A 57313-nucleotide genomic window follows, 5' to 3' on the forward strand; every position below is an offset into this window, starting at 1 on the left:
TACTCTCCACGATGCTCGAGCACCATACGTACAGCGCGTTCACGCACTTCGGGGGAAAATTTGTTTTGCTTCTTCATGGCTCCATTTTCTCAGATGTTGGAGCCTCCACAAATCCCGGGGCGCTTCACATCTCTTAATGTGACGCAGTTAAAGAATTTGCTATATAGCACCCCAGAATTACAAGTATTGATGAATGCCTCTCAGGATTCCGATGAATAAACATGGGAAGCAGAATGTTGTTTCTCAAGGGCGTTTGATTAATTTGATTAGATTCGCAGTGGGGAGCAGCGATTCAATTTTCTTTAGACTGTGCTTGAACGAGTATATTCAACATCCAAGAAATATAGTTGCTCCAGCCCTCTTCCGTAAGAGCGATCCCTTTAGTGGCATGTTGACGCAGTATGCAATCGGGTGCCCCCTCTGTTGTCAGCTCTGGTGGCAACGCTAGTATCCAGCGGGCTATGATGTCCTCTAACTCATATGGAACATCCTTCAAAAATACGACATCTTCACCGTCTAATTCTTGAAAGTTTAATCCGGCCTGCAATCTGCAATGTAATGAGCGTGCTTTTTGATCAATTCCCATTAAATGCCTCTTAATTTGATGTGTTATCAGCAGATTTTCAATAACGGCTCAATTATTTATTTTGAAATAGAAAGAACTGTCAGTACTGTCCCATCTTGTAATTTCATTGATTGCGATCGAACCTGGTAGCGAGAGGCTTCTCGATTTGAAAACCATCTTGTTCCGTCTTCTAGTTTATATCTAGTTCGTGCATCCTCAGGGCCATAAAGAAGACCGAATGCATCCGTGTCGTGATGGAGATCTCGATTGAGATATAACTCTTCAGGGCAACTTGGACTTTTAAAAAACCAGGCAAGGCCGCGCTGTCGATGACAGACAATCCAAGCAGGAATGGCTGCTTTCCGAACCATCTTTATTGAGGTTGCTGTAATACTTGCTTTGAATAAGTTAGCAATTTTCTCAGCGGCATCAAGAGAAATTGGTTTGGCTGTAGCAATCGGCCCAAACAAATAGTCAGGGAGAATCAACTGACTTGCGAAATTATTTGCCAACGCCTCGCCTTCTTTAGATGCGTCATTTTGCGGACTAATATCGTCCTTAGCGCATAAGAAGCCACCACGACCTTTATCCAACTGCCAATGCCCAAGTTCATGTGCAATTGAAAATCTCTGACGCGTCGGAATACTTTTTGAGTTCACCGTAATAACGGCTTTTTCTTCATTGGCGACAAGTCGAGCTTCGCAACCATCCAAAGGCTTTACGTGGATTGTTGCACCCAACCCATATGCAATAACTTGCAAATCAATGTCCGCTGGATCAGTTATGCCGTAGTCCCACAATATTCGCTCGGCAACAGAAAGCTTTGATATATCAATTACCAAGATCTTCTTTCTTAATCTCGCCAATCTCAATTAAATCGTCCCACAAGCTTTGCCAGTCAGAGTCTGACTGTTTTGTTCCTTGTCTGAACGCAACTGCTAACTCAGGGCGACGAGAGAAAAGCTCCTGCAACTTACTCTTGATAGCATCCATGCTTGGGCGCGACAATTCACTACGAGAAAATTTATTGCTTTCTTTCAATTTTTCTCTTACCTGAAGAATGCGTTTTCTTTTGGCTTCTGCCACTAAGCTTAGCGCGGAAGCTCGCATATTCAGTGCAATGTCTTTTGGATTTAAGCCATCGTCCGTAGCATCTTGCAGAAGATCCGCATCTGATAAGTGATTCACATCTTCAGCGAGACTCTTCTCAATCGTCTTATATTTTGCTCTAGGATCGTTCTTATGAAGTCCGCTCATATCTTCCTCCTTCCGGGGAATAGGCGATCAATGCCGCGCCGCAACTTCTTTCGCGCATACTCATATTTCTGAACGCTCATACCATATTCCGATTCCATTTCACGAGGTGGCACTTTATCTTCCATAGCCATAATTATTAACGTCACATCCTCATCATCTTCAAAGTGATCTTCAATGGCCTTGAGATCTGCTGCCATTAATGATTGGCTTTCGCGATCAATCAATACATTATCAATCGCTAAGTTTTCACTGCCGAACTCATCTATTAGATCGTCATCAGGGTCGGCGTTCACATTACGACGATCATTTGCAAGAATTTCTCGATCATGTCGAACTAGATTTCTATAGCCGTCGGAGATACTAGACATTACTTCATGGATGTAGGCTTTAAATGGAACGTCACATGGCCAGATGCGAGTTTCTTCTAAGGTTCTTGTAATCGCTTCATTGAAAAGTTCTTGTGGATCCTGTAACCCGGTTCCTGGCAGTAAATAGTTTGCCTGCCTATATATGCGGACATAGTCAGCCTGGCTCAGCGACGCTAATGCCTCTTCAATCCGCGTGTAATTGACACCACATTATGTTCAGTTGCCAACAACTCCTCCTCCCCAGCTATTTTTATATACGGCAATTGCCGGAAATCCGGACATTTCGGCTGTGTCCGGTTTTTGATGTCTTCCAGTATATATAAGTGAACACTTTGTTCAGAATCTTAAGGAGGATTTCCTGTGAGCAATAAACGTAACCAACATGTCGTCAGTCATAAAGACGGCTGGGCAGTTAAAGGGGCTGGCGCTGATCGCGCAACCGCCATTTTTTCAACTAAGGCCCCTGCCGTGGATAAAGGGCGGGAAATTGCAAAAAGCCAAGGCACTGAACTTGTTGTGCATGGTCGGAACGGTCAAATTCAGACGAAAGATAGTCATGGGAAAGACCCATTTCCACCAAAAGGCTGATTCCGCGGGCCAGCCAAAATCTGGCCCATTTTGTAGCTTCTTCATAACAATCGAGTGAAGTGGCAATTAACCAGGCATATGTAACTAACAAGACCACATTGGAAAGAGTGACATGAACTACTCGAATAAACTTGATCGATTGCGCGATCGCCGACAAGGGCTTTACAGCAGAAACGGGACTTTTGACTCAGTTGCTTCGTTAATCACGGAGCGCAAAAAAGAGAAGTTCACGTCAATTTCCGAACCGGAATCGGTTAAATATGCTTTGGGCGCAATGCAGCCAGTCGATCGGGAGTACACAGAAAATACATACGCTGAAGGAAACCGGGTCAGGGATCGTCTTGCCGAGGGGTTGACGGCTGTATCCATTCCTTCAGCATTCGAATATCAGGGTTCTGTGCCTTTAGATGTTCATGTTCGAGGCAATAGCGACATTGATTTGTTGGTGCTGCATGCGGGTTTTGTAACGGTGGATTTGGACGTTCAAAGCAAATATGTCTATCACGATGTTTCAGGTCCAACGCCAACAGAATGTTTGAAAAATTTGAGGGCACAGTCGATTGATATCTTGAAACGACGGTTTTATGCCGCGGACGTTGACGCCTCTGGCAGTAAATCAATCACGCTATCTGGCGGGTCACTTAAACGGGTAATCGATGTTGTCCCATCACATTGGCACGATACCTTAGATTGGAAACAATCAGGAAATATCGCACATCGAAAAATTTGCATCCTGGATAGTCATACCAATACCAAGGTCACGAATCTACCGTTCATGCACATCAACCGTATTGCCGAAAAATGCAATCGATCAAATGGGGCTTTGCGTAAGGTAATTCGATTGCTAAAGAATCTTCGATACGATGCGGATGCTGAAATTAACTTGTCTAGCTACGATATTGCATCGATAGCTTGGCACATGAGCGAGGCAGAACTTCAGGTGCCTTTCGGAGTTGATCTTCTATTGGTGGATCGCGCGCGTACTCATTTAAAGATGATCATCGATAATGAGCACTATCGTCGTGTCCTCCAGGTCCCGAATGGGACGCGACTAATCTATAGCGATCCTAAAGCTCTGATTGGAACGAAGCAGCTATATGCGGAGCTTGATCAACTCGCCAAGGACATCGCAAACGAATTGGATCCATACGCGGCTCTTTCTCATCGTCTTCCTGCTCAAATTCTTTCCAAAGCTGTCTACTTATAATGTCAGACAAGGAGGTAAGAATGATCGATCAAGGGTTGGCAAACATTGTGGGTGCGAAAAAGCCATTTCGTATATTAAGCTTGGATGGGGGTGGTGCTAAGGGATTTTATACGCTCGGTGTTCTCAAGGAAATTGAGGGGATGCTAGGAGGTCCACTTCACCAGCATTTCGATCTCGTGTTTGGTACGAGTACCGGAGCAATTATTGCATCGCTCATTGCGCTAGGATATGAAGTCGATCAAATTCACGATCTATACAAAAAGCATGTCCCCACTGTAATGCGTCAGAAAACACCTAGAGGAAAAACTGATGCATTAGCCAAGTTGGCACAAGAAGTGTTTGGAACCGCTAGCTTCCGGGACGTGAAGACTGGTATAGGTGTTGTAACCACCAAGTGGGAAGTTGAACGTCCAATGATTTTCAAGGGAAATGTTGAACAAGCTCATGGCCGCATTGGCACATTTTTACCAGGATTCGGTGTAAGTATTGCTGACGCAGTTCAAGCATCCTGTTCAGCATATCCATTTTTTGATCGCAAGATTATACGAACAAACGATGGAGATGAAATCGACTTAATCGATGGCGGGTATTGCGCCAATAATCCAACACTTTACGCGATTGCTGACGCAGTAAAAGCGCAGAAAATTCCAAAAGAAAATATAAGAGTAATTAGTGTTGGTGTTGGTGTTTATCCAGAGCCCAAACCAAAAACATTAAAAATGTGGTTTGCAAAAAAATACCTGGTCAGCGTACAGTTGCTGCAAAAGACATTAGAGATTAACACTCAGTCAATGGACCAGTTGCGCTCTATATTATTTAACGACGTCGCGACTATTCGTATAAGTGACACTTTTGAGCGGCCTGACATGGCGACTGATTTAATGGAACACGATTTACAAAAATTGAATTTATTGCGTCAGAGGGGGCGCGAATCATATGCAAGCAGGGAAGCAACGTTAAGACAATTTTTAATCGATTAAACATCTTTAATTCTTTGTGGTTGTTTATCTCGGATAGGCGGTTTGATAGTTCTCGGAGTATTGGCATCGATTGCAAATGAAGTAACAGCTATTTCAGGTTTATCCAAACTACTCAACAGTACACACTGCTAAGTCACACATTTTTATCATTTGCTAGTGATCCCCTGAAATATCGACTTTGCACGGCCCGAGGCAATTGATTTCTGCTCGTCGTTCAAAGATGAACAATCGATTTTCAAATTGCCTTGGTCAATCTTCCCAGCTTTTGGTTGGGACGTCAGAATAATTGCGCGCCAAGAGCATGCAGTAATCTGGTCATCCGGGGAAAAGGAATCGTTGGCATAGGTATATGCCAGGTTGCGCTGTGCTTGATAATCACCACGCAAGGCATCATCTTTATACTGCGCTACATTTTCTTGAAAGCGTTTAATCATCGAAGCGCGCCGTGACTTATATCCGTCAGTTGAAGGATCATCTAGGTCAACCATGCTCGGTACTTCTACAAAAGTATGTTCAGGTACATTACAAATTTTGGCGCATGGACTTTTAGCAGGTTGGAAGCCAGGGCGTTGCCCGCCACCAAGATCGTAGTAACAAACGTGGCCCATTGCCATAGCATCCACCAGTTCACTATGAATAGGCCTATCTGCAACTTTGAATGTGATCTCGAATTTCTTTGTCCAGCCATGCAGCTTATCGATTCTATGAACAGGATTACCATCCGAGAATTTCAATGCGCTAAAATCTTCTGAGTACTTTGCAATTGCTGGACATTGTTTTAAAAACTCAGTAACTGTTTTTGCCACTTGGTCGCGCGACAAACCACTTTCATTTTTAAAATCCAGTTTAATCGTCGCTTCTTCATGTTCAGTTGAACAACTGAAAAGGAGTGCAGTAAGGAACAACAATATAGTTTTAATAGTAGACATCGATTCCCCTCTAGTGACTTTCTATACGAAGTCCTTCTCGGCATCATATCAGTGTGTCTTGTCGGGCCAGCTACTTATGATCGATAAGTGGCGCTAAACCGGCGAGTACATGGACCGAGGCTGCAGGCTTCCCGTATGCAGGGACATATGTCGGTCCGGAAGAAATCGTCGCCAATGTATTTTTTAAATTAGCGACTGAATGGATAAGTTATCGCGCTGAGGTGCATACCTAACTGGCTGATGGCGATCAAGTCGCTGCATTTGGAAAGTATCGCTGGGCTGAACCCCGTAGGCAGCTGCTGACTGTCGCACCTTCATTACGCACGTTCGCGCTGCTGCTGTCTGCAACTCTCTGATCCAGCATTCTAGGGGAATAGGCACGACTTCATTGTAATTTTGGTCAGCGCCCCGTTTTTTTTATCGGCTCCTGGTGGCGCCGTGTGGGTCGATTACAAATTTCTTAGGAGCGCCAGCGTCAAATTCTCCGTAGCCTTGTGGAGCGTCGTCTAGCGAAATTATCTGTACACCCACTATATCCGCAATGTGCAATTTATCCCAAAGGATCGCTTGCATGAGTTGTCGGTTATATTTCATGACCGGAGTTTGTCCAGTGTGGAGGCTGTGCGACTTAGCCCAGCCTAGCCCTAAGCGAAGGCTTAAGCTGCCTCGCCGAGCAGCGGCATCATGAGCGCCAGGGTCATCAGTGACGTAGAGACCCGGAATTCCAATACGTCCGGCGGCTCTGGTGATCTCCATTAATGAATTCAAAACTGTTGCCGGAGCTTCAACTTGTGATCCATCGTGACCATGTCCACGTGCCTCAAAGCCTACGCAATCAATTGCACAGTCCACTTCAGCATCGCCAAGTATTACAAAAATTTGATCTGCTAGGGTTGCATCCAACGATAGATCGACAGTTTCGAACCCAACACTGCGCGCATGGGCCAAGCGTACTGGATTTACGTCTCCGACAATGATAACTGCTGCCCCTAGCAATCTTGCAGAAGCAGCCGCCGCCAGCCCAACAGGCCCGGCTCCTGCGACGTAAACAGTTGTTCCCGGGCCAACTCCTGCAGTAACCGCTCCGTGATAGCCAGTCGGTAAAATATCCGATAGACAGGTAAGGTCGGCAATCTTTGCCATCGCTTTATCATTGTCCGGAAATCGGAGTAAATTGAAATCGGCATAAGGCACCATGACGTATTCGGCTTGCCCGCCAATCCAGCCTCCCATATCGACGTAGCCGTACGCGCCACCAGCTCTTGAAGGATTGACGCTCAGACAGACGCCAGTGTGTTGTTCTTTACATGTACGGCAGCGGCCGCATGCGACATTAAATGGTACCGAAACAAGATCCCCCTTTTTAAGGGTTTCCACATCCTTGCCAACCTCAAGTACTTCGCCGGTAATTTCGTGGCCGAGGACCATGCCCGACGGCGCAGTCGTCCTACCCCTAACCATGTGTTGATCTGATCCGCAGATATTCGTAGTGACTACCTTAAGAATAACGCCGTGTTCAATTTTTTTACCAGCCGGATTATCCAGCTTGGGATATAAGATAGACTGAATTTCCACTTTCCCTTGCCCTACGTAGACTACTCCGCGATTCTCTGCCATTTATTTTCCAATTCAACGTTGGTTTAAAGATTTTTGCTGTGGTCGATAACCCATATAGGCAATTGGCCGTGCAAATGAGGCTTAACGAAATTTGCTACAGACCTCGATACGCCGTGTCAATAGTCACAGTGCCACCGGCACTACGTGAAACACATGCGCACAATTTTCTATTTTCGGCTTTTTGATGCGCACTTAAAAACACGTCTCTATGATCGACGGGCTCTGTCGTACTAACAACGTCGACTACACAAAGACCGCATTCGCCGCGTTTGCAGTCCGACATCAGTTCGACTCCAGCCTCTTGCAGAGCGGCGAGCATGCTCTGATGGGCAGGCACCCTTACTAATTTATTCAACCGGGGAATTTCAACCATGAATTCCTGGCTAGGATAATGCCCACTCGCGGCAAAGGTCTCATACCGTAACAGCCCAAGTGGCCTTTCGCTTTTCCGCCATAGTTTTGATATCGCTTCAAGCATACCAATAGGGCCACACACATATAGTTCGCCGTTCTTATCCACAGAGTTGACAATACTCGCGATGTCTAGCGGGCCGTCCTCATCTCCAACTGACAACTCAAGGCGTTCCCCGAGCCAGGTTTTGAGTAGGTCACCAAATGCAGCCTCTGAGCGGGTACGAACGCCATAGATCAACCTCACAGGTTTATCGCTATTACTTAATGCTTTTGCCATGCTTACGAGCGGCGTGATGCCTACGCCACCTGCGACCAGCGTATATGAAGTGGAATACCTACTTAATTCAAAGTGATTGTGCGGTTGAGAAATTTCGATCAAATCGTTTTCGTTAAGCGACCACATATATCGTGATCCGCCTTGGCCATCTTCAATTAATCGAACAGCGATGCGATAGTGTTCATCTTCGACCCCGGTATCTATTAAAGAATATGTACGAATCTCAGAACGATCTTCGACTCGCACACGGATTCGTATGTTTGATCCAGGAGTCCACGATGCCCTCCCATTTTTTGGGGTAATTTGAAAAAGTTTAATACTTGGGCTTATATTTTCTAACGCTGTAACGGAGGCATTTACCCAATGGTCTCGAAATTTCATTCTCAGTCTCCAAATCTATACGTTAGCGAGGGCGCATATTTTCTATTTATTTATTATGAGTTTGGTTTCTTGCAGATAGGCTAAGTTGCAGCAACGATCGGGATAACGTTCGAGACTAAGCTTAAATGTGATTGTTCTTGATCGATGAGGCGGTTGGTAAGACGACGAGACCACATTGCGCCTGCGTCAATATTCAGGTTGTAAAATTCACGCTCTGGATGCGCAAGAATCGCTTGTTGCTGGGCTTCAAGAATGTTTTCATCTTCTTTAAATATGCCGTGCACGGCCGCCTTGTGATTCTGCGTAGTAGCTTGATCCGAAAGCCTGTAGTTTCGGCAGATCGACCAAAAATAATGGCAAGTCGTCTCGGTTTCTGGCGTTAGCGTATGAAGTACAAATCCGTTTACACCTTGTGAACGGTCACCTTCCGGGGCCCCTGTTCCTGTTTTCGCAACGCCGACGTCAATCGTCACAGTGTTTGGCGCTTCGAACCTCACAATTTGCCACCGGTCTACATTTCCATCCCAACCAGTATGATGTTTTAGAGCCCCTTTCCAGAAAGCAGGCGGATTAAGATCGGTCATCCAGCGGGTTACCGTTACGAACTTGTCATCGTATGTCACTTCGAAGGGTGCTTCTGCGATTTCCCTGTGACCGATGGTGCTCCCATGCACAAACGTCTCATGCGTTAAATCCATCAAATTATCGATTACGAGACGATAGTCACACTTAGCGTGGATGGTCTGCCCGTCGCCAGCCCATTCTGAATCATCATTCCAATGTAAATCAGGGATCTTGCTTTCATCGGCAAGCGTAGGATCTCCCGGCCACAGCCAAACCAAGCGATGCTTTTCAGCAACTGGATATGAACGTACGCACGCTGATGGATTCATTGTCTCTTGGGAGGGCATTTCGACACAACGGCCACTAGGATTGAACGTCAGCCCATGGTAGCCACAGATCACGGTATCGCCTGCCAGCGTTCCTTTAGACAAAGGTAATAAACGATGCCAGCATGCATCTTCAAGCGCGACAGCGGTACCGTTCAATTGACGATACATCACTATCTTTTGCTTGCAAATTGTCCGTGGCAGCAACTCGCGTTTAAGTTCTACATCGTATGCTGCTGCGTACCATGCATTGAGGGGGAATGTGCCTGATTGCACTTTTTGATGGGTTGTCATTTATGGTCTCCTGCTATTGGCCCCACATTAACCGATGCTTATCGAATAAACGCCAACAATCGCGTGAATGCAATGCAGCGCTTCTTTATTGCTCATCATGATAAGTACACTGTTAAACCAGCACAATTCAATACCCCCAATACCTGCCATTGTTCATATCAATAAAGGCAACGCCGACACTGCATGCTTGATCAAAAAAAGCATTATTGTCAATTTCAATGGGGTTTATTAAGGTCATTGCATTGATCGACTTAAGTTTATTGCTTAAATTTGGCCTGGGGTTGTCGATAACGGCGAACTAATTAAAGTATGGGCCAAAACAAAGCCCATTAATTACAAAAATAATATGGAGATTTTATGCGTGGATTAAAGGCTTTGGTCGCAATAGGCGCTGCTTCGTTAATGACTACCGTGATGGGGCAAAGCGACGACAAGGAAATCAAGATCGGCATCGTGGCATCGTTATCCGGGATGTATGAGATCGGCGGCCACCAACTTCAAAACGGCATCAATACTTATTTGAAGCAAAATGACGGTAAGTTGGCGGGACATAAAGTCACGCTGATATACCGCGATACAGCCGGTCCTAACCCGGATATCGCGAAGCGTGTAGCGCAAGAGTTGATCACCCGAGACATGGTTGATTTCCTCGCTGGATTTGATTTCACGCCCGGCGCCATGGCCGTCGCGCCGATCGCTACACAAGCCAAGACCCCGATGATTTTAATGAATGCCTCCGCATCTATTATTCCGACGAAGTCACCATATATCGTGCGTACTTCGTTTACTCCGGGGCAGACATCATATCCATTGGGTAAGTGGGCGGCACAGAACGGGATCAAGAGCGTCGCAATTGTGAGTGCCGACTTTGCGCCGGCAGCGGAGGCGGCAATTTGGTTCAAGAAATCGTTCATTGAAGCTGGTGGCAAGATTGTGAGTGAAGTTGCCGTTCCGTTGACTAATGTTGATTTTGCGCCCTACCTACAAAAAGTGAAGGACCAAAAGCCTGACGCGGTGTTTTCGTTTTTGCCAGTGGGCGAGCCGGTTATCCTGTTCTACAAAACTTTTAAAGAGCGTGGTCTTGCGAAAGAAGGCATCAAACTCATTTCCGCAGAGGGATGGGTTGACGATGACGTGCTGAAAGCGTCTGGGGACGCTGCAATCGGGGCGATATCCAGCGGCTACTACACCCCTTCGCATGACAGTAAAAAAAATAAAGACTTTATCGCAACTTACAAATTGGTCTCTGGTGGAAAGATGGAGCCTAACTATCTAGCCGTGGGTGCTTATGATGGTATGGCGGTAATTGCAGAGGCGGTGAAGAAGGTTGGGCTCCCTGAAGATCGCATTAAATTGATTGATGCGATGAAGGGTTTAACGATTGATAGTCCAAGGGGACCATTGACAATTGACCCAACCAGCCGGGACAGTATCAATACTGTCTACATGCGCAAAATAGAGATTATCAAAGGCAAAGCAGTAGCAGTTGAATTCGATAAATTCGATGCCGTTAAAGACCCTGGAAAGCTATCGCCATAAATTGAACGTCCTTTTCCGGCGGTAGTTGTTCGGCAGCCGCGCCGATCATTAACAAGTTAACCGCGTCAATATCCAAACCGTTTAAATAATAAATTGCGTTAAGCAATGTGGCTTCGCGCGCCCAATAAAATTAATAAAACTATAAATAGTGGAGACCTTATGAAAAAAATTATTGCCTTTAGCTTTTTAAGTCTGTCAGCAGGAATCGCTGCTGCACAAACCAACGTGACTATTTACGGTGTTGTTGATACCGGAGTCGAATATGTTACGAATGCGAACGCTGCAGGCCAATCATTGGTTAGGCTGCCGACACAGACGGGTTCGACGCCCTCGCGGCTCGGCTTTAAAGGTTCCGAAGATCTCGGTGATGGGTATCGGGCATTATTCGTTCTGGAAAACGGATTGGCGCTTGATACCGGCGCGTCCCAGCAAGGTGGTCGGTTATTTGGCCGGCAAGCATACGTGGGGATCGACGGGCCGTACGGCACCGTTACGTTAGGTCGAATTTACAATATGACGTTTTTATCGTTATTAGACTCCGATATCCTTGGCGGCAGTATTCACGAGGCCGCCAATATGGATCCATACTTGCCTAATGCTCGATCAGACAACGCCATTGGCTATTTAGGTAAATTTTCAGCCGTGACGGTCGGTGCAACATACAGCTTTGGACGTGACACAGCGACGGGTGGCGGACCCGCAGCGACGAACTGTGCAGGCGAATTGGCGGGAGACTCAAAAGCCTGTCGTCAGTGGACCACAATGCTGAAATATGATCTCAACAATTTTGGTGCGGCTGCCGCATTCGACCGTATGAACGGCAATACCGGCGCTAGCGCCCCTTTGAGCAATAGCGCATTTACAGACACGCGTACCTCTCTCAATGGTTATTACAAATTCGGCGATGCAAAGATAGGATTGGGGTGGGTCGGACGGAAAGTAATGACCACGACTAACGCCAATACCGACCTTTTCTTCCTTGGCTTGAGCTATCGGTTTAGTCCCGCGGTTGTACTTGACACCCAAATTGGGCGACTCAGCGGCTTTATTAGCGGGAACAACGCTACCCAGTTGGCTTCTCGACTGACCTACAGTCTGTCTACCCGTACAAGCTTGTATGTGTCTGGCGTCTATTTGCGTAACCAGCAAAACTCGGCGGTCTCCGCCACAGGAGGTTCAGGTGCCACACCAGGTGCTGGGGTGAATCAGGCTGCGGCTATGGCCGGGGTACGTCACCGATTTTAAACACAAATTCTGGCAAGGAATCTATTCGGTTCCTGTCAATTTACTTAACGTGATATTGGCTTAGGTTTAACAGATTTAGGCGGCGAAGTATGAAGGATACGTTTGTGACTGGGAAAACATATGTTGGGTAATGCTTTAGGTGTGCTCTTTGATGGTATTGCGTATGGAGGCCTGCTTTTCTTAATCAGCATCGGTCTCTCCATCACAATGGGCCTAATGAATTTTATTAATCTCGCCCACGGTGCCTTCGCAATGGTGGGAGGCTATGTGAGTGTCATTTCACTTTCTGCGCTTGGTGTACCATTTCTCGCCTCTCTTCCCCTGGCATTTCTTGTCGGCGCCTTGGTAGGTATCGTGCTGGAAAAACTCTTATATCGTCGCTTGTACAAAGCCCACGCGCTGGATCAGGTCTTGTTCTCTATTGGCCTGACGTTTATGAGCGTAGCTACCGCAGCTTACTTCTTCGGCCCATCTCAGCAGCCGGTTTCTCTTCCCGAGTACCTCCGCGGACAAGTGTCGGTGTTTGGATTAGATGTTGGCGCATATCGTCTGTTCCTTATCGGTGTTGTGATTTTGATCGCGGCGGCGCTCGGTTTACTCTTAGAAAAAACCAAATTCGGGGCGCAAATTCGTGCTTCCGTCGATAACCAGCAGGCGGCCGCCGGGCTCGGAATTAACGTCAACAAGGTGTTCAGCCTCACGTTCGCACTGGGTTCTGGGATGGCGGCATTAGGTGGCGCACTGGGTATTGACGTATTAGGGCTTGATCCTACTTTTCCTTTTAAATATATGGTTTATTTTCTTCTGGTGGTCTCTGTCGGAGGAGTGGGCACCATACGAGGACCGTTGATTGGAGCAATGATTTTGGGAATTTTCGATGTTTCAGGAAAATATTACGTGCCCGACATCGGTGCGTTCGTGATTTATGGATTAATGGTAATTCTGCTGATCGCATTTCCGGCAGGCTTGCTTGGGAAGCGAAAATGATAAATAAAAACTTTATACCAATATTGCCGAATGGTCGTTGGAAAATTGAGGAAATATTATTTTGGCTTGTGCCGGTAGTATCATTTTTTGTTTTCCCGGGCCACCTTTTACTGATTAGCCAAATTATGATAGTGGGACTATTTGCGCTATCTCTCGACTTGATCCTCGGTTACGCTGGCATCGTTTCTCTGGGACACGCAGCATTTTTCGGGGTAGGTGCCTACACGGCTGGTTTACTTTCCGTGCATGGCTGGAGCGAGCCGTTGACGGGGTTATTCGCCGCGGCCACTGTGGCTGGACTCGTGGGCTATATCACAAGCTTCCTAGTACTTCGAGGACATGATCTGACACGGTTAATGGTAACGCTAGGTATTGGTTTAATGTTATTCGAAGCCGCGAATAAAGCTGCGTTCATAACTGGTGGCGTCGATGGTTTGTCTGGCATGCAGATGGAAAAGATATTCGGTATTTTTGAATTTGATCTAAATGGTAAGACGGCTTATATATATAGCTTCCTGATCTTATTTATTTTGTTCGTCGTCATCCGTCGCATGTTGTGCTCTCCCTTTGGTTCAAGTTTGATTGGAATCAGGGAAAATAGCACCCGAATGTCGGCAATCGGTGTGAACGTGCCCCTTCGGCTGACCACCATCTATACAGTCTCGGCAGCGATAGCCGGGGTGGCCGGTGCTTTGCTAGCTCAGACCACTCAGTTTGTGGGGCTCGATTCTCTTGGCTTTTCACGCTCCGCAGACCTTCTCATCATTTTAGTGCTTGGTGGGACAGGTCGCCTGTATGGAGCCTTGGTTGGCGCAGCGATTTTTATGATTGCACAAGATTACATCGCTACTCTCAATCCTACATTTTGGCATTTTTGGATCGGCCTGCTGCTGGTTCTCTCCGTCCTCTATGCCCGGGGGGGAATTCTTGGTGGCATTGAGAAATTAGGTACCTACAGAAAAAAGATTTGGCCGAAAGTTTGAAATGGAAAATCTGATGAAGAACACTAGTCTGAGAACTGAAGGACTTTCGAAAGCCTGGGGCGGATTTAAGGCAAACAGCGACATCACACTAAATTTTTTGCCCGGCTCTCGTCATGCACTGATCGGCCCGAACGGCGCCGGGAAAACAACTTTTATCAATTTACTGACTGGGACATTTCCTCCAAGTGCCGGAAGCGTGTTTTTGGGAGACGACAATATCACTACGCTTCGGCCGCACGAGCGAGTAAGGCGGGGTATCACGCGAACATATCAGATTAATACACTATTCAACGGAATGACGGTGCTTGCATCTGTGGTGCTCGCGATCAGTGAGCGAAAGGGGTTGGGCTACGTATGGTACCGAACCGTCTCCAGTGAGCAAGCAGTTGTCGATGAAGCGATGGCACTTCTGGACTCGTTAAAGCTCACCGACGAAGCTAATCAATTGACGAGTCGGCTAGCGTATGGAAAGCAACGATTGGTGGAAATTGCGCTTGCCTTGGCAACTCGCCCGATAGTACTGCTATTAGACGAGCCCGCTGCAGGCATTCCTTCCGCTGAAAGCAAAGAGCTTTTCGAGATCATTGCACAATTGCCAAAAGATGTAACGATTGTATTCATTGAACACGATATGGATCTGGTTTTTCGTTTCGCGGAAAGAATTACAGTTTTAGTGGGGGGAAGCGTATTGGTAGAAGGCACGCCTAACGAGATCGCATCAAATCAGCGCGTTAAAGAAGTATATCTTGGAGAAGCTGCACATGAGTGAGTTATTACGGTTTCACAATGTGTCCGCCGGATACGGTGATTCCATCGTATTGGAAAATGTATCCATATCATTGGAAACCGGTGGCAGCCTCGCACTATTGGGCAGAAATGGCGTAGGTAAAACAACCTTGATTATGACTTTGATGGGTCTTACTAAGCTTCATAGCGGCGAAGTATTTTGGCAAGGTAAGAATATTTCCAGCACGTCGACTTACAAGCGGTCTCTGGCAGGTCTTGGCTGGGTTCCGCAGGAACGGCATATGTTCCCGTCCTTGACCGTCGAAGAACACCTCACAGTCGTTGCACGACCTGGGAAATGGGACCTTCAAAAGATTTACGGTATTTTTCCGCGGCTCAAAGAGCGGCGTGCAAATATGGGAAATCAGCTTTCTGGCGGCGAGCAGCAAATGGTTGCTATTGCTCGTGCGCTGATGACAAATCCGTCTTTGCTATTATTGGATGAGCCCATGGAAGGTTTAGCACCAATTATTGTTCAGGACCTTATGCAAATCATTAAGGGGCTGGTCACGGATGAGGGACTGGCAGTCATAATTGTGGAACAACATGCAAGGCTAGCACTTGCGTTGACGAAAAACATGATTGCGCTCGACCGCGGTAAAGTGATATACGAATCCGAGAGCGCGTCCCTTCTCGCCGATAGTGCGTTACTAAACCGCTTGGTATCAGTGTCTTAGCCTCGGTAGCTTATTCAATAAACAGATTGGCGACCAAGCTTCTTAACCATTTGTTAGCTGGGGTGTGGTGATAGCGCTCATGCCAATATTGCTTCACTGGATAAACGGGCAGCGGAATTGGCGCCTCCATGACTTTGACATGTCCGTCCTCTGCGAGTAGCCGACCTAGATGTGCAGGAACGATCGATACGAGTTCAGAGTGAGCAACGATACGCGCCACGCCAAGAAATGACGGTAACTGAAGAGCAAAGTTTCTAATTGCCCCGTTCTCTTCCATTGCTTTCGCGAGAATCCCATGTCCATTACCCTTTGGTAAATTTACTTCTATGTGTCGTTCGCTGAGAAAAAGCTTTTCTGTCATCTTATTTTTAATCCGGGGATGATTGGCTCCTACGATGCAAACAAAGTGTTCGTCAAATAGCTTCTGCTGATAGAAAGGAGAAGGCATGTCAAACGGAAAACCCATAGCGATGTCAACCTCGCCGGCTTCCAAAAGTCTCGCAGCGTCTGAAGTAAGATTAATCAATTCGATTCTGATCATCGGAGCGATATCCTTCAGCTTGGCAAGAAGCCGAGGAAGAATAACGACTTGTCCGGTATCAGTCATGCAAATTCTGAAGGCACGATTGGAAATCGCCGGGTCAAAGGTGGGTATAACGCCGGCGCTTCCGTCGAAAAGTGTTAACGCATTTCCTATGGCCGATATTAAACCATCCATTCTGGGAGTAGGTTGCATTCCAGTAGACGTACGAACAAAAAGTGGATCATTGAAATGTTTCCTCAACCGGCCCAGTCGGATGCTGATCGAGGGCTGGCCAAGCCCAACTTTCTCCACTGCGGCAGTGACACTTTTTGTTCGATATATTTCGTTGAGAATCAAAAAATCTTTGGCATCGATATCATTCATTCCATTTCCAATAAAGTGGGGCAGACTCGAATTTGATCTTTTCGATTCTTAAGATTGTTTCCAGCAGCAATGTCTGGGTGTTGGCAAGCCAAGAACTTACAAGAGATTTTTACGCAAGCGAACAAACTATGGATAACATTGATTTAAAATTATTGACCATTTTCCAAGAAATTTATCGAACAGGAAGCATCTCCCAGGCAGCGGAGAATCTACAAATGGGACAACCTGCTGTAAGTATGAACCTTGCGAAATTTCGCAAGCATTTCGGTGACCCGCTGTTTGTACGAACATCCGTTGGCATGGCGCCAACACCTCATGCGGAAGGCCTCATACAGTCAGTCGAAGATGCGTTGACACTGTTAAAAAAGGCCCTTGGACATCAGTCTTCGTTCGATCCTAAAACATCAAGCCGCATGTTCCAGCTTTGCATGACAGATGTTGGTCAGCGAGTAATTATGCCCGATCTGCTTCCTCGCCTCAGTCAAGAAGCGCCTTTAGTAAAAATTGAGGTCACCTATGTCTCAGAGAACACACCAAAAAATTTGGAATCAGGTGAGATCGACTTAGCTGTTGGTTTCTTGCCCGAACAAGATCCAGGATTTCTCCAGCAGAGATTATTCAAAGATAAATTTGTTTGCATTGTTAATTCTGTACATCCTAGAATTAGAAATACATTATCCCAAGAACAGTTCGAGGCCGAGTCACATGTTATTGTCACCAAACTTGGAACGGCACATGGCATAGTCGAAGCCACTTTGACGGCACGAGGCATCAGTCATAACATCGGCCTGCGTATTCCGAATTATCTTGGCATTTCATCTACAATTGAAAGTACTGATTTTATCGCGACCGTACCGCGCCGATTTGCACTTGCGTTAGCGAACACTGGTCGAATCCGCTTGCTCGAGCCGCCATTTAAAATTCCAGAATATCTAGTCATGCAGCATTGGCATAAACGATATGCACGCGACCCGGGAATTGAATGGCTTAGAAAAATTATGACTAGTCTTTTCCAGGAATAGCAAATTTCTTAGCATTGCTGCCCGCTAAAACATCCATGGAAATTGGATAGCGCGTTGCCCCTCAAAAGCTGCAATCTCTGCATTATGTTGCAAAGTCATTGTCACCTCGTCGAAACCGTTTAATATGCGATGTTTTGCAATAGGGTCTAGAGCAAATCGGAACTCACGAAAAAACGGACTGTGAACTAATTGATTTTCCAAATCAATTAATAAGGAATAGTTTTCAGATTCATTTATTTGCTGAAATAGTATATTTATTTCCTCTTCTTGCAGCTGAATCGCGACTATCCGGTTTTTATAACAATTACTGAAGAAAATATCACCAAAACTTGGAGCGATTACGGCGGTGATGCCATAATCCTCTAATGCCCACACTGCATGCTCTCGACTGGATCCGCAACCAAAGTTCTCTCTTGCCAATAAGATGCTGGCGTTCTCATAGCGTTTTAAATTTAGTACAAAATCTGGGTTTTTCGTTCTCACAGCGGTGTTGCCTAATTCGCCTATATCTAAAAATCGCCACTGATCAAACAGATATTTACCGAGCCCAGACCGAACAATTGATTTCATAAACTGCTTAGGAATGATGGCATCAGTGTCTATGTTCGGACGATCTATCGGCACCACTTGACCACGAATGGTTAGCGTTTTTTTCATACGAATAATAATCTAACGTCGGTAAAGTGACCTTTAATGGCTGCTGCCGCCGCCATTTGAGGGCTAACGAGATGGCTGCGGCCCCTAGGGCCTTGGCGACCTTCGAAGTTCCGATTGGATGTTGATGCGCAACGCTCTCCGGCGGAAAGACGATCATCATTCATTCCCAGGCACATTGAACATCCGGGTTCGCGCCATTCGAAACCGGCATCGATGAATACTTGATGTAATCCTTCCGCTTCAGCTTGTGCTTTCACCAAGCCTGAACCTGGCACCACCAATGCCAATTTGATATTTTGCGCAATTTTTTGCCCTTTAATAATCGCGGCGGCGGCACGAAGATCTTCAATTCTTGAGTTCGTGCATGATCCGATAAAAATTTTATCTAAATAGACTTCTGTCAATTTTTGGCCGGACTTCAATTGCATGTAATCTAGTGCACGCGTTATGGACTCACGCCTAACTCGGTCGTCCTGTAATAACGGATCCGGTATGGATTCATTCACATCAATAACCATGTCTGGAGAGGTTCCCCAGCTGATCTGAGGCGCTACGAGATTGGCATTAATGATAATTTTTTTGTCAAAACATGAGCCTGGATCAGTAAATAGCGTTTTCCAATATGTTATGGCGTTATCCCATTCTTTGCCCTTAGGAGAAAAAGGTCGGCCACGTAAATAATCTACAGTCGTATCATCGACGCCAATTAAGCCTATTCTAGCGCCGGCTTCGATGGCCATATTACAGATCGTCATTCGAGCTTCCATGCTCATGCGTGCGATCACCTCACCAGCGAACTCAATGGCATACCCCGCCGCACCAGCAGAGCCAATTTTTCTCAATATGAAAAGAATCAAATCTTTTGCCGAAACGCCACGTTGGAGATTCCCTTCGATGCTAATCAGCATCGTTTTCGGTTTGGCAAATACCAGGCATTGAGTGGTGAGCACATGTTCTATTTCGGATGTCCCTATTCCAAAAGCCAACGTTGCAAACGCGCCGTGAGTACTTGTATGAGAGTCTCCGCAAACTATACTCATACCGGGAAGAGTTTGACCTTGTTCTGGTCCGACAACATGCAGAATACCTTGCCGGATGTCGTTCATCGGATAGGCGAAGATTCCATTATCTTCGCAGTTTTTCTCGAGTGTTTGAATTTGCAATCGGGCTAAGTCATCGCGAATCAAGGTGTTCCGGCCTTTGGTAGGAACGTTGTGGTCAGATGTCGCCACTATGGACGCTATACGCCAAATTTTTCCGCCTTTTTTTTTGACCGCTTCGAACGCTTGAGGGCTGGTTACTTCATTGACGAAGTGGCGATCAATGTACAAAAGTGCTGTGCCGTCAGCTTCTTCCCGGACTATGTGAGAACTCCACAACTTCTGAAATAAATTATTTGTCATCTTGAATTATTGTTCCCGCCAAATCCCAAGCGCCTGCTGCGCCGGGCGATCAGAGAAGCTGAATAACACCGTATCTTCAAAAGCGAAATGTTCGAGGCTGGACCAAGACGGCACGACGAAGACATCATGCGGCATCCAAGATATTTCCTTATCGTTAATGATCGATTTTCCGCGGCCCTCAACGACGCAATAGACGGTTCCGTCTGTAGCTCGGCTAGGCTCGCTAGCAAATGCTTTTGGAAGGAACTGCATAAAAGCACCCATGGTTGGCATCGGAGGGCCACCGTTTACCGGGTTTACATACTGCAACTTGACTCCCTGCTTTGGATCGATTGGGCCGTTTCTAAACAGCGTGTCAAGTGCATCGCGGGTGCGATCGTATGGATAGCAAAATAATGGAGAGGATTTACCGGTAGCCTGATATTCCATCGGAAGCATATTCATACCGAATCGCATTGCGGTGTCCCCTTCGGAACGGATAATGGCTTGTTTTTCTTCCGGATAATTTTCGGCGAAACTTGTCGTAAACGAATTGACAATGGGTACGTCTAACCCGTCAAGCCAAATGACCGGCTCCGTACCGGGATTACCGTGATCGTGAAAAGTCCATGAAGGAGTCAGAATAAAGTCGCCAGGATGCATCGTGATGCGTTCACCGTCGACAGCCGTGTAAGCGCCATGCCCCTCGATCACTAATCGAAGCGCTGATGCGACGTGCCGGTGACTTGGTGCTACTTCGCCGGGCATTATTAACTGTAACCCGGCATAAAGACTTTCCGTTATCTGAGATATTCCGCGCAGACTGGGATTCTCTAATATGAGCACCCGACGCTCCGCTTCTCTGGCGGTAATAAGCCTGCCCGCCTCAAGAAGCAGCGGGCGCATCATCTCGTAGCGCCAAATTGACGCTGCATAAGAGGCGACCGGGCGGGGCGTTACAAGCCGAGACATTGCGGCCCACAAGGGGGCAGTGTCATTGAGGTCAAGACGGTCATAGAATTCTTGACGGGTTTTTTCGGCCAACAACTTGCTGGTTTCTGTAGCTTGCATATTAGACCCCTAGCTATGTATAGAGCTTTTCCGACTGGTGGTCGTCAAGGTTAGTTATGCGGCGCGGATCACAACCGCCAAAGTACCGATCTTTTCGATGGTCGCGATCATGGTCTGGCCTGGCTCAATTGGGCCGACGCCTTCTGGTGTACCCGTGATCAGAATATCCCCTGGATGCAGGGTATAAAACGCGGACGCAAATTCAATCAATTCGGCAACACCAAGAATCAGATCTGATGTGTTCGACTTTTGCCGTAATTCACCGTCGACTGCGATACTAATGTCTAATGCGCTGGGATCATTTAATTCGTCGCTAGTAACAATCCATGGTCCAAGTACTGTGTAGCTATCAGGTGATTTGCGCATGCTTCGCTCTTCTGGCCCCCGAATAGTAATGTCTAAGCCGATGCTGTAGCCGGCGACATACTTCAATGCATCTTCCCGTTTAACATTGTTGCATTCGTGGCCAATGATCACGGCAAGCTCTACCTCATGATCATTGCGCCTATCCAGCTTGCGTAAGGCGACTCCCTCCGAGGCCCCTACTAGCGAACTGGTAGCTTTTAAGAAAAGTCCGACTCGATGAATTTCTCCAATCTGATTATTGTGATGAAGGTTCGGATCCCCAAGTACTTCTTTTAAGTGTTTTTGATAATTAACTGGTGCAGCAACAATTTTTCCAGGGTTGGCGACTGGAGTTAGAAAAGAAACACTGGCCAACGGTAGCGCAGATGCGCCCGGTAATAGTGACTTGATCCTAGCGATCACTTGCGGCAAATTGGCTATAAGCTGATCGTTTTCGGGATATGGATAGCTCGATGGCGATAGCACGTCCAGTGCGGCACTTACGTCCTTAACTTGGTCGTCTTCGACCACTCCCAACTGATTTTGACCGAATCTGCAAATTTTCATACGAATTGCTCCTGTTAATTTCCGTTAAATTCCGTTGTATAACCAAGCCATACCGTCAAGTGTCTGTTCGACGGTTCGCGCTTTCAAGAAATCATTCCGCAACTGCCGAGTTACACCCTTCGCGTGATAAAACTCGCCGTATAGTCTTGCAGTAATTTGTACTTTTCCTGTCCGCAGATATCGTTGCTCCTGATAGCGAAAAAACGCTGCTTCGTAGTCGCCGTCAGTAGCAATCTCGTCCGCCAGCACCACCGCATCTTCGATTGACATCCCTGCGCCTTGAGCTGCATATTGCAGCATAGGATGTGCGGCATCACCCAGCAGCGTCACACGTCCTTTAGACCAATTTTGGATCGGTTCCCGATCGCATAAAACCCACATACGCCAGGATTCTATTTTCGCGAGCATCGTTTTGACTTCTGGGGTTGCGTCGGCGAATCGACGATTTAATTCTTCGGGATCTCCGGCCGTATCCCAGCCCTCAACATATCGCTCACTATGGAACACTGCTACAAGATTGAACAGCTTTCCTCCGCGCAGCGGATAGTGGACTAAGTGGGTCTTTGCCCCGGCCCACAAAGTCATTGAATTGGATCTCAGGTGTTCAGGTACATCTTCGATAGGCAGGACAGCACGGTAGGCTATATGGCCGGAAACTCTTGGGGGGCCGTCGTTGACCAATTTTGCACGGATGGTTGACCACAAACCGTCTGCGCCTAGCAGTGCGTCGCCCTCAAAAGTGTCTCCGCTTACTGTATTCACGGTGACTGACTTGCCGTTATCATCAAAGTCCTTCACTTTTTGACCGGTAACAATTTTAATGAGCGGAGAATCGCGACAGGCGTCGACGAATACAGAATGTAGATCGGCGCGATGAATCAAAGCATATGAATGGTTGAAACGCTCTAAAAAACTCGTATCAAGCGGGATACTTACAACGTTTTCTCCAGTGATCCCGTCCATCATTACAAGCGTCTTCGGCAAAGTCGCTTTGCTGAGAATTTTTTTGGTAAGTCCAAGCTTGTCGAACATGCGAAACACATTGGGGCCGATTTGGATCCCTGCCCCAATTTCTTTGATTTCTGCCGCTTGTTCTAACACGATGGAGCGGTATCCTTTCTGGCTTAAGGATAGCGCTGCAGCAAAACCTCCGATGCCGCCGCCCACAATCAAAATCGGTAGCGTTTGTTTTTGACTTCCCATAAATCCACCTTTTTATATAGTAACTGCCATCAGTATATAAATTGAAACGCTATCAGTCGATTGCTGATATTTGATAACGTTAATCAAATATTTTGATGCAATTTTATGCATCATCCGGCGGCAAGATCGGAGTAACGAGGTCGAAATAATGCGTTGATTTACATCGAAAACGGGAGTGTGTTGATTTGCTCGCAGAATTGATCCTCTCTAACTGATCCACCTTCCACTGTCTGGCGAAGGCTGCGACCCGGTCATACGACCCTTCAAATTCCAGCCCACACAAATCGATGTGCATTTGTTTCAAAGTCCGTCGTTGCTTACGTGACTTCGCCGCCTCGGTCTTCAACCAGGCTAAAAGCTTGAAAAGGTATTTATCGAGAGACGTCGAAGAACGTCGATCAGCATAGGCTGGCTCGACAGTTTCGGCCCGTAGATAACATCTACGGTATTTCGAGAGATACCCAGTCGTTTGGATATCTCTCTTAAAGACACATGGTCACGAACGTGCCAGCGTCGAATAATTCCAAGTAATGCCACGTCGATCACTCCAATCAGACCTAGAGTGCAAGCCGTCCTTGGCAGGACTGTATGGGTATTCCATGACTTTGAACCCATTAATTCTATGACTTCCAAATTTGTTCTATGACTCTATTAACAATGAACATGAGCTATGGACGTTAAAAAGCCCCGACTGGGCGGGGCTTGTATTTAGATGAGAGGGCGTTGCATTGGAGGGGATATAACTTCTTGCACCTCTACGATCGCTAACTTGCGTTCGATTTCGTTACCTAGATCGTCGTAGGTGATTGTTTCTTCGAACACGCATTTAAGGCTATCGCCCGGCAGAATACTAAACTCGCGCGCATGATACGAATCAAGCCATTTTTGGTGAAGCATATCCACGCGAGTATTGCGTCCATTTCTGATGACTTGCCACTGCGACGACCCTAACATATCAGGCGCTTTAATTTTGAAAAATTCAGTTCCAGTATTGGTTACAGTTTGCTGCGGCCCAGCGACATGAACGTCGTCAAGCTGAAAAACTGCCTCTGGAATTGTGATATCCCCCAACTCTGTTTGCACTTCCATGTGCTGACCGGGTAGTGCGGCTCTAGCTTGGATAACGCCATCAAGAGCCTCTCGCACATCGGCAACAGTTGGCGGGGTATATCCCAACAGCCCAACCGGCGCGGCTTTATAGTCTTCTTCGAGTTCAATTAATGTGGCGCGAATCTCTGGCGCGTCGGCCTCCAAGTTTTGCAGCAGCTTGTATTTTCCCTTTACAAGCAAACCTCCAACCCATTGCTTCCAATCCAAATTATGAACAGCATCGTCAGGAATATGCCGAAGCGCTCTGGCCAGCAGCATTTTTAAAGAGGAGTGCTGCACATCGTTTAGCACCGACACGGGCTGTAAAGAAGTGTTTACACTAGATAACAAGGCAGCATCGAGCTTATCGAGTGCCTCAATCATTCCCATGGCAGCTTGAAGAACGTCAACGGCCAAAGTTTTCCCTGGCTCATAGTCGATGACTAAGCCAATCTCGCCTTCCAGCATTTGTGATTCAAGTATGCGCTCCATGTGCATCAGTTTACATTGCCCTGTGCCTTGCTGCTGTTTTAGTTTGTATTTGCATTACAGGCGCAACTTCGGCAGCTCGCCAGATTAGGTTCACGCCAGTCCGCCTCGTTCAGAGGTTAAATACTAGGTCAAAAAATACCCGCCTCATGGACGGGTAAAGGGAAAGATGCCTTATGCAAGGACGGAAGTATTACAACATCTTCTAGCCGAATCAGCCATCCCATGAATAGGGTGGCTGTATCCGGAATTAATAGGTTTTCTCACAAAGATTGTTTTGTGTCGAACTTAATTGTTCGCTCACATTTATTTGTTGTCGACCTCCGGGCCACATAAATATTTGAAGCAATTATCCATAGTTAAAATAATTTAGTAATTTCAATGATTTTTCTATTTAAATTATCCACAATATTAGTCATTCAAAGAACGCACATCAAGGAAAGAGCTTTATTTGTTGTCGACACATTAAAGCTGACTGTAAAAATTCCTATAATTGAACTAATTTAGTCATTTTATAAAAATTAGCTTAAAGGATTCCTATAATATTAGTCAATCAAAGCGTCTATCGACTCCTTACTGCCTTTATTCAACCGTCACCGATTTCGCCAGATTACGTGGCTTGTCGACGTCGGTGCCGCGCGCGAGTGCGGTGTGATAGGCCAGTAACTGCAGTGGTACTACATGCAGGATAGGAGACAGCAAACCATAGTGTTCCGGCAGGCGTATGACATGCACGCCTTCACCTGAGGTGATGCGCGAGTCGGCATCCGCGAAGACATACAGCTCACCGCCGCGGGCGCGCACTTCCTGCATATTCGATTTCAGTTTTTCGATCATCGAGTCATTCGGTGCGACGGTGACGACCGGCATTTCCTGCGTGACCAAAGCGAGTGGGCCGTGCTTCAGTTCGCCGGCCGGATACGCTTCGGCGTGGATGTATGAAATTTCTTTCAGTTTCAGCGCGCCTTCTAACGCGATCGGATAGTGCAGGCCGCGTCCGAGGAAGAGTGCGTTTTCCTTGCGGGCAAAGGCTTCGGCCCACGCAATGATTTGCGGTTCCAGCGCGAGTACAGCAGAGATCGCAGATGGCAGATGGCGCATGGCTTTCAGCTGTGCAGCTTCTTGCTCATCGTTGAGACGACCTTTGATTTGCGCCAATGCCAGCGTCAACAGGAAGAGGCCTGTCAGTTGGGTGGTGAATGCCTTGGTCGAAGCGACGCCGACTTCAACCCCGGCGCGTGTGATGTAGGCGAGTTCGCATTCGCGCACCATGGCGCTGGTCGCAGCATTACAGATGGTCAGCGTATGACGCATGCCTTGCGCTTGCGCATGGCGCAGCGCCGCCAGCGTGTCTGCGGTTTCGCCACTTTGCGAGATGGTGACTACCAATGAATTCGGATTCGGTACGCTGTCGCGATAACGGTACTCACTGGCGATTTCCACGTTGCAGGTGACACCGGCGATGGCTTCTATCCAGTATTTGGCGGTCATGCCCGAGTAGTAGCTGGTGCCGCAAGCCAGGATGAGTACGGAGTCGATTTTCTTGAAGATGCCGTAAGCCTTGTCGCCGAAGATGTCAGGTGTGATGGAAGCAATGCCTTCCAATGTGTCGGAAATGGCGCGCGGCTGTTCGAAGATTTCCTTCTGCATATAGTGACGGTAAGGTCCAAGCTCGACCGCGCCGGTGTGCGCATGTACGGTTTTGACTTCGCGCTGCACTGGTTTGCCGTTTTCATCGACGATCCAGACACGTTGCAATTGCAAGTCGACGACATCGCCTTCTTCCAGATAAATGATCTGGTCGGTGGTGCCTGCCAGCGCCAGTGCATCGGAAGCGAGGAAGTTTTCGCCGTCGCCTATACCGACGATCAATGGTGAGCCGCGACGGGCGCCAACCACGCGATGTGGTTCATCGCGGCTGAAGACCGCAATCGCAAAAGCACCTACCAGGCGCTTGGTCGCTTGTTGTACGGTTTCGAACAAGTCACCTGTATACATATGATCGACCAGATGGGCGATGACTTCGGTATCGGTCTGGCTTTCAAACACATAGCCCAGGGTTTTCAGTTCGTCGCGCAGTTCATCGTGGTTTTCGATAATGCCGTTGTGTACCAGCGCGATGCGGTCACGCGAGAAATGCGGATGGGCATTGTGCGAAGCCGGTGCGCCATGGGTGGCCCAGCGTGTATGCGCGATACCTGTGAAGCCGCTCAGGTGTTCCTTTTCGATTTGCTTTTCCAGCTCGGCCACGCGCGCAGTGCTGCGTGCGCGTTCCAGTTTGCCATTGACGTGCAGCGCGACGCCGCAAGAGTCATAACCGCGATATTCGAGTCGTTTAAGGCCTTCGACCAGGATGGGAGTGATATTGCGTTGAGCGACTGCGCCGACGATACCGCACATAGGAACCTCGTTGTGTAGAAATGAATTGCACCATACTAGTGGAAGCAAAATGAAATAAGATTTCAAAATTTTGCAATATTTGGCTTATTATTCTATAGACTGTCTATAGTGAAATATAAATTCAAATACTGCGGATATTTTTAATAAATGCTCACTAAGCAAGTAGATTTGGACGAACTGGACAAGCGCATACTCAATGCCTTACAGATGGATGCGTCGCAGACCAACAACGAGCTGGCGCTTGCCGTGCATGCGTCGCCGCCAACCTGTTTGCGTCGCGTCAAACGACTGATAGATGCGGGCGTGATAGAACGCCAGGTTGCGATCGTGGCGCCGGAAAAGGTGGGGGCGGGCCTGACCTCGATAGTGGAAATCACGCTGGATAACCAGGCGGATGAGCGCCAGGTCGAGTTTGAGGCATTGGTGGCGCAGGAGGGGGCGGTGCTGCAATGTTATCGCGTGTCACCGGGGCCGGATTTTGTGCTGGTGGTGCAGGTGGCGGATATGCCGGCATATCACGCGCTGGCACATCGCCTGTTTGCGACGCATGCGAATGTGCGTAACGTACGTAGTTTCTTTTCCATCAATCGCAGCAAATTTGAAACGCGCATCGCGGTTTGATGATTACCGCGATGGCGTGAAGCTGCATTTACTTCTTGATCTTGACCGGGCGTTGCCAGTTGTCGACCGTGATTTGCTTGGCGCGTGAAACGGTCAGTTTATCCGCTGGGGCATCCTTGGTCAGGGTGGTACCAGCGCCCAGCGTTGCACCTTTGCCGACGCGTATCGGTGCGATCAATTGTGTGGCGCTGCCGACGAAGACATCGTCTTCTATGATGGTGCGTGATTTATTGACGCCATCGTAGTTGCAGGTAATCGTGCCCGCACCTATGTTGACGCGTGAACCTACCGTCGAGTCGCCGACATAGGTCAAATGATTGGCCTTGCTGTGCGCAGCGATGTCACTGTTCTTCACTTCGACAAAATTCCCGATGTGCACATCTTCCGCGAGGACGGTGCCCGGACGCAGACGCGCGTAAGGGCCGATGATGCATTCGGCACCGACCACTGCATTTTCAAAATGGCTGTAAGGGCGGATATGGCTACGCGCACCTATGGTCGTATTGTGGATCACGCAGTTGGCATCGATACGCACGCCATCGGCCAGGCTGACGTCGCCTTCAAATACACAGCCGACATCAATGGTCACGTCGCGGCCGCAAGTGAGCGTGCCGCGGATGTCTATGCGCGCCGGATCGGCCAGCGTGATGCCTTGTTCCAGCAGGGCATGCGCGAGATTGCGTTGATGTATGCGCTCCAGCTCGGCCAGTTGCACCTTGCTGTTGACGCCGTGCGTTTCCCATTCGTGGTCTGGCTGTGCGGAAACAACAGGCACGCCGTCTGCGACTGCGCTGGCAACGATATCGGTCAGGTAATACTCGCCTTGCGCATTGTTGTTGGACAACTTGGCCAGCCATCGCTTGAGTGCAGCAGTCGGCGCGACCATGATGCCGGTATTTATTTCGTTGATCTCGAGTTCGGCGGGTTGGGCGTCTTTCTGCTCAACTATGCGCGTGATAGCACCGTTTTCGCGGACGATGCGGCCATAGCCGGTCGGATTGCCGAGGTTGACGGTGAGAATGCCCAACTTATCTTTACCCGCGCTGTCCAACAAGCGCTGCAGTGAAGCTGCAGTAGTCAAAGGCACGTCGCCATACAAAATCAGCGTCGGCGTATGATCATCTAACTGGGGCACGGCCTGCATTACGGCGTGGCCGGTACCCAGCTGTGGTTCCTGTTTGGCAAATGACAAATCCTTGGCTTGCAGCAATTGCGGTACTTGTTCACCGCCGTGGCCGTAGATTACGCATAAACGTGTGGGTGACAATTGCCGTGCAGTATCGATCACATGGGAGAGCAAAGGCTTGCCCGCCAACGGATGTAGCACTTTCGGCAGCGCAGATTGCATGCGCTTTCCCATACCTGCAGCAAGAATGACGATATTCATAGGAAGCCAGTTAAAAGAATGCAAAATTTTATCACGCGTCCCCTGCGACATTTTGCAAAAAAAGCCACCATCCTGCTGATGGCTAGCTTGTTGCTCGCCTGCAGCGCGGCGCGTCTCGGTTACAGCAATGGTGAAACGATTTCGTATTGGTGGCTGGATAGCTATGTCGACTTCGACAGTTCACAAAAGCAATGGGTTAAGGAGCGGATAGATAAGGTCTTTGTCTGGCACCGCCAGACCCAATTGAAGGAATACGTGCGGCTGATAGATCGCATGCGGCACAGGGATTTTGCCGCGGTAACGCAAGCCGATTTGCTCGGTGATTATCGTGATGTCACCACGCAGGTGCTGGAGATCGCCGACAAAGCGACGCCAGATTTTGCCGACCTGGCGCTATCGTTGACCTCGGAACAGATCGCCAACATAGAAAAGAAATTTGCCAAATCGAACGATAAATTCCGCAAAGAGTATCTGGTCGGTACAAGCGAAGAGCGCCAGGAATTCCGCTATCGCAAGGCCCTGCAACAGGCGCAGTATTGGTTCGGTGGTTTCAGCCGTGAACAGGAAGCCAGCATACGCAGCCTGTCCGATGCACGTCCCCTGAATAATGAATTGTTGATGGCCGAACGCCTCAGCAGACAGCGCGCGCTATTAGATGTACTGAAGAAAATACACGCTGAAAAACCGGGTAAGGAAGCGGCAGTTGCGATGCTGAAGAAGTATGTGGCCGCCACTGTGGATAGATACGGCAACCAGCAGCATCAGGCTTTCTTTGAGCAATCAAATGCGGCGAATGCGCGCATGGTGGCGGGCATCATGCACATGACCACACCCAAGCAAAAGAACTACTTCATACAAACTCTGCAGGATTGGGTGAATGACTTTAACAAGCTGGCCGCCAAGGCCGCCTGATGGTCTCGTTTGAATCAGGCCGGTAACAACATCACCAGCTTGACCTCGCGCGCAGCCGCGAGGTTGAGCGTCACTTGTTCAAAAGTAAGTGCGCCTTGCGTCGGATGCCGGAAGCGACGACTGCCGCCATCCCGTCCCAGCACATGATGTGCATTCCACATGGTTTTAAATTCCTCGCTGTCTCGCCTTAACTCGGCGATCAGGCTGGCATACGGTTCGTCATCGGCGTACTTGCCGCAATCAGCGCGGAATTCGGCGACCAGCCGTTGCGCGCGCTCCGGCCAGTCGGCGATCAGGCTGCGCGCACTGCTGCTGCCAAACATGAAGCGCAAGAGATTGGCCGGTGCCGCTGACTTGCCCTGATCCAGCCAGCCGCTGAATAAATCTGTGGCCGGACGATTCCAGGCGATCGCATCCCATTGCCGGTCCAGAATATAAGCGGGAGTGCGTATCGCTTTGACGATGGCTGCGAAGTTGGCGGATGGACTGTCGTGGTTGGCTTCCGACGTGTCCAGTTTGTCAGCCAGGCGAAACAGATAAGTGCGTTCGGCAGCCGTCAGATGCATCACATCGGCCAGACGACCCAATACTTTGGCCGAAGCTGATACCGGTCGCCCTTGTTCCAGCCAGGTCGGGCTGACATCACATAATTGCGCCAGTTCTTCACGCCGCAAGCCAGGCGTACGGCGCCGTCCATCGGCGCGCAGGCCGACGTCTTGCGGTTTGGTCTGTTCGCGGTGCAAGCGTATGAATTCGCCCAATGGCTTATGCATGGTGGTATTCCGAGTGTCAGTCTGGCAGAAAATATACCAGTATAAATACTTGTCTTGTTACAGGATAAATCATCGCCTATCGTACATCTACCCAATTACGTGGAGGTGAAAAATGAAACAGGCAGCAGTGGTAGCAGAACAGTTTGGCAATACGGCCGCGTCATATCTGACCAGTTCGGTCCATGCGCAAGGCGCGGATCTGGAGGCGGTGCGAGACATCGCGCGCAAGCTGCAGGCGCCCGAGGTGCTGGATCTGGGTTGTGGCGGCGGTCATATCAGTTTTGCCGTTGCACCGCATGCCGCCAGTGTTACCGCTTGTGATCTGTCAGCGCAGATGCTGGAGGTCGTTGCGGCTTCGGCAGCAGAGCGCGATTTGTCCAATATCCGTACCGAACAGGCACAGGCCGAGCATTTACCTTTTCCGGATGCGTCCTTCGATCTGGTCGTCACGCGTTTCTCGGCACATCACTGGTTGCACGTGCCCAGCGGTTTGCGTGAGATGCACCGGGTCTTGCGCCCGGGCGGCATGGTGGTGGTGATCGATATCGTCGCATCGGAAATTGCCTTGCACGACACGACTCTGCAGGCAGTGGAGTTGTTGCGTGATGCATCGCATGTACGTGACTATCGTGTTTCGGAATGGGCGGCGATGTTTGCCGATGCCGGGTTTGCACATGAATACGTGCGCGGCTGGAAGTTGCGCATGGTGTTTGATGAGTGGATTGCGCGTATGCGGACACCGCCGCAGCGGACGGCTGCGATACGCAGCCTGTTCGATACCGCGCCGGAAGAAAGCCGCGCTTATTTTGCGGTACAGGGTGACTACTCGTTTGATATCGACGCTGCTTTCTTTACTGCCAGAAAATAAAAAAGCCCCGCATGGCGGGGCTTTTTCTTGTCAGCTGATAGCTGCTTAGTCGTCTGTACGCAGCGGGATAATGCCGGGGATACTGGTGCTGCCAGTCGAGCATGGCTCTTCATCAAATGCGATATCGCCATTCGCCATCGCCTCGCCAGTTGCTTTCAGGTCGGCAAAGCCAAACAGATCTTTATCCATCAGGTGCGAAGGCACGACCGTGGATAAGGACGAGAAAATATTGTCGACGCGACCCGGGAATTTCTTTTCCCATTCGCGCAGCATGCCTTTGATTTGTTTGCGTTGCAGGTTTTCCTGGCTGCCACACAAATCGCAAGGAATGATGGGGAAGTTCTTAACCTGCGCATAGCGCTCGGTATCGGCTTCCTTCACGTAGGCCAGTGGACGGATCACGATGTGTTTGCCGTCATCGGATTGCAGCTTGGGCGGCATGCCTTTGATCTTCGCGCCGAAGAACATATTCAGGAAGAAGGTTTCCATGATGTCGTCACGATGATGGCCGAGTGCGATCTTGTTGGCACCGAGTTCGTCGGCCACGCGATACAGGATGCCACGACGCAGGCGTGAGCACAGCGAGCAAGTGGTCTTGCCTTCCGGGATCAGGCGCTTGACGATGCTATAGGTATCCTGGTTTTCGATATGGAAGGGGATATCCAGTTGCTTCAGGTAAGCCGGCAGGATGTGATCGGGGAAGTTTGGTTGCTTCTGGTCGAGGTTGACCGCGACGATGTCGAATCTGATGGGCGCGCGTTCACGCAAGGTCATCAGGATATCCAGCAATGCGTAGCTATCCTTGCCGCCGGACAGGCAAACCATGACTTTGTCGCCGTCTTCTATCATGTTGAAGTCGCCGATGGCCTGGCCGACCTGACGGCACAAGCGTTTGTGCAGCTTGTTGTTTTCGTAAACGATTTTTTCGTTTTGTTTGAAGCTCAGGGCGGCGTCGGTATCCGGCGCGGCTACAGTTTCTTGCATGAGGGCTGATGACACCTTAGTTCCCCTTGATTTGGAATACCTCTACACCTACTGATTCACAATCCGGGTAGACGTCAGGTTTTTCGGTTGAAACACGTGCGGCGCGGACTTTCGGATGCGCCAGCATGGCTTTGATCACGTCGTCGCACAGGGTTTCCTGCAAATGGATGTGGCCTTGCGCCATGCGCTTGGCGATGGTGCTGCGCATGTAGTCGTAATCCACGACCTCATCCAGGTGATCGGCGGTCGGGGTCGATTCTTTCAATGGAATGAAGAGATCAACGTTGATCAGCACGCGCTGTTCACCTTTCTTTTCAAACTCGTGCACGCCTATATTGATCTGCACTTCGTAGTTACGCAGGAAGAGGCGGCGACAGTCGGCGAGTTGTGGGTGGAACAGGAACGAATTCATATAAGTAAACCGGTTGTACTACAGGTGAAAAATCTGGGGTGTTCAGGATGCGACAAACATCACATCGCGTTGTAATGGAATCAGGTGCTGGCCACCATCGACCAGCAGCGTGGTGCCGGTCATCGCCTGCGCCTCGATCACGAAGCGGACGGCGTGGGCAATATCGTCCGGTGTGCTGGAGCGGCCCAGCGGCGTGACTTTATGCGCACGCTGAAATTCCGCTTCGCTCTGCTCGCCGGATACCAGCGTAATGCCGGGTGCGACGCCGACCACACGTACTTTGGGCGCGAGTGCCTGCGCCAGCATGGTGGTCGCTGTTTGCAGCGCCGCCTTGGACAAGGTGTAGGACAGGAAATCCGGATTCAGGTTAAACAGTTTTTGGTCCAGCAAATTCACGACGACCGCTTGCGCGCCTTCCGGCGTGGCCCGGTGCAGCGCTTGCGCCAGCAGCACGGGTGCGACCAGATTGGTATGCATATGTGCATCCAGTGTCGCCGCCGAAAAATCTGCTGCGCTATCGTAATCAAACAGCGAAGCGTTGTTGATGACGCAGGAAACCGGGCCCAGTTGCGCGGCAGCCTGATCCAATAAGGTCTTTACCCCAGCCTCATCATTCAGGTCGCATTGCAATGCGATCGCGCGCTGTCCAAGCGCTACGATGTCGGCGACCGTGGTTTGCGCTTCTGCCTCCGAACGCGAGTAATGCACGACCACATCCCAGCCGTTTTGCGCCAGTGCGAGCGCGATCGTACGGCCGATGCGACGAGCGGCACCGGTCACGAGGGCAGTCTTTTTCAATGACGTTTGCTTATCTGTGGACATGAATGGTTGTGTGTTTCGCTGATTTCTCTACAATACCGCCATGCAATTGCAACTCCCAGAACCTTCTTCGGACGCATTATCTGCGTCACACAAGCTCCAGAACCTGATTGTTGACGAAATTAACCGTCATGCGGGCTGGATTTCTTTCGCCCGTTATATGGAGCTGGCGCTGTATGCGCCGGACGTCGGTTATTACAGCGGCGGTGCTGCAAAACTTGGCAAAGACGGTGATTTTACAACCGCGCCCGAAATTACGTCGCTTTTTGGTGAAACCCTGGCCCATGCGGCCGACGGGCTGATGGCACAAAGCGCACCGCAAATCCTCGAATTCGGGGCCGGTACCGGTAAATTGGCACTGGATATTCTGACTGAGTGCGCGGCCGACGGCATACCGCTGGAGCGTTACTCCATCGTCGAATTGTCCGGCGAATTGCGTGCGCGCCAGCAGGAAACCCTGGCTGGCTTCCCGCAAGTGACCTGGCTGGACGACTTTCCACCGGCATTTTCCGGCGTAGTGCTGGGCAATGAAGTGCTGGATGCGATGCCAGTCTCACTGGTTGTCAAAGGTGAAACTGCGTGGCTGGAGCGCGGTGTCAGCGTGGTGGACGGTTGCTTTGTCTTCGCCGATCGCCCATGTGATCAGGACCTGATCGCACAAATACCCGATGCGGCGGAGTTGCAGGTTGGTTACCTGACTGAAGTGCATCCGATCGCGGGCGGCTTCATGCATACACTGGCCGCCATGCTGACCGCCGGGTATGAGCAATCTGGCAAGGGTGGCGCGGCGATCCTGATCGATTACGGTTTCCCCGCCAGCGAATACTATCTGGACCAGCGCGCCGAAGGGACGCTGATGTGCCATTACCGCCATCATTCACATCCTGATCCGTTTTACTTGCCGGGTTTGCAAGACATCACAGCACACGTCGATTTCACCAGCATGGCGTATGCCGCCGTGCGTAATGGCCTGGAAATGGTCGGTTACATGAGCCAGGCCGGTTTCCTGCTGGCGGCTGGCCTTGGTGATCGCTTGCTGGCGACCGCGCCGGAAGATCATATGGCTTACCTGCCGAAAGCAAATGCAGTGCAGAAGCTGACTTCGCCGGCCGAGATGGGCGAGTTGTTCAAAGTGCTGGTAGTGGGCAAGGCGGTGCAGTTGCCCGACCAGTTTGATCGCGCGGACCAAAGCCGCCGACTGTAAAGCCGGATGCCGGGTAGCTAGACCGGCGCGTCATGAAAGTTGCACATGGTTCGCTGGTTTATTACGATCTTCATCGCCGTCATTGTGTTTTCCGCTGCCTTGCCGTGGCTGGAAAAATTCGGCATTGGTCGTTTGCCTGGTGATATACGTTTCAAGTTGTTTGGCAAAACCATTTTTTTGCCATTCGCCTCTACCGTTTTGTTATCTAGCGCCATTTTTCTGCTGGCGCGCCTGTTTTGAGTTTTGCTCCGGGCAAGGTTTAGCGAGGGACAAGTAATGATACGTTGGGTCGCGGTGATCTTTATTGGTCTGACCGTTTTCTACGCACTGATACCGTGGATTATCGAGAAGCTGGGCGTAGGGCGGCTGCCTGCGGATGTGCGCTTCCAGCTGTTTGGCCGGATTTTTGTACTGCCCTTCGGTTCTACCGTGCTGTGGTCGGCGCTTGCTTTCTTGGTTGCGGAGATCGTAAAGCGAACCTGTTTGTTCTGTTAAAACGCTATAAAACCCGGGTTTTATGCAGCTAGTTTTGCGATTTTTCTGCCATTTGGCGCGCTAATGATATTATTCAGCACTTATCAACAGTAGGGCTGGCGGGTAGAAACTGCGAGTTCCCTTAGTAGTGGACATATTTATCATCCTGGGTTTGATCCTGGTTAATGGCATTTTTGCCATGTCTGAAATTGCGGTCGTAACCTCCAAGCGTATCCGCCTCCAAAAATTATCTGAAAACGGCAGCCGGGGTGCACAAGCGGCACTTGATCTGTCCGATAGTCCTAGTCGTTTCCTCTCCACGATCCAGGTTGGTATTACGCTGATCGGTATTTTCAACGGTGCGTTCGGTGAAGCGTCGCTGGTTGAGCGCCTGACTCCTGAAGTCGCACTGATTCCGGTTGTGAGCGTTTACGCACGTGAAATTGCACTGGCTATCGTGGTTGTCGGTATTACTTTTGCATCGCTGATCCTGGGTGAGCTCGTGCCCAAGCGTATCGCCATGCAATATCCGGAAGTCGTGGCTTCGCTGGTGGCGGCCCCCATGTTGTGGCTGTCGCGCCTGATGGGGCCTTTCGTTAAAGTCCTGACCGGCACCACCGAATTCATCCTGCGTATCCTCGGCATGCATCACAAGAAAGACGATGCGGTGACCGAAGAAGAAATCGCTGGCTTGTTCCGCGAGGGTACCGACGCTGGCCTGTTTGAAAAAACCGAACACGATATCGTCTCGCGTGCCTTGCGCCTGGATGACCAGCGCGTGGCTGGCCTGATGACGCCGCGTCTGGATGTGCACTTCATCGATCTGGAAGATCCGATCGAAGTGAACCTGGCCAAAATTGCCGACAGCTCTTATAACCGCTTCCCGGTCTGCCGTGGCGATATCTCGCATGTGATCGGTATCGTGCACGCTGGCAGCCTGTTCGAACAGGCGATACGTGGCAAGGCGATCAATACCGTGGACATTGCTGCAGCGACACGTCCACCTTTGTTCGTGCCGGAAACCATTAGCGCGATGCAGCTGTTGGAAACCTTGAAGAAAAACCGTGCAGAACTGGCACTGGTCATTGATGAATACGGTGAAATTGAAGGTATCGTCACCCTGAGTGACGTACTGGGCGCGCTGGTAGGTGATGTTTCTGTGATCGATGAGCACCACGAAGTCGATGGCGTACGCCGCGATGATGGTTCATGGCTGATTGATGGCGGCGTCTCGTTTGACCGCTTCCGCGAATTGCTGGAAACCGATGTGCGCTTCCCGGAAGAAGCATCCGGCACCTACCATACGCTGGCTGGTTTCGTGATGACCTTCCTTGGCCACATTCCACAAATGTCCGACTCCTTTGAATGGGAAGGCTATCGCATCGAAGTGGTCGATATGGACCGTAACCGTATCGATCGTTTGTTGATTACCAAGCTCGAACCGTCGCCGGACGATGTGGCACCGGATGAGGCCGGTTAAGCCGCTTCAACAAAAATACAGCTGTAAATAAAAAATGGCCGGATAACTATCCGGCCATTTTTGTTTCTGCCGCCAGCAATTACATGGAGGCGCGGTAAAACACGTAGTCTGCCTGATACTTCACGATTTGCTTGGCGTTGACGTTGGCAGCTCCGCAAGGAGTGGCCGGTGCTGCGCCACCGACAGTGTTCAGGCGCTGGATATAGGTGATGTCGCTCATGGCGCCTTTACCCATGGATGGGTTGGCCTGTACCAGTTGTAAGGGGATAGAGTCCGGGTTCGGCGATACGGCCAACTGCTTGCCGGTTACCTTGCTGCCATCATTGGCTTCCCAGGTCGGGCCGCCATAGTATTTGCCGACGGCCATCTTGTTGCCGTCATACAGAATCGCATCCGGTCCCGCCAGCACCCATTCGAAAGCGCCTGTCATATTGGCCTTGGCGCGGCATTGGTAAGTCAGCTCGCCGATACCCACCGTTTTCATCACGACTTTATTGCCCGCCGGAACCGTCACTGCGGCAGGTGCTTCCGGTGTTTTCATCATCATATGGCCGGAGCAGGCGCTCAGTGCCGTAGCTGCAGCGAGCAGGGTAATTTTTGCGTACATGGAAATCTCCTGATTGGTTGATGGATCAGGGCTGGATAGCACCCTAGACCATATACGACGTGCAAGGTCCGACAGATTCAGAAAGCGTTAAGAAATTTTCCAAATGTGTCTTCGTGAAATTCTGCTTAAATTTTGTGCACAGCATTTTTGTGCGCTTCATCTTTCGTCATGCGAGTGCTTACTCTGCAAGCACGCGGCAAACATGATGGCTCTCGTGAAAGTGATAACAATTGTTGACTGAACGATGCAACATTGGCGGGCATGCGTGAATGTGACTTATGGTTAAAAGGCAATAAAAGTGCGTGTCTTTTAAGAGCGAATATGGTGTAGTTGCGTGCAGGGAATTAGCAGTAAATTGTTTCAGTCGGATGGTGTGCTCAACGAGTTTGGCAGGACTTCTCAGACGGATTTACATGCAACGAACAGGCGAACATCACGCTATGCCCGCGACGGATAACGCTCCGCTGCACACGGCCGCCCCCGATCCTGTTACGCCTTTGCGCAGTGCTGGCAGCAAGTCCGCCAAGTCGGCAAAAATCCATGTGGTGCGCGCGCGTCGCCAGACCATACTCAATCATCGCAATCGCCAGAACGCCCGCCTGCAGCGCTTGCTGCTGATCGGTTTGTTCGGTCTCTTCTATCTGGTCGGTGTGGCAGTGTTTTACATGCATGGTCTGGTCGATCAGGTGGCGTTGACGACTGCAACCGTACTGATCACCAGCACGGTATCGATGTTCTATCTGTGTTTCCTGACGGGCTGGAATAACCGCGCCCGTGAAAAGAATTTGCGCGTGCCTATCAGTTTGTGTGCGATAGGCATCATGCTGGTGCTTTCGTATATGGCACCGGCCACGCAGATCCTGTTCACGCCTTTCCTGTTCCTGACCATGACCTTCGTCCTGCACCGCGTATCACCGAAGATGATGCTATTGCTGACGATAGTGACGCTGTGCGGCTATCTGCTGGTGATCGCCGTGCACTATCAGCAATATCGCGACTGGGCGATGCTGCAACTGGAAGGTGCGCTCATGTTGAGTCTGCTGCTGACCTTGCCGGGGTTTGTGGTGCTGGCGAGCCGTATGCAGCAATTGCATAACGCTTTGTTCAAGGCGACACGCAAGATCAAGGACATTGAAGAAGATGCACAACGTGATGTCTTGCTCGGCTGTTATAACCGCCGCTACATCGTGGCAGCGCTGGAACAGCAAAAACGGATGGCAGATGAAAGTGGCGCGCCGCTATGTCTGGCGGTGATCGATCTCGACCACTTCAAGCGCGTGAATGATGAGGCGGGGCACCTGGGTGGCGATGAAGTCTTGCGCACCTTCGCTCGCGTGGCGGAGGGAAATGTGCGCAAGCAGGATATTTTTGGCCGTTATGGCGGTGAAGAATTTCTGCTGGTCTTGCCGGAGACCCCGCTTTCGGCGGCCCTGAATATCTCTGAACGGATCCGCACGCAGATCGAGCACTACGACTGGCAGGGTAAATTGCGCCATGGTGTCACGATATCCATCGGACTGACCCAGTACATAGCTGGTGAATCGGTGCTGGATTTGTTTTCGCGTACAGATACCGCCATGTACACGGCGAAACAGAATGGCCGCAATCAGGTCGTGGTCGAAGGGGCCACGGTGGAGGGCGTGCTCGCCTGATATTTGAATGGAAATTGTGTCTGCTGTGTGGTCGAATTGACAGCTGAAATGATTAAATTGCGATGACACCGTTTAACAAATGTAATATTGTTCTACGGAAAGATTCCTGTGTATCCGTGCCACGTGCCGGGCGCACCTTCTCATTTGGCTTTGAAATACCATGCAAGAACTTGCCGGACTAACCGCCCTGATCATTGAGCCGCATGCTGGCATGCGTGCCAGCATCCACAATATGCTGAGCTTGGGTGGTATAGGCAAGATCGAGTACGCCGCCGGTTCCGGCAGTGCGATACGTCCGCTCAAGCACAAACAGTTCGATCTGGTGATCTGTGAATATGATCTGGGCGAGGGGCAGGATGGCCAGCAATTGCTGGAAGACCTGCGGCATCACAAAATCATGCCGCCTTCCACTGTGTTCATCATGGTGACTGCCGAGCGCAATCATGAAAAAGTCGTTAGTGCCGCCGAGCTGGCCCTGAATGATTACGTACTCAAGCCCTTCACCGCAGAAATCCTGATGGACCGGATCGCCCGCGCGATCGATAAACGCAATGCGCTGAGTCCGATTTATCAATTGATAGAGCAGGGTAACCTGAGTGATGCGATTAACGCCTGTGTACTGGCGGAGCGTACCCAGCCACGTTACCAGGCCGAGTTCATGCGTTTGCGCGCCGAGCTGCACATGACGCTGGGCGAATTGGCGGAAGCGGAAGCGATCTATGCCGAGATCTTTGCCAAGCGTTCGATAGCATGGGCGCGACTGGGCCTGGCCACGAGCCTGTTCATGCAGGACCGGTTTGAAGAAGCGGAAGAGATGCTGAGTTCGCTGGTCGCGGAGAAAAAGCAATTCCTCGAAGCCTATGACTGGCTGGCCAAGACGCAGGAAGCGCGGGGTTTGATGCCGCAGGCACAGGCAACGCTGGAGCATGCGGTTACACGCTCGCCGCACGCCTTGCAACGCTTGCGCAAGCTCGGCAATGTCGCGCTGGAAACCGGCGATGTCGACACTGCGCACAAAGTATTTCAGCAAGTTATTAACAAGGCGAAATTCTCTGAATTCCGCGAACCGGAGGACCATGTCCATCTGGTCAGGACTTCGATCGCCAAAGGCGAACTGCAGCTGGTCTCGCCTATCATTCGCGACCTTGCGAAATCGCTGGCTAACATTAAGAAGACCCCGGCCTGTCGCGCACTGGCAACCGCCATGCTGCATAAGCATAACGGCGATGAAGAGCAGGCGGTAGAAGAGCTGGAAGCAGCGGTGCTGGCGTGCAAGGAAGCGATAGGTTTATCTAACGATACCAAGCTGGCGCTGGCGCAAAATTGTCTCGCCAGCGGGCTGGAGCAGGGCGCGGTCGAGGTGATGACCTCAGTGGTCGGTAATGCGTCCACCAATGTCGCCATGACGCGTGCAATGCGTCTGTTTCGCGAAGCCGGGCGTGAAGACTTGGCCAAGCGGGTGACACGTGAAAGCAAAAGCCAGGTGGTGGATCTGGTGTCGGCCGGTGCGGAGAAAGCGCGCCTCGGTGATTATCACGGCGCGGTTGCGCTGATGTCAGAAGCGGCAGAAAGATTGCCAGACAATCCGCAAGTGGTGTTCAACGCTGCCGTCGCCGTATTGAAATGTCTGGATAGCCTGGGCTGGGATGTGCAGCTCGGTGAGCAGGCGCGCACCTATATCGCCAATGCGCGCCGCCTCGATCCGCGTAATCCGCGTTTATCGCTATTGGCCAGCATGTATAGAGACATCCTGAAAAAATATGCGATGGAGCGTGTCTACGGCGTTCCTATCAAGGCGCTGAACACAGCGCCGCAGACCGAGAAGCAATAAGTTCAGGGTGCGATCAGGATAGCCTGTACCAACTCAGGTGGACGCGCGATCACTGCACGTAGACCGAAACGCACGATAGGGCGTTGCAGCAGCTTCGGATGGCTGGCGAGTGCATCCAACAAGCGTGCGTCATCAGCCTTGTCCAGTTGCAGTTCTTTGTATTCGTCTTCGTTGTCGCGCACCATGGCGCGTACGCTGATAGCACCATCTGATTGCAGCAATTGATGCAACTCCGCGAGTTGCGCACGGCTCAGCGGTGTTTTTTGATAATCGACGACATTCAATTCCAGGCTGTGTTGCGCGGCGAAGGCTTCAGTCAATGTGAGGGCTACGCGTGATTTTGAGCAGCGTGGGTTGTGATAAATGGTCAGCATGATGTGGCTAAGTCAGATGAGGAGAGTCGACATTATGCCGTTTTCGGTCGGGGCTGTTTATGTTGCCCTTGGTCGGGAATCGAGAGCGCGCCTATAATCAAGGCCAGATCCGGTTAAATGACGTAGCGTTGCACGACATACGATGAATTTCTGTATTTTTAAACAATTCTCGGTGAAGGCGGATAATTCTGCGATAAGCGTTGTCTATCTTTACTCGATTTAAAAGTGATGCCATGTCTGACAACTCCAATAGCAATTTGCCGCCAGAATCAAAAACTCCTGCTGAAGCCGCCTCGCCGAGTGAAGCCGTTACCCCGCCAGAAGCAACGCCTAGTGCCCCTCCTAGTGTAGAGCCGCAAGTCGGCTCGGTGCCATCGCCTGCGTCGTTCAAAACCAAGCCGGATTTCGGCAAGCACAATGTGCCTGCCTACCAGATGCCGGACGACACGCCGTGGAAGCAAGCCTGGCGCATCTTCCAGGCGCGCCTGCAAAGCTTGTCCGAACAAGTCGGTCGTCGGCTGACGCAGCGCACCCTGAAAATCGGCGTCTCCGCCCGTATCTTTCACCCGGAGAGTGGCGCCAAGGGTCTGCAGGCCAAAACCCTGCAATACCTGGAAGAGTCGATTGCGCAGTGGGTGATGTCACGCGATGTATTAGTGCTGATGATCCCTACCGTGAATACCAACGGTTTGCTGCATCCAAGCAAGATACGTCTGCGCGACTATGCGAAGCATCTTGATGGCCTGGTCTTGCAAGGCGGTGCCGACGTAGCGCCGCAGACATACTCGCAAACCGCGACGCGGCCGGAGTGGAGTGGTGATAGCTCACGCGATATGTATGAACTAGAGCTGTTGCATGAATTCATAGAGGCCGGGAAGCCGGTGTTGGGCATTTGCCGTGGTTGCCAGTTGATCAATGTCGCGTTTGGCGGCACCTTATATCAGGACATTGCTACCGACGTGCCGAGCGCGATGCCGCACGTCAATGATTTGTACGATAGTCATCGTCACGAAATTGCATTCCCGCCGGGTTCGTCGCTGGCATCGCTGTTTCCCGGCCAGACTTCACCTTTGGTCAATTCCATCCACCATCAGGCCGTACGCGACCTGGGACGGGATCTCACCATTGAAGCGATATCGCAAACTGACAACATTGTCGAAGCGGTACGCTATACCAAGGCGCGTTTCGTCATGGGTTTGCAATGGCATCCGGAATTCCATCGTGCTGGTGGTTCCGAACTGCTGGATTGCACGCCAGTCCTCGATAATTTCCTGCGCGCAGCAAGGGAAACTCGTTTCTGATCCCACCTTAGCGGTCACCCTGGTCTACGCATCTATAAAAATATTTTAAAAAAATAGGTGAAGAAACGTAGCAAATTGTTGACAAGGGTGACCGACTCCCATATAGTTTGGGGTTCCCCGCGGAGGGGTGGCCGAGTGGTTAATGGCAGCAGACTGTAAATCTGCCCTCTTACGAGTACGCTGGTTCGAATCCAGCCCCCTCCACCAAGTTTTTAGCAGTAAAAATCAGTAAAGCAGTACAAAAAAGAGATGTGTAGTGGTGACCCTCGCGGGTGTAGCTCAATGGTAGAGCTGAAGCCTTCCAAGCTTATGACGAGGGTTCGATTCCCTTCACCCGCTCCAAGTTTTTAAAGGTTGGACGTGCCGCAGCAGTGTTGGTACCGGACGGCTAGTTTGCCCTTTTAGCTCAGTGGTAGAGCACTCCCTTGGTAAGGGAGAGGCCACGTGTTCAATCCACGTAAAGGGCACCAAGAATTCTGTAGTTCATTTTTATCGGTAAGTCGGTCGGGCGTGTGCCTGAACATTCTCATCAAAATTGTTAGGAGTCTAAGATGGCAAAAGGCAAATTCGAGCGGACCAAGCCGCACGTGAATGTGGGCACAATTGGTCACGTCGATCATGGTAAAACCACGTTGACAGCTGCGATCGCGACTGTATTGTCGAAAAAATTCGGTGGCGAAGCAAAAGGCTACGATCAAATCGATAACGCGCCAGAAGAAAAAGCACGCGGTATCACGATCAACACCTCGCACGTTGAATACGAAACCGAAGCCCGCCACTACGCACACGTAGACTGCCCAGGCCACGCCGACTATGTTAAAAACATGATCACCGGCGCAGCACAAATGGACGGCGCGATCCTGGTTTGCTCCGCAGCAGACGGCCCAATGCCACAAACTCGCGAACACATCCTGTTGTCGCGTCAAGTTGGTGTTCCATACATCATCGTGTTCCTGAACAAGGCAGACATGGTTGATGATGCAGAACTGCTGGAACTGGTTGAAATGGAAGTGCGTGAGCTCCTCTCCAAATACGAATTCCCAGGCGACGACTTGCCTATCGTTAAAGGTTCGGCAAAACTGGCGCTGGAAGGCGACACCGGTCCATTGGGCGAACAAGCGATCCTGGCACTGGCCAACGCACTCGACACCTACATCCCAACACCAGAACGCGCAGTTGACGGCGCATTCCTGTTGCCAGTAGAAGACGTATTCTCGATCTCGGGTCGCGGTACAGTCGTTACCGGTCGTGTAGAACGCGGCATCATCAAAGTCGGCGAAGAGATCGAAATCGTTGGTATCCGTGATACCCAAAAAACCACCTGTACCGGTGTTGAAATGTTCCGCAAATTGCTGGATCAAGGTCAAGCTGGTGACAACGTTGGTGTATTGCTGCGCGGTACCAAGCGTGAAGACGTGGAACGTGGTCAAGTTCTGGCAAAACCAGGTTCGATCAAACCGCACAAACATTTCACAGGCGAAATCTACGTTCTGTCGAAAGATGAAGGCGGCCGTCACACCCCATTCTTCAACAACTATCGTCCACAGTTCTACTTCCGTACAACTGACGTAACTGGTTCGATCGAGTTGCCGAAAGACAAAGAAATGGTTATGCCAGGCGATAACGTGTCGATCACAGTGATGTTGATCAACCCAATCGCGATGGAAGAAGGTCTGCGTTTCGCGATCCGCGAAGGTGGTCGTACCGTTGGCGCAGGTGTTGTAGCCAAAATTATTGAGTAATAAATGAATGCTGCGGCGATCTCGATGTTGAGATCGCCGCAAGTGGTTCAGGTAGTGGCAGTGCAGGTAGTGCAAAAACCGTAGGGGCGTAGCTCAATTGGCAGAGTGTCGGTCTCCAAAACCGAAGGTTGGGGGTTCGAGGCCCTCCGCCCCTGCCACCGATTCAGGTGCAGGGCATCGAAAGTAAAGTGTATGGCTAATCAACCCGTAGAAACTGTTGGCGCGTCAGGCGATAAAATCAAGATCGTTTTGGCAATACTTGCCGCAATCGCGGGCGTAGTCGGATTCTATTTTTTGTCGGATAAAGCGACGGCTGTCCGCGCCGCTGCATTGGTTGGTGGTTTGTTGGTGGCAATTGCGATTGCGTGGACTTCCGCGGCAGGTCGCGATTTCCTCAATTTCTCTAAAGAAGCAGTTCGCGAAACCAAGAAAGTAGTTTGGCCAACACGTAAAGAAGCATTGCAAATGACTGCAATCGTTTTCGGTTTTGTGTTGGTTATGGCGCTTTTCCTGTGGGGTACGGATAAGTTACTCGAAGTTGTGCTGTACGACCTGATTTTGGGCTGGAAAAGATAATGAGCGACAATATTCAGGATGACGCGCAAGGCGGTGCTCAAGGCGCCGCTGCAGCAGCTTCCACAAGTAAAAAACGTTGGTACGTCGTGCACGCCTATTCCGGTATGGAAAAGAGCGTGCAACGTGCGTTGATAGAACGCGCAGCACGTGCCGGCATGGAAGATAAATTTGGGCAGATTCTGGTGCCTACCGAAGAAGTGATCGAAGTAAAGAATGGTCACAAATCGGTTAGTGAGCGCCGCTTCTTCCCAGGCTACGTTCTCGTCGAAATGGAAATGACCGACGAAACATGGCATCTGGTTAAGAACACCAACAAAGTGACCGGCTTTATCGGTGGCAAGTCGAACAAGCCTACCCCGATCCCGCCGCACGAAGTCGACAAAATCATGCAGCAAATGCAGGATGGCGTCGAAAAGCCACGTCCAAAAGTGCTGTACGAAGTGGGCGAGCTGGTACGTATCAAGGATGGTCCGTTCACCGATTTCAACGGCAACGTCGAAGAAGTCAACTACGAGAAATCCAAGGTTCGTGTTTCAGTCACGATTTTTGGCCGCGCTACCCCGGTAGAGCTGGAATTCGGTCAAGTCGAAAAAGTCTGATCCTATAAGTATTAACGCAGGCCGGAGCGTCTGGAGCGTTCAGCTCCAAAAATCCGGAAGCAGTAAAAAGAGGAGCCCAAGTAATAAGCCGCAAGGTAAGTGAACAGGCGCTACCACTCAATCAATGTAGGAGCCATCATGGCAAAGAAAATCATTGGTTTTATCAAGCTGCAAGTGCCAGCTGGTAAAGCAAACCCATCCCCACCAATCGGACCTGCTCTGGGTCAACGTGGTCTGAACATCATGGAATTCTGCAAAGCGTTCAACGCGCAGACTCAAGGTGTTGAGCCAGGTATGCCAATTCCGGTTGTAATTACAGCGTTTGCGGACAAATCATTCACTTTCGTGATGAAAACCCCGCCAGCAACGTACCTGATCAAGAAACATTCGGGCGTTACCAAAGGTTCGGCGAAGCCACATACCGACAAAGTCGGCAAGTTGACACGCGCACAAGCTGAAGAAATCGCTAAATTGAAAGCCCCAGATCTGACCGCTGCTGACTTGGATGCTGCTGTACGCACCATCGCTGGTTCGGCACGTTCCATGGGCATCACGGTGGAGGGTCTGTAATGGCTAAGTTATCGAAACGCGTTAAAGCATTTAAAGCAAAAGTTGACCGTACCAAAGCGTACCCGTTCGACAATGCAGTTGCTTTGATCAAAGAATGCGCATCGGCAAAATTCGATGAATCGATCGATATTTCGGTTCAATTGGGTGTTGATGCTAAGAAATCCGACCAAGTAGTTCGTGGTTCGGTTGTTTTGCCAGCTGGTACCGGTAAATCGGTTCGCGTTGCAGTATTTGCAACCGGCGAAAAAGCAGAACAAGCGAAAGCTGCTGGTGCAGATATCGTTGGTATGGACGACCTGGCTGAGCAAATCAAAGCCGGCAACATGCCTTTCGACATCGTTATCGCATCGCCAGACACCATGCGTATCGTTGGTACCCTGGGTCAAATCCTGGGCCCACGCGGCATGATGCCTAACCCGAAAGTTGGTACTGTTACTCCTGACGTGGCGACTGCAGTTAAAAATGCAAAAGCTGGTCAAGTTCAATACCGTACTGACAAGGCTGGCATTATCCACGCCACCATCGGTCGTAAATCGTTCTCCGACGAAGCGCTCAAATCCAACTTGTTGGCTTTGATCGATGCGTTGAATAAAGCTAAGCCAGCGACCAGCAAAGGTGTTTACCTGCGTAAAGTTTCGCTGTCGTCGACCATGGGCGCAGGTGTACGCGTCGATCAATCGACCCTGGCTGCTTAAGTATTGAATTAAGTCCCGTTGCCAGTTTGGCAGCGGGCGCATCTTTGGGCTGGACCTGATTCGGTAGTAAAGAAACAGGTTCAGGCAATCAAAGACCGTTGGGCGGCGTGCATGTAAGTTGTGTGCAAAGTTAAATGTGAAATCGGCAACGATGTCATACCCAACGCAGATGGTGAACCCGAACAAGTTTTGTAGTCTCTTTGCTGGCTTGCCAGTATGAACTCCTAACTTCGGACGCCGTGTTCGAACCGATGTGAGGCAAGCAATCAATGACGATTGTGTATCAGCTGAACATCATTTTTGGAGGTTGATCTTGAGTCTCAATCTGAATGACAAAAAGGCCGTAGTCGCCGAAATCTCTGCCAAAGTTGCATCGGCACAGACCATCGTCGTGGCCGAATACCGTGGCATCCAGGTTGGTCACTTGACACAACTGCGCGCCAAAGCGCGGGACCAAGGTGTGTACTTGCGCGTATTGAAAAATACGCTGGCACGTCGCGCTGTTGAAGGTACCGCATTTGCCGACCTCGCTTCCGAAATGACCGGTCCGTTGATCTACTCGATCTCGGATGATGCCGTTGCAGCAGCAAAAGTCATCAGTGACTTTTCTAAAACCAACGACAAACTGGTTGTTAAAGCAGGTAACTACGCAGGTAAGCCGCTTGATAAAGCAGGCGTTACAGCGTTGGCAAATATTCCTAGCCGTGAAGTCCTGCTGGCCCAAGTTCTGGGCATGATGCTGGTTCCGGTTGCGAGCTTTACGCGTGGTCTGGCTGCTCTTGCTGCTAAAAAAGCTGAAGGCGCTGCGCCTGAAGCTGCTGCAGCACCAGCCGCCGAATCGACCGAAGCAGCAGCAGAATAAGAGTAGCCGCACAGGCGGCGCTCACTGCTCTTGTTTCGACGCATTCGCGTCAGTACCAATCAGATGTAATTATTGAAAAAATTTAGGAGTTTCAAATGGCAATTAGCAAAGACGACATCCTGGAAGCCGTAGGCAACCTGACAGTTCTGGAACTGAATGACTTGGTAAAAGCATTCGAAGAAAAATTCGGCGTATCCGCTGCTGCAATGGCTGCTCCAGCAGCTGGCGGTGGTGCTGCTGGCGGCGCTGCTGCTGAAGAACAAACCGAATTCACCGTTGTTCTGGCCGACTTCGGCGCGAACAAAGTTGGTGTAATTAAAGCGGTTCGTGAAATCACCGGTCTGGGCTTGAAAGAAGCTAAAGATCTGGTGGATGCAGCACCAAAACCACTGAAAGAAGGCGTTTCGAAAGCAGACGCTGAAGCAGCTAAGAAAAAACTGGAAGAAGCTGGCGCAAAAGCCGAGATCAAGTAATCTCGATTTGCCCGCGCGACTTTACAGCGCCCGAGTCAAAGTTCGAAACCTCCCGAAAGGGCGGTTCGGCTTTGGCTCCTTTGTCGTTCTTGATTCTAAGTGGCCAAGGGCAGACTTGATAGGTTTCATGTAATCTTGTCAGCATTTGGTTGTTAAAGGGCAGAGACTTGAGGTTTCAATGTTTCGAATTGTGCAATGTTTGCAATTCGGCAATGCAGCCTGAATCCTGAATTCTCTATCCTTCCCTGTCACTCACGGAGTGTCCATGCACTACTCATTTACTGAGAAAAAGCGCATTCGCAAATCATTCGCGAAACGCGCTAACGTTCACAACGTTCCGTTCCTGCTGGCGACCCAGCTCGAGTCTTACCACGGCTTTTTGCAAGAAGACAAGATACCGTCCCAACGCAAAAATGAAGGTCTGCAATCTGCCTTCACGTCTATTTTCCCTATCGTTTCGCACAATGGTTTTGCGCGTCTCGAATTCTTGTCGTATGTGCTCGGCGATCCGCCGTTCAACATTAAAGAATGCCAACAACGTGGATTGACCTACGCGTCACCTCTGCGTGCCAAAGTTCGTCTGGTGATCCTGGATAAGGAATCGCCAACCAAGCCTGTCGTTAAAGAAATGAAAGAACAGGAAGTTTACATGGGCGAATTGCCTTTGATGACTTCGACCGGTTCCTTCGTGATTAACGGTACAGAGCGCGTTATCGTGTCCCAGCTGCACCGTTCGCCTGGCGTGTTCTTTGAACATGACCGCGGCAAGACTCACTCGTCCGGTAAATTGCTGTTCTCGGCACGTATCATTCCTTACCGTGGTTCATGGCTGGATTACGAATTCGATCCGAAAGACATCCTGTTCTTCCGCGTCGATCGTCGTCGTAAGATGCCTGTCACCATCCTGTTGAAAGCTATCGGCATGACACCGGAGCAAATCCTCGAAAACTTCTTCGTTTTCGACGATTTCGCATTGCATTCGGATGGCGCGGAAATGGCCTTCGTTGCAGAGCGTCTGCGCGGTGAAGTTGCTCGTTTCGACATCACAGACAAAGCCGGTAAAGTACTGGTCGCAAAAGACAAGCGTATCAACAGCAAGCACGTGCGTGATGTTGAAGCTGCTGGCATCAAAAACATCTCGGTACCAGAAGACTACCTGTTGGGTCGTATCCTGGCGAAAAACATCGTTGATACAGAAACTGGCGAAGTTATTGCCAGCGCCAACGATGAGCTGACCGAAGACCTGCTGGCACGCCTGCGCGAAGGTAAAGTAACCAATATCCAGACTCTGTACACCAACGATCTGGATCAAGGCGGCTACATCTCGCAAACACTGCGTATGGATGACACCACCGATCAGATGGCCGCGAAAGTCGCTATCTATCGCATGATGCGTCCAGGCGAACCGCCAACTGAAGATTCGGTTGAAGCGTTGTTCAACGGCTTGTTCTACAACGCAGATCGTTACGACCTGTCGGCTGTCGGCCGTATGAAATTCAACCGTCGTATCGGTCGCGATGAGCTGACCGGCGACATGACTCTGTCGAACGACGACGTACTGGCCGTGATCAAGATCCTGGTTGAGTTGCGCAATGGTCGCGGCGAAGTCGATGATATCGATCACTTGGGTAACCGTCGTGTACGTTGCGTCGGCGAATTGGCTGAGAACCAATTCCGTGCTGGTCTGGTTCGTGTTGAGCGCGCTGTTAAAGAGCGTCTCGGCCAGGCCGAAGCTGACAACCTGATGCCGCATGACCTGATCAACTCCAAGCCGATTTCGGCAGCGATCCGTGAATTCTTCGGTTCGTCGCAGTTGTCGCAGTTTATGGATCAAACCAACCCATTGTCGGAAATCACGCACAAACGTCGCGTTTCCGCTCTCGGACCTGGCGGCTTGACCCGTGAACGCGCTGGCTTTGAAGTACGTGACGTGCATCCGACCCACTACGGCCGTGTATGCCCGATTGAAACACCTGAAGGCCCGAACATTGGTCTGATCAACTCGCTGGCTTTGTATGCTCGCCTGAACGAATACGGTTTCCTGGAAACCCCATATCGTAAAGTCGTGAACAGCAAAATCACCGACCAGATCGACTACCTGTCCGCTATTGAAGAAGGTCGTTACATCATCGCTCAGGCGAACGCGACCATCGACAAAGCAGGCGCGCTGTCGGATGAATTGGTTTCCGCACGTGAAGCCGGCGAAACAATTCTGGTATCGCCAGAACGCGTTCAATACATGGACGTTGCGCCAGGCCAGGTCGTGTCGGTTGCTGCTTCGCTGATTCCGTTCCTCGAACACGATGATGCGAACCGCGCATTGATGGGTGCCAACATGCAACGTCAGGCAGTTCCTTGCTTGCGTCCAGAAAAAGCATTTGTCGGTACCGGTATCGAACGCACCGTGGCAGTTGACTCGGGCACGACAGTACAGGCATTGCGTGGCGGTATCGTTGATTACATCGATGCAGGCCGTGTCGTGATTCGCGTCAATGACGACGAAGCACAAGCGGGTGAAGTCGGTGTTGATATCTACAACCTGATCAAGTACACCCGTTCGAACCAGAACACCAATATTAACCAACGTCCTATCGTGCAAGTCGGCGATCGCGTTGCAAAACATGACGTCATCGCTGACGGCGCATCGACTGATCTGGGCGAATTGGCTCTGGGTCAAAACATGCTGGTCGCGTTTATGCCATGGAACGGTTACAACTTCGAAGATTCGATTCTGATCTCCGAAAAAGTTGTGGCTGATGACCGCTACACCTCGATTCACATCGAAGAGTTGTCGGTTGTGGCACGTGACACCAAGCTGGGTGCGGAAGAGATCACACGTGATATCTCCAATCTGGCTGAAAACCAACTGGCACGTCTGGATGAATCCGGTATCGTCTACATCGGTGCAGAAGTCACCGCTGGCGACACCCTGGTCGGTAAAGTAACGCCTAAAGGCGAAACCCAACTGACACCGGAAGAAAAACTGCTGCGTGCGATTTTCGGTGAAAAAGCATCCGACGTAAAAGATACATCGTTGCGCGTACCGTCCGGCATGGTCGGCACCGTAATCGACGTGCAAGTATTTACGCGCGAAGGTATTCCACGCGACAAACGTGCACAACAGATTATCGACGACGAACTGCAACGCTATCGTTTGGACTTGAACGATCAGCTGCGTATCGTTGAAGGCGATGCATTCCAACGTCTGGAAAAAATGTTGATCGGCAAAGTCGTCAACGGCGGTCCTAAGAAAATCGCTAAAGGCGCGAAAATCACTAAAGAGTATTTGGACGACCTGGACAAATACCACTGGTTCGATATTCGCCCTGCAGACGACACATCGGCAAATGCTTTGGAAGCTATCAAAGAATCCATCGCTGAAAAACGCCACCAGTTCGATCTGGCATTTGAAGAAAAACGTAAGAAACTGACGCAAGGCGACGAATTGCCGCCAGGCGTACAGAAGATGGTCAAAGTGTATCTGGCAGTCAAACGTCGCCTGCAACCTGGCGACAAGATGGCGGGTCGTCACGGTAACAAAGGTGTGGTATCACGCATCTTGCCTATCGAAGACATGCCACACATGGCTGACGGTACACCAGCAGACGTCGTGCTGAACCCGCTGGGTGTTCCATCGCGTATGAACGTTGGTCAGGTTCTGGAAGTTCACCTGGGCTGGGCTGCTAAAGGTCTGGGCTTGCGTATCGGCGAAATGCTGAATGCACAAGTACAAATCGCTGAACTGCGCAAGTTCCTGGGCGCGATTTATAACGAGTCGGGCAAAACAGAAGATCTGGACAACTTCAGCGATACAGAAATCCTGGAGCTGGCTGGTAACCTGAAAAACGGCGTGCCGTTCGCAACACCAGTGTTTGACGGTGCTGACGAAGCAGAAACCCGCCGCATGCTGGACCTGGCTTACCCGGATCACATTGCGAAGCAACTGGGCATGACCGCTTCCAAGAACCAGGTCACCATGTATGACGGTCGTACTGGTGAAGCGTTTGAACGTACAGTAACCGTCGGTTACATGCACTACCTCAAACTGCATCACTTGGTTGATGACAAGATGCATGCTCGTTCGACCGGTCCTTACTCGCTGGTTACACAGCAACCACTGGGCGGTAAAGCTCAGTTCGGTGGCCAGCGCTTCGGTGAGATGGAAGTCTGGGCACTGGAAGCATACGGCGCGTCCTACGTCTTGCAAGAGATGTTGACCGTCAAGTCCGATGACGTGAATGGCCGTACCAAAGTGTACGAAAATCTCGTCAAGGGTGACCACGTCATCGACGCCGGCATGCCGGAATCCTTCAACGTTCTCGTTAAGGAAATCCGCTCGCTGGGTATCGACATCGACCTGGAACGCGATTGATGTAAAGCAGGGGAGAAGCGAGTCGCTTCTCCCTTCGCTGTTTGGAATTTGAAGTAAAAGCAGTCAGTAAAAAATAGTAGTAGCGAAATAGTAAGAACGAAATAGCAGTTTTTGGTAGTGTCGTCTGTCCCGGTATGCGCGGAACTCAGCTCGTGAAGATAGCTTCAGGCTCAGCTCTCCCGCCCATGCGAACAGGGTATAAAGCAGCGCCGCCACTACCGTCTCATCATCAAGCGTTTTTTCACGCCAACTGGAGTGATACATGAAAGCACTGCTCGATCTATTCAAGCAAGTTCAGCAAAATGAACAATTCGACGCGATCAAAATTGGTCTGGCGTCCCCTGAAAAAATCCGTTCGTGGTCCTACGGCGAAGTTAAAAAGCCGGAAACCATCAACTATCGTACGTTCAAGCCTGAACGCGATGGCCTGTTCTGCGCAAAAATCTTTGGCCCGATCAAAGATTACGAATGCCTTTGCGGCAAATACAAACGCCTGAAACACCGCGGCGTTATCTGCGAAAAATGCGGCGTTGAAGTTACGCTGGCCAAAGTGCGTCGTGAACGCATGGGTCACATCGAACTGGCATCGCCAACCGCACACATCTGGTTCCTGAAATCGCTGCCATCCCGTCTGGGTATGGTGCTCGACATGACCCTGCGCGATATCGAACGCGTCCTGTATTTCGAAGCCTACGTTGTGACCGATCCAGGCATGACCCCGCTGAAAAAATGCCAGATCATGTCGGAAGACGACTACGCTGCCAAATACGAAGAATTCGGCGATGACTTCACCGCTTTCATGGGCGCTGAAGGTATCCGCGAATTGCTGCGCGCTATCGACATCGATCGCGATGCTGAAATGCTGCGTCAGGAATTGAAAGATTCCAAATCCGAAGCCAAGATCAAAAAATACGCGAAGCGCCTGAAAGTGCTGGAAGCGTTCCAACGTTCGGGTATCAAACCTGACTGGATGATCATGGAAGTGTTGCCAGTCTTGCCGCCAGAACTGCGCCCATTGGTGCCGCTGGATGGTGGTCGCTTCGCAACCTCCGATCTGAACGATCTGTATCGCCGCGTCATCAACCGTAACAACCGTTTGAAGCGTCTGATGGAGCTCCGTGCACCGGAAATCATCACCCGCAACGAAAAACGTATGTTGCAAGAAGCAGTTGACTCGCTGCTGGACAACGGCCGTCGCGGCAAAGCGATGACCGGTGCTAACAAGCGTCCACTGAAATCGCTGGCCGAAATGATCAAAGGCAAGGGCGGTCGTTTCCGTCAAAACTTGCTGGGCAAACGCGTCGATTACTCGGGTCGTTCCGTTATCGTCGTGGGCCCACAACTGAAATTGCATCAATGCGGTTTGCCGAAACTGATGGCGCTGGAACTGTTCAAGCCATTCATTTTCAACAAGCTCGAATTGATGGGCCTGGCTACTACGATCAAGGCAGCTAAAAAACTGGTTGAGATCCAGGAACCAGTCGTTTGGGACATCCTGGAAGACGTGATCCGTGAACATCCGGTCATGCTGAACCGCGCGCCTACCTTGCATCGTCTGGGTATCCAGGCGTTTGAACCAGTCCTGATCGAAGGTAAAGCGATCCAGTTGCACCCACTGGTCTGTGCTGCATTTAACGCTGACTTTGACGGCGATCAAATGGCGGTTCACGTTCCATTGTCGATCGAAGCACAGATGGAAGCACGCACCTTGATGCTGGCTTCGAACAACATCCTGTTCCCATCGAACGGCGAACCATCGATCGTTCCTTCGCAAGATATCGTGTTGGGTCTGTACTACGCGAGCCGCGAAGCGATCAACGCCAAGGGCGAAGGCATGATGTTCCCGGACGTGTCCGAAGTCATCCGTGCTTACGACAACAAGATGGTTGAGCTGGCGACCCGTATCACTGTTCGTATCACCGAGTATCCAAAAAATGTGGAAACCGGCGAATTCGAAAAAACAGTTACCCGCTACGAAACCACGGTTGGTCGTGCGATCCTGTCCGAAATTCTGCCTAAAGGCTTGCCGTTCTCAGTTCTGAACCGCGCGCTGAAAAAGAAAGAAATTTCGCGTCTGATCAACTTGTCCTTCCGTAAGTGCGGTCTGCGCGCAACGGTCGTATTCGCTGATCAATTGCTGCAATCGGGCTTCCGTCTGGCAACCCGTGCCGGTATCTCGATCTGCGTTGACGACATGCTGGTACCTAAGCAAAAAGTTGACATCATCGCGACCGCTGAAAGTGAAGTTAAACAAATCGAACAGCAGTACTCGTCCGGTCTGGTTACTGCTGGCGAACGTTACAACAAAGTGGTTGATATCTGGGGCAAAGCAGGCGACGACGTCGGCAAGGCCATGATGGATCAACTCAAAGTTGAAGACGTCACCAAACGTGATGGCACCAAAACAACACAAGAATCGTTCAATGCGATTTACATGATGGCCGACTCCGGTGCGCGCGGTTCCGCGGCACAGATTCGTCAGCTGGCCGGTATGCGTGGCCTGATGGCGAAACCGGATGGTTCCATTATTGAAACGCCGATCACCGCGAACTTCCGCGAAGGTCTGAACGTTTTGCAGTACTTCATCTCGACTCACGGTGCGCGTAAAGGTCTGGCCGATACCGCTCTGAAAACAGCGAACTCGGGTTACCTGACACGTCGTCTGGTTGACGTGACACAAGATCTGGTTGTGATCGAAGACGACTGCGGCACCTCGAACGGCGCATCGATGAAAGCGCTGGTTGAAGGTGGTGAAGTGATCGAAGCATTGCGTGACCGTATCCTGGGTCGCGTTGCTGCAAACGACATCGTCAATCCTGAAACACAGGCAACCCTGTACGCGGCTGGCACCTTGCTGGACGAAGACATGGTTGAAGAAATCGAACGCCTCGGCATCGATGAAGTAAAAGTACGTACACCGTTGACTTGCGACACCCGCTTTGGCCTGTGCGCACAATGTTACGGTCGTGACCTCGGTCGCGGCACACTGGTCAACGCCGGTGAAGCAGTTGGTGTGGTGGCAGCGCAATCGATTGGTGAGCCAGGTACACAGCTGACCATGCGTACCTTCCACATCGGTGGTGCAGCGTCGCGTGCCGCAGTGGCATCGTCGGTTGAAGCTAAATCGAACGGTACCGTTCGTTTCACCGCGACCATGCGTTATGTCACCAACGGCAAAGGCGGTCAGATCGTCATTTCCCGTTCCGGTGAAGTGCTGATTACCGATGACTACGGCCGTGAACGTGAACGTCATAAAGTACCGTACGGTGCAACCCTGATCGTCAAAGACGGCATGGTTATCAAAGCCGGTGCAGCATTGGCAACATGGGATCCGCTGACCCGTCCTATCATTACCGAATACACCGGTACGGTGAAATTCGAGAACGTAGAAGAAGGTTCGACCGTTGCTCGTCAGATCGACGAAGTGACCGGTCTGTCGACCCTGGTTGTTATCGATGCGAAACGTCGTGGTTCGGTGACCAAAACTGTACGTCCACAGGTCAAACTGTTGAACGAACAAGGCGAAGAAGTGAAGATCGCCGGTACCGAACACGCAGTGACCATCGGCTTCCAGGTTGGTGCGTTGATTACCGTGAAAGACGGTCAGCAAGTTACTGTCGGTGAAGTACTGGCGCGTATCCCGACCGAATCGCAGAAAACACGTGACATCACCGGTGGTCTGCCGCGTGTTGCCGAGTTGTTCGAAGCGCGTTCGCCGAAAGATGCCGGTATGCTGGCTGAAGTCACAGGTACTGTGGCATTCGGTAAGGAAACCAAAGGTAAGCAACGTCTGGAAATCACAGACATGGACGGCAACAAGCACGAGTTCCTGATCACCAAGGACAAACAAGTGCTGGTACATGACGGCCAGGTTGTGAACAAAGGCGAGATGATTGTTGACGGTCCAGCTGATCCACAAGACATCTTGCGCCTGTTGGGTATCGAAGCGCTGGCACGTTACATCGTTGACGAAGTTCAAGACGTGTACCGTTTGCAAGGCGTGAAGATCAACGACAAGCACATTGAAGTGATCGTGCGTCAAATGTTGCGTCGCGTTCAAGTGGTTGATGCTGGCGATGCGAACTACATCGTTGGTGAACAAGTTGAGCGTTCCGAACTGTTGGACGAAAACGATCGCGTCATTGCTCTGGGCAAAATCCCTGCAACCTACGAAAACGTATTGCTGGGTATTACCAAAGCATCGCTGTCGACCGATTCCTTCATCTCGGCTGCTTCGTTCCAGGAAACAACTCGTGTTCTGACCGAAGCTGCGATCATGGGCAAAAAAGACGGCTTGCGCGGTCTGAAAGAAAACGTGATCGTTGGTCGTCTGATCCCGGCTGGTACAGGTCTGGCATTCCACCGTGCCCGCAAGGAAAAAGACACATGGGAAGCAGAAGAACGTGCAGCACTGTTGCAATCGGAAAAAGCTGCACGCGCAGCAGAAGCCGAAGCGCAATTTGCTGACATCTCCAGCGTTCCGGACAGCGATACCGACGCGTCTTAATCACTACGCGTTTCAAGCATCAAAAACGGCATCAGGAGCAATCCTGGTGCCGTTTTTTTATATTCGCGGGCTTTTTCACAGGCTGACGGCAGCACCAGAAAA

52 protein-coding genes, 4 tRNA genes and 1 pseudogene are annotated in these 57313 nt (G+C 50.4%); 33 read left to right on the plus strand and 24 right to left on the minus strand.

Features of this window, described 5'->3' with window-relative positions; genetic code table 11:
• Nucleotides 1-292: 292 nt before the first annotated feature.
• The 4 genes from IXC47_RS10940 to IXC47_RS10955 are packed head-to-tail and all read right to left on the minus strand — an operon-like array spanning nucleotide 293 to nucleotide 2190.
• Entirely contained in the window at nucleotides 293-586 is a 294-nt protein-coding gene (locus IXC47_RS10940; RefSeq protein WP_195875666.1) for a hypothetical protein, read from the minus strand.
• A gap of 56 nt (nucleotides 587-642) precedes the next feature.
• Nucleotides 643-1407 carry an ImmA/IrrE family metallo-endopeptidase gene (locus tag IXC47_RS10945; protein ID WP_230089513.1) on the minus strand — a complete coding sequence of 255 codons (765 nt, stop codon included), beginning with the start codon at nucleotides 1405-1407 and terminating at the stop codon, nucleotides 643-645.
• On the minus strand, nucleotides 1397-1822 hold the full coding sequence (locus tag IXC47_RS10950; RefSeq protein WP_195875667.1) for a hypothetical protein: 426 nt from the start codon (nucleotides 1820-1822) through the stop codon (nucleotides 1397-1399). The genes IXC47_RS10945 and IXC47_RS10950 overlap by 11 nt, the downstream gene beginning before the upstream one ends.
• Nucleotides 1819-2190 (minus strand): hypothetical protein, encoded by a 372-nt coding sequence (locus tag IXC47_RS10955; RefSeq protein ID WP_195875668.1) that lies wholly within the window; start codon nucleotides 2188-2190, stop codon nucleotides 1819-1821. The genes IXC47_RS10950 and IXC47_RS10955 overlap by 4 nt, the downstream gene beginning before the upstream one ends.
• 360 nt (nucleotides 2191-2550) lie before the next feature.
• Here IXC47_RS10955 and IXC47_RS10960 point away from each other — a divergent pair, with 360 nt between their 5' ends.
• The 3 genes from IXC47_RS10960 (at nucleotide 2551) to IXC47_RS10970 (ending at nucleotide 4965) form a co-directional block, all read left to right on the plus strand.
• Nucleotides 2551-2778 carry a DUF2188 domain-containing protein gene (locus tag IXC47_RS10960; RefSeq protein ID WP_195875669.1) on the plus strand — a complete coding sequence of 76 codons (228 nt, stop codon included), beginning with the start codon at nucleotides 2551-2553 and terminating at the stop codon, nucleotides 2776-2778.
• 112 nt (nucleotides 2779-2890) lie between these two features.
• Nucleotides 2891-3985, plus strand: a complete 1095-nt coding sequence (locus tag IXC47_RS10965; protein WP_195875670.1) for a nucleotidyltransferase family protein — start codon at nucleotides 2891-2893, stop codon at nucleotides 3983-3985.
• A 20-nt stretch (nucleotides 3986-4005) separates the two neighbouring features.
• On the plus strand, nucleotides 4006-4965 hold the full coding sequence (locus IXC47_RS10970; RefSeq protein ID WP_195875671.1) for a patatin-like phospholipase family protein: 960 nt from the start codon (nucleotides 4006-4008) through the stop codon (nucleotides 4963-4965).
• A gap of 146 nt (nucleotides 4966-5111) precedes the next feature.
• Here the strand turns inward: IXC47_RS10970 and IXC47_RS10975 are convergent, their stop codons facing one another.
• The 4 genes from IXC47_RS10975 to IXC47_RS10990 form a co-directional block, all read right to left on the minus strand.
• Entirely contained in the window at nucleotides 5112-5894 is a 783-nt protein-coding gene (locus tag IXC47_RS10975; protein WP_195875672.1) for a hypothetical protein, read from the minus strand.
• Between the two features lie 417 nt (nucleotides 5895-6311).
• Nucleotides 6312-7511, minus strand: a complete 1200-nt coding sequence (gene fdhA / locus IXC47_RS10980; protein WP_195875673.1) for a formaldehyde dehydrogenase, glutathione-independent — start codon at nucleotides 7509-7511, stop codon at nucleotides 6312-6314.
• 94 nt (nucleotides 7512-7605) lie between these two features.
• A complete protein-coding gene (locus IXC47_RS10985) occupies nucleotides 7606-8583 on the minus strand; it encodes a PDR/VanB family oxidoreductase (RefSeq protein ID WP_195875674.1) in 978 nt (325 codons plus the stop codon).
• Between the two features lie 80 nt (nucleotides 8584-8663).
• Complete coding sequence (locus IXC47_RS10990) at nucleotides 8664-9767, minus strand: aromatic ring-hydroxylating dioxygenase subunit alpha (RefSeq protein ID WP_195875675.1); 1104 nt, start codon at nucleotides 9765-9767, stop codon at nucleotides 8664-8666.
• Between the two features lie 357 nt (nucleotides 9768-10124).
• Here IXC47_RS10990 and IXC47_RS10995 point away from each other — a divergent pair, with 357 nt between their 5' ends.
• The 6 genes from IXC47_RS10995 to IXC47_RS11020 all read left to right on the plus strand — a co-directional run bounded on the left by IXC47_RS10995 (nucleotide 10125) and on the right by IXC47_RS11020 (nucleotide 15984).
• Nucleotides 10125-11306, plus strand: a complete 1182-nt coding sequence (locus IXC47_RS10995) for an ABC transporter substrate-binding protein (RefSeq protein ID WP_195875676.1) — start codon at nucleotides 10125-10127, stop codon at nucleotides 11304-11306.
• 159 nt (nucleotides 11307-11465) lie between these two features.
• Nucleotides 11466-12551, plus strand: coding sequence for a porin (locus IXC47_RS11000; protein WP_195875677.1), 1086 nt, complete (start codon nucleotides 11466-11468; stop codon nucleotides 12549-12551).
• Nucleotides 12552-12671: 120 nt separating this feature from the next.
• Entirely contained in the window at nucleotides 12672-13538 is an 867-nt protein-coding gene (locus IXC47_RS11005) for a branched-chain amino acid ABC transporter permease (RefSeq protein WP_195875678.1), read from the plus strand.
• Nucleotides 13535-14521: a branched-chain amino acid ABC transporter permease gene (locus IXC47_RS11010; RefSeq protein WP_195875679.1), complete on the plus strand. Its 987-nt coding sequence runs from the start codon at nucleotides 13535-13537 to the stop codon at nucleotides 14519-14521. The genes IXC47_RS11005 and IXC47_RS11010 overlap by 4 nt, the downstream gene beginning before the upstream one ends.
• Before the next feature lie 13 nt (nucleotides 14522-14534).
• Complete coding sequence (locus IXC47_RS11015; protein WP_230089514.1) at nucleotides 14535-15290, plus strand: ABC transporter ATP-binding protein; 756 nt, start codon at nucleotides 14535-14537, stop codon at nucleotides 15288-15290.
• Nucleotides 15283-15984, plus strand: coding sequence for an ABC transporter ATP-binding protein (locus tag IXC47_RS11020; protein WP_195875681.1), 702 nt, complete (start codon nucleotides 15283-15285; stop codon nucleotides 15982-15984). The genes IXC47_RS11015 and IXC47_RS11020 overlap by 8 nt, the downstream gene beginning before the upstream one ends.
• Before the next feature lie 10 nt (nucleotides 15985-15994).
• On the opposite strand, the gene IXC47_RS11025 is transcribed toward IXC47_RS11020, so the two are convergent.
• Nucleotides 15995-16891, minus strand: a complete 897-nt coding sequence (locus tag IXC47_RS11025; RefSeq protein ID WP_195875682.1) for a LysR family transcriptional regulator — start codon at nucleotides 16889-16891, stop codon at nucleotides 15995-15997.
• A gap of 128 nt (nucleotides 16892-17019) precedes the next feature.
• Between IXC47_RS11025 and IXC47_RS11030 the strand changes: the two genes are divergently transcribed.
• A complete protein-coding gene (locus IXC47_RS11030) occupies nucleotides 17020-17913 on the plus strand; it encodes a LysR family transcriptional regulator (protein ID WP_195875683.1) in 894 nt (297 codons plus the stop codon).
• A gap of 24 nt (nucleotides 17914-17937) precedes the next feature.
• On the opposite strand, the gene leuD is transcribed toward IXC47_RS11030, so the two are convergent.
• The 8 genes and pseudogenes from leuD to glmS form a co-directional block, all read right to left on the minus strand.
• A complete protein-coding gene (leuD, locus tag IXC47_RS11035) occupies nucleotides 17938-18570 on the minus strand; it encodes a 3-isopropylmalate dehydratase small subunit (RefSeq protein WP_195875684.1) in 633 nt (210 codons plus the stop codon).
• Nucleotides 18567-19973: a 3-isopropylmalate dehydratase large subunit gene (gene leuC, locus IXC47_RS11040; RefSeq protein WP_195875685.1), complete on the minus strand. Its 1407-nt coding sequence runs from the start codon at nucleotides 19971-19973 to the stop codon at nucleotides 18567-18569. Before leuC ends, leuD begins: the two co-directional genes overlap by 4 nt.
• A gap of 6 nt (nucleotides 19974-19979) precedes the next feature.
• The gene (gene gtdA, locus IXC47_RS11045) at nucleotides 19980-21023 is read right to left on the minus strand and encodes a gentisate 1,2-dioxygenase (RefSeq protein WP_195875686.1); all 1044 of its coding nucleotides are present in this window, start codon (nucleotides 21021-21023) and stop codon (nucleotides 19980-19982) included.
• A gap of 54 nt (nucleotides 21024-21077) precedes the next feature.
• Complete coding sequence (locus IXC47_RS11050) at nucleotides 21078-21935, minus strand: fumarylacetoacetate hydrolase family protein (RefSeq protein ID WP_195875687.1); 858 nt, start codon at nucleotides 21933-21935, stop codon at nucleotides 21078-21080.
• Nucleotides 21936-21959: 24 nt separating this feature from the next.
• Nucleotides 21960-23138, minus strand: coding sequence for a 3-hydroxybenzoate 6-monooxygenase (locus IXC47_RS11055; RefSeq protein ID WP_195875688.1), 1179 nt, complete (start codon nucleotides 23136-23138; stop codon nucleotides 21960-21962).
• 175 nt (nucleotides 23139-23313) lie between these two features.
• A pseudogene (locus IXC47_RS19370) lies at nucleotides 23314-23684 on the minus strand (IS21 family transposase); the annotation flags it as partial.
• 162 nt (nucleotides 23685-23846) lie between these two features.
• Entirely contained in the window at nucleotides 23847-24719 is an 873-nt protein-coding gene (locus IXC47_RS11060; protein WP_195875689.1) for a hypothetical protein, read from the minus strand.
• 579 nt (nucleotides 24720-25298) lie between these two features.
• On the minus strand, nucleotides 25299-27116 hold the full coding sequence (gene glmS, locus IXC47_RS11065; RefSeq protein WP_175624618.1) for a glutamine--fructose-6-phosphate transaminase (isomerizing): 1818 nt from the start codon (nucleotides 27114-27116) through the stop codon (nucleotides 25299-25301).
• 147 nt (nucleotides 27117-27263) lie between these two features.
• On the opposite strand from glmS, the gene IXC47_RS11070 reads away from it, so the two are divergent.
• Nucleotides 27264-27737 (plus strand): Lrp/AsnC family transcriptional regulator, encoded by a 474-nt coding sequence (locus tag IXC47_RS11070; protein ID WP_175624619.1) that lies wholly within the window; start codon nucleotides 27264-27266, stop codon nucleotides 27735-27737.
• A gap of 28 nt (nucleotides 27738-27765) precedes the next feature.
• On the opposite strand, the gene glmU is transcribed toward IXC47_RS11070, so the two are convergent.
• Nucleotides 27766-29124 carry a bifunctional UDP-N-acetylglucosamine diphosphorylase/glucosamine-1-phosphate N-acetyltransferase GlmU gene (glmU, locus tag IXC47_RS11075; protein ID WP_195875690.1) on the minus strand — a complete coding sequence of 453 codons (1359 nt, stop codon included), beginning with the start codon at nucleotides 29122-29124 and terminating at the stop codon, nucleotides 27766-27768.
• Nucleotides 29125-29142: 18 nt separating this feature from the next.
• Between glmU and IXC47_RS11080 the strand changes: the two genes are divergently transcribed.
• Nucleotides 29143-30036 carry a DUF6279 family lipoprotein gene (locus IXC47_RS11080; RefSeq protein WP_195875691.1) on the plus strand — a complete coding sequence of 298 codons (894 nt, stop codon included), beginning with the start codon at nucleotides 29143-29145 and terminating at the stop codon, nucleotides 30034-30036.
• Between the two features lie 14 nt (nucleotides 30037-30050).
• Here the strand turns inward: IXC47_RS11080 and IXC47_RS11085 are convergent, their stop codons facing one another.
• A complete protein-coding gene (locus IXC47_RS11085; protein ID WP_195875692.1) occupies nucleotides 30051-30809 on the minus strand; it encodes a helix-turn-helix transcriptional regulator in 759 nt (252 codons plus the stop codon).
• Nucleotides 30810-30921: 112 nt separating this feature from the next.
• Between IXC47_RS11085 and IXC47_RS11090 the strand changes: the two genes are divergently transcribed.
• Nucleotides 30922-31677, plus strand: a complete 756-nt coding sequence (locus tag IXC47_RS11090; protein WP_195875693.1) for a class I SAM-dependent methyltransferase — start codon at nucleotides 30922-30924, stop codon at nucleotides 31675-31677.
• Nucleotides 31678-31722: 45 nt separating this feature from the next.
• Here the strand turns inward: IXC47_RS11090 and ttcA are convergent, their stop codons facing one another.
• The 3 genes from ttcA to IXC47_RS11105 are packed head-to-tail and all read right to left on the minus strand — an operon-like array spanning nucleotide 31723 to nucleotide 33895.
• Complete coding sequence (gene ttcA / locus IXC47_RS11095; protein ID WP_175624624.1) at nucleotides 31723-32661, minus strand: tRNA 2-thiocytidine(32) synthetase TtcA; 939 nt, start codon at nucleotides 32659-32661, stop codon at nucleotides 31723-31725.
• Between the two features lie 16 nt (nucleotides 32662-32677).
• A complete protein-coding gene (locus IXC47_RS11100; RefSeq protein WP_124572596.1) occupies nucleotides 32678-33073 on the minus strand; it encodes a dihydroneopterin aldolase in 396 nt (131 codons plus the stop codon).
• A 42-nt stretch (nucleotides 33074-33115) separates the two neighbouring features.
• Complete coding sequence (locus IXC47_RS11105; RefSeq protein WP_195875694.1) at nucleotides 33116-33895, minus strand: SDR family oxidoreductase; 780 nt, start codon at nucleotides 33893-33895, stop codon at nucleotides 33116-33118.
• A gap of 40 nt (nucleotides 33896-33935) precedes the next feature.
• On the opposite strand from IXC47_RS11105, the gene IXC47_RS11110 reads away from it, so the two are divergent.
• From IXC47_RS11110 to IXC47_RS11125, 4 genes are all read left to right on the plus strand, one after another.
• Entirely contained in the window at nucleotides 33936-35096 is a 1161-nt protein-coding gene (locus tag IXC47_RS11110) for a class I SAM-dependent methyltransferase (protein WP_195875695.1), read from the plus strand.
• Nucleotides 35097-35141: 45 nt separating this feature from the next.
• Nucleotides 35142-35336, plus strand: a complete 195-nt coding sequence (locus IXC47_RS11115) for a DUF2905 domain-containing protein (protein ID WP_195875696.1) — start codon at nucleotides 35142-35144, stop codon at nucleotides 35334-35336.
• Nucleotides 35337-35372: 36 nt separating this feature from the next.
• A complete protein-coding gene (locus IXC47_RS11120; protein WP_175624628.1) occupies nucleotides 35373-35591 on the plus strand; it encodes a DUF2905 domain-containing protein in 219 nt (72 codons plus the stop codon).
• Nucleotides 35592-35718: 127 nt separating this feature from the next.
• Entirely contained in the window at nucleotides 35719-37050 is a 1332-nt protein-coding gene (locus IXC47_RS11125; protein WP_175624629.1) for a hemolysin family protein, read from the plus strand.
• A gap of 79 nt (nucleotides 37051-37129) precedes the next feature.
• Here IXC47_RS11125 and IXC47_RS11130 read toward each other — a convergent pair whose 3' ends face one another.
• Entirely contained in the window at nucleotides 37130-37657 is a 528-nt protein-coding gene (locus IXC47_RS11130) for a DUF3455 domain-containing protein (protein WP_195875697.1), read from the minus strand.
• A 413-nt stretch (nucleotides 37658-38070) separates the two neighbouring features.
• Here IXC47_RS11130 and IXC47_RS11135 point away from each other — a divergent pair, with 413 nt between their 5' ends.
• Together IXC47_RS11135 and IXC47_RS11140 are read left to right on the plus strand one after the other, a co-directional pair.
• Nucleotides 38071-39309, plus strand: coding sequence for a GGDEF domain-containing protein (locus tag IXC47_RS11135; RefSeq protein ID WP_175624631.1), 1239 nt, complete (start codon nucleotides 38071-38073; stop codon nucleotides 39307-39309).
• Between the two features lie 160 nt (nucleotides 39310-39469).
• Entirely contained in the window at nucleotides 39470-41140 is a 1671-nt protein-coding gene (locus IXC47_RS11140; protein WP_175624632.1) for a response regulator, read from the plus strand.
• Nucleotides 41141-41142: 2 nt separating this feature from the next.
• Here IXC47_RS11140 and arsC read toward each other — a convergent pair whose 3' ends face one another.
• Nucleotides 41143-41514 (minus strand): arsenate reductase (glutaredoxin), encoded by a 372-nt coding sequence (gene arsC, locus IXC47_RS11145; protein ID WP_175624633.1) that lies wholly within the window; start codon nucleotides 41512-41514, stop codon nucleotides 41143-41145.
• A 233-nt stretch (nucleotides 41515-41747) separates the two neighbouring features.
• Here arsC and IXC47_RS11150 point away from each other — a divergent pair, with 233 nt between their 5' ends.
• The 14 genes from IXC47_RS11150 to rpoC all read left to right on the plus strand — a co-directional run bounded on the left by IXC47_RS11150 (nucleotide 41748) and on the right by rpoC (nucleotide 57211).
• Nucleotides 41748-42815, plus strand: coding sequence for a type 1 glutamine amidotransferase (locus IXC47_RS11150; RefSeq protein WP_195875698.1), 1068 nt, complete (start codon nucleotides 41748-41750; stop codon nucleotides 42813-42815).
• A gap of 121 nt (nucleotides 42816-42936) precedes the next feature.
• Nucleotides 42937-43022: transfer RNA gene (locus tag IXC47_RS11155), tRNA-Tyr, on the plus strand.
• A gap of 61 nt (nucleotides 43023-43083) precedes the next feature.
• Nucleotides 43084-43157: transfer RNA gene (locus IXC47_RS11160), tRNA-Gly, on the plus strand.
• Between the two features lie 53 nt (nucleotides 43158-43210).
• Nucleotides 43211-43285 (plus strand) — tRNA-Thr (locus tag IXC47_RS11165).
• An 81-nt stretch (nucleotides 43286-43366) separates the two neighbouring features.
• Nucleotides 43367-44557 (plus strand): elongation factor Tu, encoded by a 1191-nt coding sequence (tuf, locus tag IXC47_RS11170; protein ID WP_175624646.1) that lies wholly within the window; start codon nucleotides 43367-43369, stop codon nucleotides 44555-44557.
• Nucleotides 44558-44639: 82 nt separating this feature from the next.
• Nucleotides 44640-44715, plus strand: a tRNA-Trp gene (locus tag IXC47_RS11175).
• Nucleotides 44716-44749: 34 nt separating this feature from the next.
• Nucleotides 44750-45133 (plus strand): preprotein translocase subunit SecE, encoded by a 384-nt coding sequence (secE, locus tag IXC47_RS11180; RefSeq protein ID WP_175624636.1) that lies wholly within the window; start codon nucleotides 44750-44752, stop codon nucleotides 45131-45133.
• Nucleotides 45133-45732 (plus strand): transcription termination/antitermination protein NusG, encoded by a 600-nt coding sequence (nusG, locus tag IXC47_RS11185; RefSeq protein ID WP_012081262.1) that lies wholly within the window; start codon nucleotides 45133-45135, stop codon nucleotides 45730-45732. Before secE ends, nusG begins: the two co-directional genes overlap by 1 nt.
• Nucleotides 45733-45870: 138 nt before the next feature.
• Nucleotides 45871-46302, plus strand: a complete 432-nt coding sequence (rplK, locus tag IXC47_RS11190) for a 50S ribosomal protein L11 (protein WP_175624637.1) — start codon at nucleotides 45871-45873, stop codon at nucleotides 46300-46302.
• Entirely contained in the window at nucleotides 46302-46997 is a 696-nt protein-coding gene (gene rplA / locus IXC47_RS11195; protein WP_124575663.1) for a 50S ribosomal protein L1, read from the plus strand. Before rplK ends, rplA begins: the two co-directional genes overlap by 1 nt.
• 313 nt (nucleotides 46998-47310) lie before the next feature.
• On the plus strand, nucleotides 47311-47859 hold the full coding sequence (gene rplJ, locus IXC47_RS11200) for a 50S ribosomal protein L10 (RefSeq protein ID WP_175624638.1): 549 nt from the start codon (nucleotides 47311-47313) through the stop codon (nucleotides 47857-47859).
• A 95-nt stretch (nucleotides 47860-47954) separates the two neighbouring features.
• Nucleotides 47955-48332, plus strand: coding sequence for a 50S ribosomal protein L7/L12 (gene rplL / locus IXC47_RS11205; RefSeq protein WP_124575665.1), 378 nt, complete (start codon nucleotides 47955-47957; stop codon nucleotides 48330-48332).
• Between the two features lie 265 nt (nucleotides 48333-48597).
• Complete coding sequence (rpoB, locus tag IXC47_RS11210) at nucleotides 48598-52704, plus strand: DNA-directed RNA polymerase subunit beta (protein WP_175624639.1); 4107 nt, start codon at nucleotides 48598-48600, stop codon at nucleotides 52702-52704.
• Nucleotides 52705-52966: 262 nt separating this feature from the next.
• Nucleotides 52967-57211 carry a DNA-directed RNA polymerase subunit beta' gene (rpoC, locus tag IXC47_RS11215; RefSeq protein ID WP_175624640.1) on the plus strand — a complete coding sequence of 1415 codons (4245 nt, stop codon included), beginning with the start codon at nucleotides 52967-52969 and terminating at the stop codon, nucleotides 57209-57211.
• Nucleotides 57212-57313: the final 102 nt, after the last annotated feature.

Origin of the sequence: Herminiimonas contaminans (genome assembly GCF_015645465.1) — a bacterium.
Lineage (GTDB): Bacteria > Pseudomonadota > Gammaproteobacteria > Burkholderiales > Burkholderiaceae_D > Oxalicibacterium > Oxalicibacterium contaminans.

What these genes read in the sequence shown, in the direction of transcription:
- IXC47_RS10940 (WP_195875666.1), bottom strand. Translation starts at nt 586, where the DNA reads ATGGGAATTGATCAAAAAGCACGCTCATTACATTGCAGATTGCAGGCC.
- IXC47_RS10950 (WP_195875667.1), bottom strand. Translation starts at nt 1,822, where the DNA reads ATGAGCGGACTTCATAAGAACGATCCTAGAGCAAAATATAAGACGATT.
- IXC47_RS10955 (WP_195875668.1), bottom strand. Translation starts at nt 2,190, where the DNA reads ATGTCTAGTATCTCCGACGGCTATAGAAATCTAGTTCGACATGATCGA.
- IXC47_RS10965 (WP_195875670.1), top strand. Translation starts at nt 2,891, where the DNA reads ATGAACTACTCGAATAAACTTGATCGATTGCGCGATCGCCGACAAGGG.
- IXC47_RS10970 (WP_195875671.1), top strand. Translation starts at nt 4,006, where the DNA reads ATGATCGATCAAGGGTTGGCAAACATTGTGGGTGCGAAAAAGCCATTT.
- IXC47_RS10975 (WP_195875672.1), bottom strand. Translation starts at nt 5,894, where the DNA reads ATGTCTACTATTAAAACTATATTGTTGTTCCTTACTGCACTCCTTTTC.
- fdhA (WP_195875673.1), bottom strand. Translation starts at nt 7,511, where the DNA reads ATGGCAGAGAATCGCGGAGTAGTCTACGTAGGGCAAGGGAAAGTGGAA.
- IXC47_RS10985 (WP_195875674.1), bottom strand. Translation starts at nt 8,583, where the DNA reads ATGAAATTTCGAGACCATTGGGTAAATGCCTCCGTTACAGCGTTAGAA.
- IXC47_RS10990 (WP_195875675.1), bottom strand. Translation starts at nt 9,767, where the DNA reads ATGACAACCCATCAAAAAGTGCAATCAGGCACATTCCCCCTCAATGCA.
- IXC47_RS10995 (WP_195875676.1), top strand. Translation starts at nt 10,125, where the DNA reads ATGCGTGGATTAAAGGCTTTGGTCGCAATAGGCGCTGCTTCGTTAATG.
- IXC47_RS11000 (WP_195875677.1), top strand. Translation starts at nt 11,466, where the DNA reads ATGAAAAAAATTATTGCCTTTAGCTTTTTAAGTCTGTCAGCAGGAATC.
- IXC47_RS11005 (WP_195875678.1), top strand. Translation starts at nt 12,672, where the DNA reads ATGTTGGGTAATGCTTTAGGTGTGCTCTTTGATGGTATTGCGTATGGA.
- IXC47_RS11010 (WP_195875679.1), top strand. Translation starts at nt 13,535, where the DNA reads ATGATAAATAAAAACTTTATACCAATATTGCCGAATGGTCGTTGGAAA.
- IXC47_RS11015 (WP_230089514.1), top strand. Translation starts at nt 14,535, where the DNA reads ATGAAGAACACTAGTCTGAGAACTGAAGGACTTTCGAAAGCCTGGGGC.
- IXC47_RS11020 (WP_195875681.1), top strand. Translation starts at nt 15,283, where the DNA reads ATGAGTGAGTTATTACGGTTTCACAATGTGTCCGCCGGATACGGTGAT.
- IXC47_RS11025 (WP_195875682.1), bottom strand. Translation starts at nt 16,891, where the DNA reads ATGAATGATATCGATGCCAAAGATTTTTTGATTCTCAACGAAATATAT.
- IXC47_RS11030 (WP_195875683.1), top strand. Translation starts at nt 17,020, where the DNA reads ATGGATAACATTGATTTAAAATTATTGACCATTTTCCAAGAAATTTAT.
- leuD (WP_195875684.1), bottom strand. Translation starts at nt 18,570, where the DNA reads ATGAAAAAAACGCTAACCATTCGTGGTCAAGTGGTGCCGATAGATCGT.
- leuC (WP_195875685.1), bottom strand. Translation starts at nt 19,973, where the DNA reads ATGACAAATAATTTATTTCAGAAGTTGTGGAGTTCTCACATAGTCCGG.
- gtdA (WP_195875686.1), bottom strand. Translation starts at nt 21,023, where the DNA reads ATGCAAGCTACAGAAACCAGCAAGTTGTTGGCCGAAAAAACCCGTCAA.
- IXC47_RS11050 (WP_195875687.1), bottom strand. Translation starts at nt 21,935, where the DNA reads ATGAAAATTTGCAGATTCGGTCAAAATCAGTTGGGAGTGGTCGAAGAC.
- IXC47_RS11055 (WP_195875688.1), bottom strand. Translation starts at nt 23,138, where the DNA reads ATGGGAAGTCAAAAACAAACGCTACCGATTTTGATTGTGGGCGGCGGC.
- IXC47_RS11060 (WP_195875689.1), bottom strand. Translation starts at nt 24,719, where the DNA reads ATGGAGCGCATACTTGAATCACAAATGCTGGAAGGCGAGATTGGCTTA.
- glmS (WP_175624618.1), bottom strand. Translation starts at nt 27,116, where the DNA reads ATGTGCGGTATCGTCGGCGCAGTCGCTCAACGCAATATCACTCCCATC.
- IXC47_RS11070 (WP_175624619.1), top strand. Translation starts at nt 27,264, where the DNA reads ATGCTCACTAAGCAAGTAGATTTGGACGAACTGGACAAGCGCATACTC.
- glmU (WP_195875690.1), bottom strand. Translation starts at nt 29,124, where the DNA reads ATGAATATCGTCATTCTTGCTGCAGGTATGGGAAAGCGCATGCAATCT.
- IXC47_RS11080 (WP_195875691.1), top strand. Translation starts at nt 29,143, where the DNA reads ATGCAAAATTTTATCACGCGTCCCCTGCGACATTTTGCAAAAAAAGCC.
- IXC47_RS11085 (WP_195875692.1), bottom strand. Translation starts at nt 30,809, where the DNA reads ATGCATAAGCCATTGGGCGAATTCATACGCTTGCACCGCGAACAGACC.
- IXC47_RS11090 (WP_195875693.1), top strand. Translation starts at nt 30,922, where the DNA reads ATGAAACAGGCAGCAGTGGTAGCAGAACAGTTTGGCAATACGGCCGCG.
- ttcA (WP_175624624.1), bottom strand. Translation starts at nt 32,661, where the DNA reads ATGCAAGAAACTGTAGCCGCGCCGGATACCGACGCCGCCCTGAGCTTC.
- IXC47_RS11100 (WP_124572596.1), bottom strand. Translation starts at nt 33,073, where the DNA reads ATGAATTCGTTCCTGTTCCACCCACAACTCGCCGACTGTCGCCGCCTC.
- IXC47_RS11105 (WP_195875694.1), bottom strand. Translation starts at nt 33,895, where the DNA reads ATGTCCACAGATAAGCAAACGTCATTGAAAAAGACTGCCCTCGTGACC.
- IXC47_RS11110 (WP_195875695.1), top strand. Translation starts at nt 33,936, where the DNA reads ATGCAATTGCAACTCCCAGAACCTTCTTCGGACGCATTATCTGCGTCA.
- IXC47_RS11115 (WP_195875696.1), top strand. Translation starts at nt 35,142, where the DNA reads ATGGTTCGCTGGTTTATTACGATCTTCATCGCCGTCATTGTGTTTTCC.
- IXC47_RS11120 (WP_175624628.1), top strand. Translation starts at nt 35,373, where the DNA reads ATGATACGTTGGGTCGCGGTGATCTTTATTGGTCTGACCGTTTTCTAC.
- IXC47_RS11130 (WP_195875697.1), bottom strand. Translation starts at nt 37,657, where the DNA reads ATGTACGCAAAAATTACCCTGCTCGCTGCAGCTACGGCACTGAGCGCC.
- IXC47_RS11135 (WP_175624631.1), top strand. Translation starts at nt 38,071, where the DNA reads ATGCAACGAACAGGCGAACATCACGCTATGCCCGCGACGGATAACGCT.
- IXC47_RS11140 (WP_175624632.1), top strand. Translation starts at nt 39,470, where the DNA reads ATGCAAGAACTTGCCGGACTAACCGCCCTGATCATTGAGCCGCATGCT.
- arsC (WP_175624633.1), bottom strand. Translation starts at nt 41,514, where the DNA reads ATGCTGACCATTTATCACAACCCACGCTGCTCAAAATCACGCGTAGCC.
- IXC47_RS11150 (WP_195875698.1), top strand. Translation starts at nt 41,748, where the DNA reads ATGTCTGACAACTCCAATAGCAATTTGCCGCCAGAATCAAAAACTCCT.
- tuf (WP_175624646.1), top strand. Translation starts at nt 43,367, where the DNA reads ATGGCAAAAGGCAAATTCGAGCGGACCAAGCCGCACGTGAATGTGGGC.
- secE (WP_175624636.1), top strand. Translation starts at nt 44,750, where the DNA reads ATGGCTAATCAACCCGTAGAAACTGTTGGCGCGTCAGGCGATAAAATC.
- nusG (WP_012081262.1), top strand. Translation starts at nt 45,133, where the DNA reads ATGAGCGACAATATTCAGGATGACGCGCAAGGCGGTGCTCAAGGCGCC.
- rplK (WP_175624637.1), top strand. Translation starts at nt 45,871, where the DNA reads ATGGCAAAGAAAATCATTGGTTTTATCAAGCTGCAAGTGCCAGCTGGT.
- rplA (WP_124575663.1), top strand. Translation starts at nt 46,302, where the DNA reads ATGGCTAAGTTATCGAAACGCGTTAAAGCATTTAAAGCAAAAGTTGAC.
- rplL (WP_124575665.1), top strand. Translation starts at nt 47,955, where the DNA reads ATGGCAATTAGCAAAGACGACATCCTGGAAGCCGTAGGCAACCTGACA.
- rpoB (WP_175624639.1), top strand. Translation starts at nt 48,598, where the DNA reads ATGCACTACTCATTTACTGAGAAAAAGCGCATTCGCAAATCATTCGCG.
- rpoC (WP_175624640.1), top strand. Translation starts at nt 52,967, where the DNA reads ATGAAAGCACTGCTCGATCTATTCAAGCAAGTTCAGCAAAATGAACAA.